The organism is Brevibacillus reuszeri, assembly GCF_001187725.1.
Taxonomy (GTDB): Bacteria; Bacillota; Bacilli; order Brevibacillales; family Brevibacillaceae; genus Brevibacillus; species Brevibacillus reuszeri.
Map to the genome: position 1 here is coordinate 1 of NZ_LGIQ01000001.1, position 57,671 is coordinate 57,671.

Sequence of the window (57,671 nt, forward strand, 5' to 3'; positions counted from 1 at the left end):
ATACTAATCGGTCGAGGACTTATCCACACTCTTAGCAATCATGCAGATCCAGTTTTGAATGAATGAAAAGCCATCCCTTCAAGGAATGGCTTTTTTGCTGCTGAAAAACACAATTTCCGCATTCACTATAGCCCGATAATAAAATATTAGACTGGCTTTCAGCTATTCAACTAACAGGCAGTTTAGCGTAAAAAAGGCCCTTCAATCATTATAAGAAATAAGCTTAGTCCTTATCTTCAATGACAGCAATTCCATCTATTTCAAGAAGGCAAGATGGACGCGAAAATTCCGAAACAAATAAAACGGTGACCAAAGGTGGATTGTCTAATACACCAGCCACCTCTTGGAATGCTTTGTAACCAATTCGCGGGTCGCTCCCACTGACTAAATAGATATTGAGTTTAACCAGATTGTCGAAACTTGCATTTTCAGAAGCTAAAATAGTTGCGATATTATGAAGCGCCTGCTTTGTCTGCAATTCTAAATCACCAGCCCCAATCAGCTCACCTGATGAATTAGTAGCATTTTGTCCGCCTATATAAATTGTTTTTGCCTTTCCACTTACGGTAATCGCTTGACTAAATGCTTTTGATACAAATAAACCCTCCGGATTTTTATGCTCCATTTTGAAAGTAGACATTGGTTTTCCTCCTTAAAGATTCGTGTTCTATACTTTTATTATAAGAAACATCACTGACAGATGCTGTCAGTGATGTTTCTTAACGGGCAGTAGTACGAAGTTCGCCACAGAGAACCTATTTAAAAATACGATCAATCTCGCTGATTTCTTCTTCTGTCAGTTGGACATCTAATGTTTTTAAATTATCCAGCACTTGCTCTGCTCTTTGTGCACCGGGGATGACAACATCCATTGAAGTTATTGTATTTACCGGCAAGCAAGCCTGATGCTAGTGGAAAGTATGGAATAAACGAGATATTATTCTCTGTGGTATATGGAAAGAATTCTTGTTCCGCTTCACGCTGCAGCAAATTGTAGTTTCCCTGTAATACATCGACATAACCATCCCTATTTGCTTCTTTCAATTGTTCAAGTGAGAAGTTAGAAACGCCAATTGCTCTAATTTTACCTTCGTCCTTTAGCTGTTTTAAGACTCCAACCGCCTCATCTTTTGGTGTATCCTGATCTGGGGCATGAATATAAAATAAATCTATGTAATCTGTTTGTAGCCTTTTCAAACTATCTTCAACGGCTTGTTTTAAATAAGCAGGCGAATTATCCATGGTAACATCATTGCCGACAAGTGTAAGGCCACCTTTTGTTGCAAGGATGAGTTCATGCCGATTTCCCACTTCTTCATTTAAATTAGATAAATATTGTGCCCACCTACAGCGCTTGTTCCCAGTCCGATTGGATTGACAACTAAATCTGTTTTACCAATTCGTGTTTGTTTCGTCATTCTCTTCAACTCCCTCTCATTATTAAGCTTAGCGTATGTTTTCCGCGTTTATCTTAACTGGCTTACTCCATGCTATTCATAGTAAACAAAGTAACGAAGCTCGCAATTTCTTCAACTTTCCACTCCCGTTTCATGATCATCCCCTTTTTTTCGTGCGAGGTTTTTACCGGTATCTTCATCATAATTCATTATGTTACGTAAGTTTCAAGTGCAAAATGGATTTTTTTGGATATCCTTAGCTCATGAGCGGTGAGCCTTATCATCAATAGCGGTAAGGCGAAAAGTGGAGGTTGTAGTTAATCGAGGGCAGCCTTTCGCTCACCGGTCATTTTTAGCATATCGTAATAGAGTCGTTCGATGACTCAATCGAAGTTGCCTCAAAAGGATAGACTAGCTCGTAGCCAGCCTAAGATGATCCTCAGGCTGTTGACTTCACAAACCTCTGGTGATATATTGTGCATACACGATATACACAATATAAACGGGAGGTACGGTATGCTGGCGTTGGACATTCGCAATTTAAATAAAAAATATCCAAGCTTTCAGTTGAGTGATGTGTCGTTCCAGCTGGAAAAGGGTTATATCATGGGCTTCATCGGCGCCAACGGCGCAGGCAAGACAACCACCATCAAGTCGATCTTGAACATGCTTCATTTGGACGGCGGCGAAGTACACATTCTTGGCAAGAACATGGCTGAGCATGAACTTGAATTGAAGCAGGAGATCGGAATCGCATTCGCTGGCTTCGATTTCTATAAGCAAAGCAGAATGAAGATGTTGACCGACGTCATCAAGAAGTTCTATAAGAACTGGGACAATGAGACCTACTACAGCTATTTGAAAAGATTCAAATTGGATGAGAATAAGAAAATCGCTGAACTGTCGACGGGAATGAAAGTAAAGTATAGCCTAGCCCTTGCTTTGTCCCATGACGCGAAGCTGCTCATTCTCGACGAGCCGACAAGCGGACTCGACCCGATTGCAAGGGACGATCTGCTCGATATTTTCCAAGAGCTCGTCGTAGACGGAGAGATCAGTATTCTTTTCTCCACTCATATCACCTCTGACTTGGAGAAGTGCGCGGACTTCATTACCTTCATCGAGAACGGGCGAATCATTCACAGCTTGGAGAAGGAAGAATTTAAAGAGTCCTATCGACTGCTGAACGGTAGCGAAAGCCAGCTGAGCCAAGTGAAGGACCGGATGATTTCCTACAAAACCAATTCGTTTGGCTTTACAGGATTGATCCGAGCCCAAGACTTCGATTCCTCTTCCGGCATCAAAGCAACCACGCCGAGCCTTGAGGAGATTATGATTTACGTCGCAAAGAAGGAGGATGCGTATGTATAACTTATTGATGAAGGATCTGAAGGTAGGCATAAATCGTATAAATTTTGTACTACCTTTTCTGCTTGGCGCTTTAATGCTCATTCCGGGTTGGATCTATTTTATTGTTGTTATGTACTTCTTTTGGGTAACGGCACCGAATATGTTCGTCCAATTTAGAGTTCAGAACGATTTGTTGTTTACGACGCTGATGCCTGTAGCCAAGAAAGACATGGTGAAGGCAAGGATGTCCGTCTTTCTCATCTTGGAAGTACTGTATATTGTAATTGCTATGATCTATAGTTTGTTCACGATTCGGCTATTCCCCAATGTTGACTACTTATTCTTCGCGCCGCACTTGGGTTTCTGGGGACTATGCTTTGCCATGTTTGCGATCTATAACCTCCTCTTGTTCCCTATGTTTTACAAGACAGCGTATAAATACGGCCCGGCGCAGTTCGCCGCCATTACAGCTGCTATGATTTTTGCAGGTGTAGCCCAATGGCTCGGGATTCAAAGTCCCTATGTGTTTGATCTCTTCAACGGCTCCGGTGCTAACAATGCAGCGCTTCAAACATCTATCCTGGGCTTGGGAATCGTAATCTTTATTGCATTCACATGGATTGCTTATCGAATTTCGGTCAAACGATTCCTGCAAGTGGAGATCCAATGAACATCGCGATATCGAACAATTCGGAAAAACCAATTTATCAGCAGCTGTTCGAACAGATCAGCGCTCAAATTCTGAAAGGCGAATTAGAGGGCGGCTACATTCTCCCGCCTATTCGCCAAGCGGCCCAGGAGCTGCGCATTAGCGTTATCACCGTCAAAAAAGCTTGGGAAGAACTGGAGCGATGTGGTTTGATCAATACGGTAACGGGCAAAGGGTGTTTCGTGGCTAACTTCTCCCACGAAGAGATGCTGCGCTTGCGCGACGAGATGGTCTTGAAGCAAATGGCAACCGACACAGAGTACTACAAATCCTTTGGTCTCACCATAGATGAAGCAATTGAACTGTTGAAGAAGGTTTATCCATCTTAAGTCGGTTGTTATCGCTGTGGGAGGTCTTTTCCTTGGACGTGCTTGGTATGACCGACAGCTGACATCGACGAGGGGGAGAGATACTCGAAATTAAGTTGCGCTTCCTCTCGCAATATCAAATGCAAAACTGAAAACAGAGCAAGATACGAGAGTCACAAGAAGCAACATATCACTTTATGACAGTTATGGACGGGAACTTATGAATGAAAGCATGTGGAGGCGCAAATAATTGGAATAAAGGAACTACGAAGTAGCCGCTATGACGGAGTATGCTCCCTGAAAGCGGAGGTGAAGTCATTAATTGGAGGAGAACATGGTCATGAACATCCTGAAAGTCAACGGCGTTGATTTGGCCTATGACAGTTTCGGTAACGAAAATGACGAGGCTATTATCCTGATCGCCGGGCTTGGAACCCAGATGATCAGATGGACGGTTCCGTTTTGCCGGATATTAGCAGAGCGGGGATTTCGCGTGATCCGCTTTGACAATCGCGACGTAGGCTGCTCGACACACTTTAGCCAGTATCGGGCGCTGGATTTTGACGCACTGGCGACTGCGCTCATGTCAGGACAGCGACCGGACATCCCTTATACTCTCGATGACATGGGAGGCGACGCTATCGGACTACTCGACGCCCTTTCAATTGACCAGGCACATTTCGTTGGCAGGTCGATGGGCGGAATGATCGCCCAGATTGCAGCCAGTGAGTACCCTGAACGGGTTTTATCACTCACCTCCATTATGTCTAGTTCCGGTAATCCCACCCTTCCGCAAGCTTCACCGGATGTCATGGCGATGATGACGAAACCTGCGCCGAACCCCTTTGAGGATGAAGCAGGGTTTTTGGCGCACAGCCTCTCTTTTGCCAAACGCATCGCCGGCACCGGCTATCCATTTGAAGAAGACGCTTATCGGGCGCTCATTTTGGAGGAAGTCCAGCGAGCCTACGACCCAGGCAGTGTCGGACGACAAATTGCTGCGATCGCTGTCTCCGGTGACCGTCGTCCGCGGCTGGCGACCATAAAAGTACCAGCACTTGTCATTCATGGGATGGACGATCCCCTTTTCGTCCCGGCGTGTGGCGAGGACACAGCATCTGCCATCCCGGGCGCCGAGCTCATGTTGATTGACGGCATGGGACACGATCTGCCGCACCAATTGTACAAAGTAATCGCTGATGGCATAGAGCGAACAGCACGTCGCAATTGACACGGCTTCCTGAATAGCATCCAGCCGGAGTCTCGCGGTGCCCCAATGGGGTTGAGTAGGCCCAGGGGCAAGCAGCGTCAGTCTAGGACCTTATTTTGATTGAACAAGAAACTGTCTTGTAATAAAAAACTGTGGAATTTCTAGAACAGTCCCGATGATGCTTTGTTAGGTCATCGGGACATTTTTATTTTGAAGAGATTGGAGCCAATGTTAGGGGAGCGAAAGAAAAACCAGATCAACGTAAATGCCGCATGGCTTTCGTTCGAAAGAGGTGGCAAGCAAGTACGGTCTTGAGGAGATGGTAGATGTAACCAAATTTTGTTATTTGATACGACGGAAAGACTGGCGGAGTTACAGGAAGACAGATAGTCGGGGACGCTAGAAAATGCTATGCTGGAAAAAAGGATGGGCGATAGGAGTCACTCGTCACCCAATGAACATAGATGTCCGTTCGGGAGGGAAATGATGAAGAGGCTTCCGCCTTATTATAAACGGAGGGAGAGCTTGCATGATGCTTACGTGGGATAGCGAAATATGGGGAAAGCTGACAGGACCGTACAGTTCCGCAGACAATGTGCCTGTGCTATTGCAGCAATTAATGCAGCAATATAGCCAGGAAGTTTTTGACGACCTCTTTCAGGAGCATTTGTTCCATCAAAATACGATATATACGGCTACATATGCCGCAATGCCTTTTTTGGCACAAATCGCGTGTTCTACATCTGATGCTGAAGTGCGCAAAGAGCTGTTTATAAATGGCGGTATAATCGAGGCAAGTCGTAACGAGTGCGATGAGGACCCATTTCCAGAATCTTGGGCTGAGCTGGCTGAAGAGGCAGGCAGCTCTGTCTGTACTGAATTGTATCGTGAATATTTAGAGGCGATTGGGAAGCTCAAGACGCTTACAAAGGAAGTATTCTCCTATGCAGCTGATCCTTCCATCGATGACACGGAGAAACGTTATATTCTTGTGGCGGATGCTGCTTATCGAGGTTCGCATAGTGTTGCCAATATGTTGATGACATTTATGGCAGGCGATGAGTATGTGGTCGTGTGTCCGGCCTGCGCAGAAGATGTATTCATCTGGCCTGATGAAGATAATCCTGCAGAAATCCTTCAAGCCTATGAACACGATCCCGTCTTTCACACTGGCCAGGAAGCCCATGTTATCGCTCCAGTCACGTCATTTGCAGATGAAGAAATACGAGCATTAGCGGAGCGGGCGGAAGCGATCGGGGAGCAAAGATTGGTCAGGCATCTGTATTATTTAGCGGGGGAAACAGAATGTCCATCCTGCCGCGAGAAAATTTCCGTTTGGCCGTCTTTGCTTGGCACCTTTACAATGTAGAGCGCAAGTTAAGGAATCGTTTTGATGATTCTCAGGACGATGGCTCTACGTTTAAGGGAATTTGAGCAGGATGCCGGGCGTTTAGTGGGGAGTCTTGTGTTTCACGTGTTGACCTCCTTCGGCACTTCGCCCGCCACCCTGAACTAGCTGATTCTGCTCATTGGACGGGGGGATTGATTCCCCCATTTTGCATGAAAAGCTGTTTGTTCGAGTAAGTCCGTGCCCCAACGAGTGAAGTAAGATAATCAAGCGAGCTTGGCACGATAGTCATCTATGATCCGATGCTCCATTTTTTCCTGCACGTGGTCGGTCATTTCCTGGCATACCTTGTTGTATTCCCCATCTGATATCTGATAAGCAGGAGGGGCATCTTTTAGCAGCAGCATGGCAATTCGCATATGAGTCGCAGGGTGTGTCGTGTCCATGCTTTGTTGACTTCTTTCCAGAATGCGCAGTATGCGCATTTTTTCTTTTTCAGGCAGCTTTGAAAAAGTCTCATGCAAGTGCTGACCCAGTGTCATATTTTGCTTCTGCAGGGAATGTCTCGCGATCAGTGGCTCCACCACATCATTCATGTGAGTGATCTGTAGCAGGGAAATAAGATTCCGACTGCCCGCAAGCTGAGCCGCCATACGATCCGCCTCATATTCAGCACGCTGACTTTGATTCCAATAAAGATGAATGAGAACAGCCAGCAAACGATAGGGAAACCAAAACAGGAGTCGCATGATCCATCTGCTGAACGTGGCGATGAACGAAAAATGGTACTCATCATCCTCGTCACGGATTGGGTCAAGAAAATGGCACCAATTCAGAAGAATACGCTGTGCATGCGATACCAGAGCGCTCCGCCTAATGTCATTATTTCGACAGTGAGCCAGCTCGTGAGCAAGCAGTGCGGTCAACTCTCCCGGTGTGCACGCAAACAGTAAGGGATATCCAATGACAACAATCCTCCCTCTACGCCATCCATATTCAGAGGTGTACGCCTCATAGTAAGGAGAGAGTGCGAACTGTATTCCTTTTTCGACCCCCATCTTTTCCGCCACGGTTTCAAATATCTTCATAGTGGTTGGGTGCTCATCAGCATTCAAAAGAATGGCCTTTTTCGGAAACAGATGAGGTCGAGGCCGCGACAACCATGCAAGCAGGAGGATTAGCAGACAGCTTATGAGGATAAAGGGGCTGTGATACCAGGTGACAAGTCCGAACAAGGAAAAAAGAAAGCCTGCCACCGAACATCCGATAACGACGAGTGAGTACGCAGATGCCACTCTCTCGCTCATCCCCTGTTTGGTTGCGAGCACGGGGCTATCCTGTAGCTGTTTGAACAAGGCTTGGCCGTAGGTATCACGCATTTTCCTCTCAAGACGCTCCCAAGCTGTTCCTTGGCGTTCTTTCGATGGGACGGCTAAATTCCAGTTACAGTGTTCACACCAAAACGGATAACCTTCGTTTACCTCGATTTGTACTCCACAAGAAGGACAAGGCTTCACTGAATTATTCCCCCTCTGCGCCTGTTTTGTACACAAGGCGCTGTTAGACAGCATTCTACCACGAATAACTGTTCCCTGATAAGATCATTTGGAAAAAATTTGGATTTTTATTCCCTCAAAAACCGCGTCAACAAATCCCAGATTTGTGGGATGGTGCAGATGCTGGTTTTATATAATTGATAATGATTCTCATCTAAATGATAAAGCAGGGAGTTGGGAATAGGATGGGGGGTTCAATAGCCCGAGAAGCGCGTTCCATGCTAGAGGAGGCAGGGCTAGGTGATGCGCTTCATTGCTATCCGGAGCAGCTAAGCGGAGGCATGAGGCAGCGGGTTGCCCTGGTTCGTGCGTTTGCATTCCGCCCGGCGCTACTGCTGATGGATGAACCATTTCAGAGTCTGGATGCTGCCACAAGACGGAGTATGCACGATTTGCTGTTGAAGCTGTGGGGCAAGGACAGACCAACCGTTTTGCTAGCCACCCATGACCAAGAGGAAGCCACGATGCTAGGTTCGAGAATCGTTCTGCTTGCCGGGACGCCTGCCCGAATCGAGTCCGATCTAAAGGCGAAAGCCCAATGCTTGCGGAACGAAACATACGGTATCCGGGCTGGCGCAATTACAACAATAGTTAGGTGGGCAAACCGTTCACCAGATGGAGGGCGACGATAACATGAACCATACACCCGAACAAGAATACATGAATTGGGAGCATCCAGCTGTGTATCAATATGAAAAAACGATTCCGTTAAAAATCCCGGGCTATGAGAACCTGTACAAGATAACGAGCCGACTGTTGAGCATGCAAAGAGAGAGCAAGGGCGCAGCAGACATTTTAATCGTTGGTGCAGGTGGTGGTCAGGAGTGCGTAACGCTTGGTGAGGTTCATGAAGCTTGGACGTTCACGGGAGTCGATCCTTCTTCACGTATGCTGGAGATTGCTGAGCATCGGGTGAAAAAAGCCGGCTTGGAACAACGAGTGACACTTATTCAGGGCTCAGTCGAAAGCATACTGCCTGATCGACTTTACGATGCGGCGACTTGCATGCTTGTGCTGCACTTCATACAGGGCCTGGCTGCCAAGCAGGATTTGCTTCGAAAGACAGCAGAGAGGTTGAAACCGGGAGCTCCTCTATTCCTTTCCTCAATCAATGGAGAACCAGGCACACCCTCTTTTGACCTGCAGATACGGACTTGGGTCAAGCATATGCAGGACAATGGTGTATCCCTGGAGGATACAGCGAGGTTTTCAGATTCTTTCGGCACTGTGTATGATCCAGTACCGGCAGCACAGGTTCCGGAATTGTTGAAAGAGGCGGGATTTGGGCAGATTTCTTCTTACTTTGGTTCGTATCTTACAGATGCGTCGGTGGCAATCCGGGCCGAGGATGAACAGCTATGACGGCATGAACTGCGTTTTTGAAAATCGTAGTGGAAAATCAAAAAAGAACCTGGGTATTTTCACCAGGTTCTTTACTATTGCGCATAAACAGACACGATGATAGAATCAGAATACGACTGTTTTTTTTGTTCTTTGTTTCCTAGGTATAAATATACCATCTTACATTTTAATTGTACCATGTCGGAAAAACTCATGTCAAATGTTTTTTCTCAATTTCATGGTTAGGAGAGATGTTGAATGAGTTCTTTGGTTCTCAGTTTTCAGGAAATGGATAAAACGCAGCTCTTGCTCGTTGGCGGAAAAGGGTTACATTTAGGGGAATTATCAAAAATTCAAGGCATACAAGTACCAGAGGGATTTTGTGTTACAACAGTGGGCTACCAAAAAGCCATCGAACAAAATGAAACGTATCATGCTTTGGTGGGGCAACTAGCCATGCTAAACGTAGAAGATCGAGGTCAGATTGCTGAAATTAGCAGGAAGATTCGACAAATCCTTATGGAAATAGAAATTCCTTTCGATGTTGCGTACGCAGTTACTCACTATCTCTCCCAGCTCGGAGAGGAACATGCTTATGCAGTGCGTTCCAGTGCGACTGCTGAAGATTTACCACATGCCTCTTTTGCTGGTCAACAAGACACCTATTTAAATATCATCGGTAAAGAAGCGATCTTGCAGTATATCAGCAAATGTTGGGCTTCTCTATTTACAGATCGAGCGGTAATTTACCGTATGCAAAATGGATTTGACCACAGCCAGGTTTATTTGTCTGTTATCGTTCAAAGGATGGTTTTTCCACAGGCTTCAGGGATTTTATTTACCGCTGATCCCGTTTCATCTAACCGGAAGCTGCTATCAATCGATGCCAGTTTTGGACTTGGAGAAGCATTGGTCTCTGGCTTGGTATCTCCTGATTGTTATAAGGTGCAGGAAGGGGAAATCGTCGAGAAGAGGATAGCAACAAAAAAATTAGCGATCTATGGCCGAAAAGAAGGCGGAACGAACACACAGCAGATCGATCCCGTTCAGCAAAAGACACAAGCCCTTACGGAACAGCAAATTTTACGGCTGGAACGCATTGGAAGACAGATCGAAGCTTATTTTGGTTGCCCCCAAGATATCGAATGGTGCTTGGCCAATGATACCTTTTATATTGTCCAGAGTCGGCCGATCACGACTTTATACCCGATCCCAGAGGCGAATGATCAAGAAAATCATGTTTACGTATCTGTTGGCCATCAACAAATGATGACCGACCCCATGAAACCATTGGGATTGTCCTTTTTCCTGTTAACGACTTCTGCACCCATGCGCAGGGCTGGGGGAAGGCTGTTTGTTGATATTACACCTATTCTGGCTTCATCTGACAGTAGAGAAACGATAATTAATACGCTGGGACATTCCGATCCGCTCATAAAAGACGCACTTACGACCATTATAGAGCGAGGAAATTTTATACAGTTGCTACCAAACGATAAAAAAGCACCGAGTCCCGGTAAAGGAAATAAAAGTATCCTGTTTATGGGATTTCAAACAGAAATCGAGAACGATCCGACCATCGTTTCTGATTTGATTAAGCAAAGTCAAGCCTCGATCGAAGAGTTAAAACATAACATCCTGACGAAGTCTGGATCGGATTTGCTTGATTTTATTCTGGAAGATATTCAGCAATTAAAAAAGACCTTATTTGACCCACAAGGCACGCGTGCGATTATGGCTGCGATGAATGCTTCATCATGGATCAATGAAAACATGATGAAGTGGTTGGGTGAAAAAAACGTTGCAGATACGCTTTCGCAATCTGTACCAAACAATATTACTTCGGAAATGGGTCTGGCGTTGATGGATGTCGCAGATGTGATTCGTCCTTATCCAGAAGTCATTGATTATTTACAACACGTCAAAGCGGACAGCTTTCTGGATGAACTGCTTCGGTTTGATGGTGGGCGGGAAACCAGGGACGCTATCTATGATTATCTGAGCAAATACGGAATGAGATGTACGGGAGAAATTGATATTACGAGAACGCGTTGGAGCGAAAAGCCAATTACACTGGTCCCCATGATTCTTGGTAATATCAAAAACTTCGAGCCACACGCTAGCAATCGGAAATTTGAGCAAGGGCGACAGGAGGCTTTGAAAAAAGAACAAGAGCTATTAGAGCAATTGAAGCAATTACCGGATGGCGAACAAAAAGCGAAAGAAACCAAACGAATGATCGACCTCATCCGGAATTTCAGCGGCTATAGGGAATATCCAAAGTACGGCATGGTGAATCGCTACTTCGTCTACAAGCAGGCTTTACTGAAAGAAGCCGAGCGACTCGTTCAAGCGGGCGTCCTTCATGAAAAAGAAGATGTACACTATCTCACTTTTGAAGAGCTTCACGAAGTCGTACGTACAAGCAAGCTTGATTATCAGATCATCAGTAAAAGAAAAGACGACTACAAGTTTTTTGAAAAACTAACTCCTCCACGCGTAATCACGTCTGATGGTGAAATCATCACAGGTGAGTACAAACGAGAGAATCTGCCTGCCAATGCAATTGTAGGTCTAGCTGTTTCTTCCGGGGTTATAGAGGGACGAGCGCGTGTCATCCTAAACATGGAGGATGCTGATCTTGAAGCTGGAGATATTTTAGTCACCTCCTTTACTGACCCTAGCTGGACGCCATTGTTTGTATCCATAAAAGGTCTGGTTACCGAGGTTGGTGGACTGATGACCCATGGGGCAGTTATCGCCCGTGAATATGGTTTGCCAGCAGTCGTCGGAGTGGAGAATGCTACCAAACGGATAAAAGATGGACAACGAATTCGCGTGCATGGAACAGAAGGGTACATCGAAATCTTGTAATGGCTGTATATGTCTACTACGATAATAGAGAAAAGCCTACTCTCGTTTCGAATGAGAAAGTAGGCTTTTTTCGTTTACATGCCTTCAATTGGCGACTATCCGCCGCTTAGCTTGTAGTCGAGGTAGGGTTCTCTTTATGCAGCAAAATATCTTCAATCGTATAGCTCGCTAACGTGGATTGGAATTTCTGTTCTGCTTTGGAAATGATCAAAGAGATAAATAGCTCTGAGCCCGTAGACTGAACAGTCCAATGAGGAGTCGTTTCTGCCGATCCGAGAGCTTGATAGACTTGCAAAACCGTAATCGAACGCGGGTCTTCTTCTAAAATGTATCCGCCGTAGCGTCCTCCAAAAGCTTTAACAAGGTCTTCTTTCGCAAGCTTGGCAAGTATTTTACGGACGAAGGTAGGATCTTCCCCGATCACTTCAGCAATATGATTGCTTTTCACCATGGTTTTTTGCTCTGCCATCCATACCAGAGTTCGCAAGGCAACGTGAAACCATTTCGGACCCAGATCGCCAGATTGAATCAACAGCTGCATGAAATCGTCCTCCTGATTTCAAGTTGGCAAAATAGTTAGTATATTTTATTGACTATTATAACATGCCCTAGTATATTTTAATTGTGACGATTTTATCACAATTAAAATGAATGCGTTTACACACGTAGAGGAGGAATGGGTTATGGAAGAGAGAGTGCATCCAGAGTTGCGTACGATGTTGTCTGTAATGCCAGAAATGAATTTCGACAGAGAGAATCTCGTAGCAATGAGAAATTCGATGGATGATATGTTCGTGGGTGCACCGCAAAATCCAAACCTCTCCATAGCAGATCAGTTTGTACTCGCGGCAGATGGAGAATACCAGATACCTGTCAGAGTTTACAAGCCTCGCGTTAGCAATGAGACGCTTCCCGGTATTCTCTATATTCACGGTGGCGGATACATTGTTGGAAGTGTAAAAACATTCGATGCCACATGCCAGGAAATAGCTGCTGATCTGGCTAGTGTGGTTGTTTCGGTTGATTATCGTCTGGCTCCTGAGCATCCGTATCCGATTCCCGTTGAGGACTGCTATTCGGCACTTCTGTGGTTTGCAGCAAATGCTGAAGAGATGGGGGTAGATCCTGCTCGCATTGCGGTAGTTGGGGCCAGTGCTGGCGGTGGTTTGACTGCCGCTGTTTCATTGCTGGCAAGAGATCGGAATGGCCCAGTCATTGCTTTTCAGATGCCGTTGTACCCCATGATTGATGATCGACATATCACCATTTCCAGTAATGAAATTACAGATAATCGTGTGTGGAATACAAAGTTTAACCGACAGGGCTGGGAAATGTATTTGGGTGAGCAGGCAGGTACAGAGATTTCTCCTTACGCGGCTCCAGCACGTGCGACCGATTTTTCACGGCTACCTTCGACCTATACATGTATTGGAGATCTGGATCCTTTCCGCGACGAAACGATTGAATTCGTGCGAAAGCTTACAGAGGCGCACGTGCCTGTAGAGTTTCATTTATACCCGGGATGCTTCCACGGCTTTGAGCTAATCGTGCCAAATGCGTCTATTAGCAGGCAGGCGAGACAGGCGTACTATGAAGCATTGAAGCGCGCCCTGCATAACCGTTGATTGCACAAATGATTCCGTTCTAAAAAGCGCTGAGAAATTCATTAAAAGCATTAGCCTAAACAGCTAATGCTTTTTTGGTGAATGGAACTTGAACGCAACGGGGACTGAACCTGAGGAGCTTTTCGTGACCGATTCAATCAGGTTTAATCCTTCTCAGATTGATTGAAGACAGGACATCATCATTCAATGCCGAAGCCAAATCCAAATCATAGCTAGAGCCTAACCAATAGTCACCAAAACGCTCCATGACCAGTACGTCCCCGCATCGGTAGAAGGCATGAGAAGGCCCATCTTCTTTGGGGCTAACATAGAATCCATTTAGCCATACGGTTTCAATCGGTTTATCAAATAACATCTGTATATTTTCCAATGTTCCTTCTATGAAAAAAAGATGCTTGCAGCCAAAAACAACCTCCTGTAAACAAAAGCTTTTCAGAAAATGATAGAGAGAGTCATTTACGCTGATATGTCCCTCTGGATGGTCATCCCAAAGTAAATGCTCGTCGCAGTAAACAGGAGAATCGTCATTGCCCGCCTCCACTTGGCAAGTCCAGTTTGCCTGATTTTCCTCAAGAAATGTAATCTTGTCCTGATCCTTCTTCAATCGCTCTACTGAATAAAGACAATCCTGCTGTTGAAATATCTCTGGAGAGTTCCCGAGGTGATCGTCCGAACCATCTTTCCAGCGCCCTGCAAACGCGTATAATTCCTGCAACGCCTTTGGCAGATAAGCGGGAATCTCGTCTACAGGCACACCGTAGGAGCTATCATAATTTCCGTACCAACTGATTAAAAAATCCTTCAGATCGTCCAGTTGATTTGTATCTTTCAGCAGCATTGCAATACCTCCTGGTTGTCCCTGTTATTAGAAAGCCCAGTTTTACGCCCTAATTTTCTTTCTGAAATACTACTACGGGAAATTATCTGATTTCCAGTACTAGTTTTGCTTTCGTCGGTTTTTCTTGCCTAGACCTATGTCTGTGCCTGCGGCAATAAGCTTTCTCAGGTGACCAAGTGGTTAGGATTGGTATTTGTTGTAACTCCCTTATGCTAGGATATGGAAAGGAAGGTTCGCACTTCATCCTCACGACATAACTAGAAGAGAGGCAAGGTGGATCGTCGATTAGCGAAGCTTTCTAAACTTTTTGATTAGATAGGAGGAATGGAGAATGAGGAAGAGATTTTGGATTGCAGCGTTGGTGTTTGTTTTTATTTTTACATTTCATTTTGGAAGCGCTTACGCAGCGGAAGAGCAGGCCGACTTTTCAGTTGAGGACGATCCGATTGCTCAATTCTTAAAGGAGAATCCTGACAGAACTTCCCTGTATGTCATTCGCAATGGGGATAAGGTGATCGATTATAACTCGAATCGAGCTATGACCCTCGCGAGTACCTCAAAATTGATCGTTGCACTAGAGTTCGCCAAGCAGGCGGCCAAAGGAAAGATCAATCCTTCGAAAAAGGTGTCGTTGGATGATCTGGCGCTGTTCTACGTGCCGGGTAGTGATGGCAATGCCCACGAAACTTGGTTACAGGATATCGAGGCACGTCAAGTGGTTCAGAATGGCAAAGTCACCTTGCAGGAAGTTGCAAAAGGAATGATTAAGTATAGCTCCAACGCCAACACAGAGTATTTGTTGATGCTTCTTGGTATTGATAACGTCAACGATAATCTGGACGATTTGAACTTTAATAAGCATGAGAAGTTTTTCCCTTCCTATGCATCCATCATCTTTGTACCCTACTCCATAATGTCTACTCTGGATCCTGAATTACCATTCGCTGATAGGGTCAATCTTGTCAAAGCTGAGCTCAGTAATATGTCGAAGAAGAATTTCATCGCAGAGGCAAACAAAGTATTCAAAATATTGCAAAGAGATAAATCTGGTTCTTATAAAGAAAAGGTAATGGAAGATCTATTTCCGTGGTATGATTCGGAAATTAACGACTTGATTGTGGCACGTCTACCTAAGGGAACAACGAAAGAGTATGCGACCTTAATGAACAAAATCAACAGCAGAAGCTACCTCTCGAATAAGGTTCAAAAGGAATTAGATGCGGTCATTGAGAACCCGTTGAAACCTGATAGTCCATTTACTCACATTGGCTCAAAAGGTGGAAGTACAGCAAAAGTACTTACTTTTTCCTTTTACTCCACTGACAAAAATGGGAACAAGATAGAGCTGGCTCTTTTTAATAAGGATCTAACGAAAGCGGAGTTTCAGCAAATTGCCCAAAATTTAAATGTATTTTTGTTAGAACGGGTGCAGGATGAGGAGTTTTTAGATGATCTAAAGCAATATTTGGAATAGAACAAATAGTGAACTAGTAGCACTACAATAGATAAAGGGGGAGAACGGTTGAGTGAGTGGGTACAGATTTTAAAGGAGCTGTCAGAGGCGTCAGGAGTTCCTGGACAAGAGCAGGAAGTACGGGAACTGATGCGCACCTATTTGGAGCCTTACACAGAAGAGTTATCCACCGATAATCTGGGAAGCATCGTTGGTAGAAAAACGGGGATAGCGGGCGGACCGAAAGTCATGCTGATGGGACATATGGATGAGGTAGGTTTTATGGTGTCTCGTGTCACCAAGACTGGGTTTATCCTCTTCCAAACGCTTGGAGGCTGGTCGCCTCAGGTGCTTTTGGCACAGCGTGTGATGATTAAAACACGCAAAGGTGACATTGTCGGAGTCATTGGTTCAAAGCCGCCGCATGTTTCAACTGCCAGCGATAAGGCAAAAGTGGTCGAAATTATGGAAATGTATATCGATATTGGAGCAGCTAGTGCAGACCATGTCAAAGAATTGGGCATTCGTCCCGGCGATCCGATCGTCCCCATTTGTCCCTTTACGGTGATGGCCAACGACCAGATGTATATGGGCAAAGCCTTTGATAATCGAGGAGGTTGTCTGGCAGCGATTGAACTGGTAAAAAGCCTGCAAGCTGTCGAGCATCCAAACGTTGTTTTCGCAGGCGCCACCGTGCAGGAGGAAGTGGGACTTCGCGGTTCGGGAACGAGTACAACCATGATTGGACCGGATCTGTTTATTGCTTTAGAGACAGGCATGGCGTTAGATACTCCTGGTCTTGCTGATTCACCGTATTTACCGGAGATTAAATGCGGAGGGGGACCAGTAATTGCGCTGTATGACAAAACACTTGTACCGAATACGAAATTGCGAGACTTGCTGTTTGATACCGCGGAAGAAGAAGGAATCCCCTATCAGTACGGAGCGGCTCCGGGTGCTGGAACTGATGCTGGCGCGGCCCATCTGACTGGTATAGGAGTTCCTTCGATTGTGATCGCGATCCCGGCGCGTTATATACACAGCCATGCTTCGATTCTTCATCATGATGATGTCGAGTACACAGTGAAATTACTGGTGGCGCTTATCAAAAAGCTGGATCAAAAAACGGTCGATTGGATCAAATCGTAATCAGCCGGAAGATGGAAACGTCAGATAGATTGTGATACAATTTTGGGCGAGCAAAGACTAATGATTCGGGGCAGGCCACTACGGATGCCCTTTTTTGAGTATAGCTTGGGGCAGAATTATTCAAGGTATGAGGATGAACAGCCAATTTTTATGAAGGAGAAGCATTCGATGATACGAACCTTTGAACCTATACATGCTCTACAAAAGATAGTGGACTATATTTGGGTCGTAGACTTCGACTTGCTCTCTGCGGACAACAGAGAAGATGTCATTATGCCGCTTGGGCATATCAATATCATTTTTAATTATGCTTCTGATTATTGGCTGGCCGGAGATGATCAGGAAATGGTGATCCCCAATAAGGTCGTAATTGGTCAAATGAAAAGGGCGAAGCATGTTCGATATGGACAGCAGCTGTATCAAATCGGGATTTCGTTAACTCCGTTAGGGTATATTCAATTGTTTCATGTGCCCAGCCTTGAAATAACAGAGCGATTCGTACAGGCAAGTGATGTAGATCCTGATTTAGATGAGCTGTACCGAGTGATGATGGGGTCTAAAGATGTGGAACAACATATTTCAGAAATGAATCATTATTTGTTGCATAAATTGATGATGAACCAGAAGGATACGGATCGCATAGAGCAAATGCTGGCATATGTAGAACAAGAGGATGAAAACTTGAACATTACAAGCATGGCAAAATATTTTGGTGTATCCATAAGTACGTTGGAGCGATTCTTCAAAAAACAAATCGGATTGACCCCAAAGGTGTATGGGGATATTGTGAAGTTCAGAAAGCATGTTGAGAATGAATGCTTGAGGAAGGATATACAGTATCATTATTATGATCAGTCTCATTTGATCAAAACATGCAAAAGATTTGCGGGAAAAACGGTCAAAGAGTTAGAAAAGCTTCCACTTGAATTAACTCTTTGTTATCTATGGCATGGCAAAAAATGATGAGCATCTACCACGATGCTGATTTTTTACAATACGAATCCTTTCTTTCCAGCTAAGCTTGAGACACACGAATGGATGAGAGGAAGGATAACGATGCAGGATATCATGATCATGGCAAGTTTGCTTGTGTTTTTAAATGTAACCTTATTGACGATATTGGTTCCAGGGGGACCGATAGAAAATAGAGATTTCTCAAATTTAAAAGGCGGGGTTTTTTGGGGATTTAATCTGTTCCTTATCTCCCTAGGAATCATTTCTTTTATAACGTGTTATCTCTTGTTGATTTCACATCCTAATGCCATTTTCATCACACAAGTGATCGCAGTATTATACTTTATCGTCTACGCTGTCGACTTGGCTGGTATTTTTCCAAAATCACCGACGAAAATGTCTACGGCTCTCATGCTTCTCGAAATTATCAACACGACAATGGCTATATTTCTCTTTCTCTTTGTGACGGCGATTGGTCATGTCAGTTCATGAAGATGAGAGGCAATACTACAAAGGAACCACCGAAGGATGAAAAATCCAGCACGGTGGTTCTTTTTTTCTCCCTTCTTCCATGCCATCATTATAGAGGGGGCGATGAAGGATGTTCCAGGATTTCAAGCTCGTCAGTGACCGGCCGGTCGTGATACAAGTGAAAGAATACGTCAAACGTTTAATCATAAAAGGTGCGCTTCAGGCGGATCAGAAGCTGCCCTCCACGCGTGAAATGAGCGGTCTTTTGAAGGTGAGCCGCAATACAGTCATTGCAGCTTATGAAGGACTGGAGGATGACGGGTATACGTATGCGGTTCCCGGCAAAGGCAGTTATGTAGCTGCTATGGTGGGCCATTTGGCAGCAGATAACGGAGAAGGTGTCGGCTCCACCGCATGGCAGATCGATTGGAAAGCGAGAATGAACGATTATGCTGTATCCGCTGTAGATCTGGATGTGATGAAGCAGGGCATTCGCGCCAAAAAAGGAACTATCTCGTTTACAAGCATCGCTCCGGATGAACAGCTGTTTGATTTGGGCGATGTAAGGCGAGCCTTTTTGGACCGGATGGCGATCGAAGGGCAGACGCTGCTCAACTACGGCTATGCAAAGGGCTACAAGCCTTTGATCGATTATTTGATGTGTTATATGGAGAACAAGGGCGTCGATATAACCGGCAAGGATATGCTGATTACAAGCGGGTTTACAGAAGGCTTTGACATGGTGCTGTCAGCACTGCGACCTTCTGCGCGCCGTGGGGCAGCCATTTGTGAAAATCCGACCCATCATACCGCGATCAAAAATTTGAAGCTGCAAGGGTTTGAAATTACCGGCATTCCAATGGAGCGTGACGGTATAGATGTGGAGCAACTCGAGGCCGTATTGCAAACGCAGACAAACAGCTTCGATCTGGCTTATTTGACACCTTCCTATCACAACCCGACTGGCATTGTCTTGTCGCCAGAGAAACGCAGTGCCGTGATGAAATTAATGAGGCGCTATCAAATTCCGGTGATCGAGGATGGATTTAATGAGGAGCTGCGCTACTCGGGAGCCCATGTTGCCCCTTTAATAGCAACAGTAGGGCAAGGGAATGGAGTCATCTATATTGGCAGCTTCTCAAAAGTTCTATTTCCGGGCTTGCGAGTAGGCTGGGTGCTTGGAGATCGAGCATTGATCGATGCGCTTGAAAGCATCAAGCGTGCACGAACGATTCATACCTCAACCATTGATCAGTCGATTTTATACCAATATTTTCTGAATGGAAATTTCGATAAGTATGTAAAAAAAGCACGTGCAGAGTACAAGCGCAAATATGAGCTCACGAGGGCGTGCTGCGAGGCCCATCTCCCAGAGGCGCAGCTGTCTGGCGATGGGGGACTGCATTTGTTCCTCACCTTTCCGGCGGGAGTAAATACACGCCAGCTGCTTGAAGCTTGCACAAAACAGGGCGTTATTTTTACACCGGGAGACAAGTTTTTTATTCAAGAAGGCGAAGGGACGAATACATTGCGGCTTGGTTTTTCCCGCGTAACGGATGAAAATATCGAGCGGGGTATTCAAATCATTGGCAATCAGGCGAGTAGCCTTCTACAGACAGAAAAGAAAAATGAGGTGTCATCGTGAAAATTGGCGTAGTAATGGGCGGTATTTCCTCGGAGCGTGAGGTTTCTCTGTGGACAGGTCAAGAGATGATCAAATATTTGGATCGCGGTCGCTATGAGGTGGTTCCGATCGTGATCGAGGAGCGAACGGATTTAATCACGCAGGTTCAGCAGGCAGGCATCGACTTTGCACTACTTGCGCTGCATGGCCAATTTGGAGAGGACGGCACGGTGCAGGGTGTGCTGGAGACACTGGGCATTCCCTATTCAGGAAGTGGGGTCCTAGCGAGCAGTCTTTGCATGAATAAGCAGCTGTCCAAGGTTCTGCTCAAAGCAGCGGGCGTGCATACACCTGCAGGTTTATGCTGGCAGGGGATGGACGACTATGATCCGCAGGCGGTAGAGCAGCTGGGCTACCCGGTTATTGTGAAGCCGAATACAGGGGGATCAAGTATCGGTGTTCAGCCCGTTCAAAATGAGAAGGAGCTGCTCCCGGCTGTTCAGGAAGCATTTGACTTGGGTGAGGAGATATTGATTGAACCCTATATAAAAGGAACAGAGCTGACTTGCCCGATTATGGATGGAGAGGCACTGCCGATTATCGGTATTCGCTCCGCGCATTCAGAGTGGTTCGATTTCAAAGCGAAGTACGAGGTGGGCGGTGCTGAGGAGAAGGTCATTCAGCTTCCTCCCTTGATAGAGAAGCGCGTAAACGAGGCAGCACTTACCAGCTACCGACAGCTGCAATGCAAGGTCTATGCAAGGGTCGATGTGATCTTGTATCAGGATATCCCTTATGTACTGGAAGTGAACACCTTACCGGGAATGACCGCGGGCAGCCTGTTTCCAAAGAGCGCAGCTGCAGCAGGGATGACTTATTCGCAGCTGCTGGACCGTGTTATTGCCAGCTCGCTTCATGAGCGGATGCAAGAATGGGAAGCAGGAAAATAGGCAGGGAGTTATTTTGGTAATACCCATCAGCTCGATGGGCTAGAATCTCGATTTGGCTGGAGAGCATATATTTCATACGGAGTTTGGCCGCTAAAGTGCAAAGCCGACATCGCCTTTTTATTCGAGGCAGGATGTCGGCTTTTTTGAACGTATAAGAATTGATAAGCGCGATGCTTATCTCCTCCTTGTGCATGCCTCGATCTATGGATGGAGCAAACCTGTCAACCTGTGGATGGTCTTAATTACTTCCGCATTCGGCTACACTGATGAGGAACGCTGGAAAAAGGAAGAGGAGAGGTAGCAACATGACCAGTTATCTCATCATTGTGGTTATTGTCGTCTTATTGTCTTTACGAGAGAAAGAAATTCGTCCATCGAGATTATGGATTACACCGCTATTGTTCATCTATTTAGCCTTTTCAAGCATGAAACAAATGGATCTATCTGTAGGGAGCCTCCTGCTTTATTTGATCTGCCTAGCTGTCGGTCTTGGAGTTGGAGCATGGAGAGGCAAGCTGGAAAAAGTACGACTCAACTCTGCTACGGGGAAAGTGACCTCGCAAGGCTCCGTTGCTGGTGTCGTCCTTTTCCTTGCAGTTATGCTGCTGCGCTTGCTTGTGGGCAACTGGGGAGCACACCACGCTTTGGTTTTTCTAAGCACCTCGCTATTGTTTATTCCGCTCGGAAGCGTCATCAGCCGTCGTTATATTATTTACCTAAAGTACAGGCAACTGGTTGAGGGCAGAGCAGTAAAATAGGCTGAGCCTATCCTTCCAGTACAATGAAGACATGAGGATCATTTATGCAGATCAAACAGCAGCTCGCAAAATTACGGCAATTTGTGCTTAATCGTGGTCGAACAGTTATTTTTAGCTTATTGTTACTGTACAACTTTATCGGAACATCAAACACAGCGTCATGGCAGGAATGGACGGTAGGGCTTTTGGTTGGCTGCGCCTATTTGGCTCTGTTGTGGCTACCTGATTATTTACGGGGGACACGCGCTCGCAGTGCTGCTGTGATTGGAACCTGGATGCTGACGGTTTTTTATTGGGTGATGTTTCATGCGTGGTGGACGGTCGCTGCGCTTATTTTTTACCTTGTAGGCTATTCGGCACTACGGCTGCCGATACAATTGTCTATTCTGTTGACAGGCGCTATGATCACAGCAGATGCTGCTATCTTCTTGCTGCTAAAAGGACAGCCGGACATTCTTCTGGTCTATTCGATCGCACATGCAGCCACATATGTATTGTTCTGGGGAGTGAGACTGAAGCGGGAAGCAGCTGAGGCAAGGAAAAGACACTACGAAGAATTACGGGAAGTACATGCTGAATTAGAGCAAGCCCATAAAGAACTCCAACAGACGCACCAAGAATTGGAGGAAGCGACCGTTCGCTTGCTCCGCTTCGCTGTTCTGGAGGAGCGAAGCCGGATTTCCCGAGATCTTCACGATAGCATCGGACATGGCTTAACTTCCGTTATCGTTCAGCTTCAGGCGCTGCCTTATATTATGAAAACGGATGCTGCGGAAGCGGATCTCTCGTTAAAAACCGTCCTTGACGTTGCCAGACGTTGCTTGCAAGATGTACGTCAGGTTGTTCACCAGATGGCGGCTGACGAAGCAGGGCTTGGCTTGGTAGCCTTGCAAAGCTTGGTAAAGCAAGTTCAAGAGCATGGCGACTTAGACCTTACATTCATTGTGGATAGACCGGTAAGCAAGTGGCATCCGGACGTTTCCGAGTCGTTATACCGGATTCTTCAGGAAGCGCTCACCAATGTCATCCGTCATGCCCATGCTTCTCGCGTCGATGTAGTGGTTTCTGAAAGCGATGGGGAATTGACGATGATCGTGGTTGATGACGGGGTATGGTCCGACAGGAGACAGATTTTGCCTGGTTTTGGCCTTTCGAGCATGAAGGCGAGAAGCCAGAGAGTAGGGGGAGTATTACAGATTCACCCGGTAACTCCCCATGGCTTACGGCTTGTGGTGAAGATACCGCTACATGATGGAGATGGACAAACGGAAGGGAAGTGACGGTGCATTTGATTCGGGTCATTATTGTGGACGATCAGCATTTGGTCCGGCATGGTTTGCGGTTTATGATAAACGCTCAGGAGGACATGGAGGTCGTTGGGGAAGCAGCGGGCGGACATGAGGCTGTCCAGTTGGCCAAGCGTGTCCTTCCTGATGTTGTGTTGATGGACGTTCAGATGCCAGAGGGTGGCGGGATCGAGGCAACCCGGAGCATCATAGCGTCTAATCCGGAATGTAAAGTCATCATTTTGACCACATTTGATCAGGAAGAATATGTGTACGACGGTATTCGTTCGGGAGCTGTAGGCTATTTACTGAAAGGAGCTGCACCCGAGGAGCTTGTGGATACCGTCCGAGCTGCCTGGAAGGGAGAAGCGATTTTCCGAACCACGGTTGCGGCCAAAGTGATCGGGCAGATTTTTCACTCGTCCCAAGCGTTGCAGCAGGAAACCGACTTGACTACTGCCGCGCAGCGAATCGAGTCGTTAACAGAACGAGAGCTGGAAGTGCTGCAGCAGATGGCGTATGGTTTGCGCAACGAAGAAATAGCCAAGAAGCTTTACATCGGCGAAAGCACAGTCAAGACACACGTTCACCGCATTATTCAGAAGTTCGACGTCGAGGATCGAACGCAGGCAGTCGTGATTGCAATCCGTAATCGAATCGTACATTAGCGGGTACCGATTAAATATTTGTGTAGGGAATACAGCTCTCCCCCAATTCCGGGGAGAGCTTATTTAGCATGAAAGCAAAGGAACTTTATGAAATTCAGAGCTATCTTTCATCAACGAGTCGGAAGGTTAGCAATCCCCGATGCCAGAGCTACTTTTTTGATAGAACATACAATACACAGGTACATCGCCGACTCGTGTTTCAACGTTTAGTGCAAATCCGAATCTCCGGTACAAATTCACATTATCCTCATTTTCTGTGTCCAGTGCAATTCCATGTGAAGTCTTGTCCAACTGAACCGTATGCATCAGGTGATGCAGCAGGGTCTTGCCGATTCCCTTTCTCTGGGCCTCTTGTTTTACTCCAATCATGACCAGGTAGTAATGGGTGATTGGGGGAGCAAAGGATCTGGTCACTCGCATGTAGGAATTAAGCAGGTTCAAAGCTTTGCGTGGCAGTTGAAAAAACAACGGAATGAGCCTTCCGATTAGCAGGAGTCCTCCTACCATCATCTGAAGCTTACCAGCGTGTGGCTGCTCAACGATGTATGCACCTAACAGATTTTCCTTTTCATAATAGCCCCACACCTCTTCATTCAACATAAAGCTTTTATCAAACAAAAAGGATACAAAAGCTGTCACGCTGCTACGCGCTTTTTTATCCTGCTCAAAATCACCAAAAACGTGCAGGAACAATGGGTCTCCGGCAAATGACTTGCTCATGAGCGATACGAATAAGTGCTTATCCGACTTTGTTAGTTTGGCGATTCGATATGGAGCTCTCATACGTTTGCCCCCGTGTCGTTGTTTGCTTTCGCATAATGATCAACGGCAAAGCTAAACAACACTTTCAGCATGAATAATAAGCAAGTGATCAGCATGTAGGGCTGTATATTTGGGAGTAGCGGTACCCAACCAAGCCCAATAGATAGGAGCAATCCAGCAATAAATCGTTGCGATTGCTTCCCGATTAGAGCATTCACTATAAATGCTCCAGCGATTGTATAGGCCCATACCCAGATTGAGTAGCAGATATTTGTATCTAAGAGAAGCGCAACCAAAATGATGTGAAAGTGAATCGAGATGAATACGATTCGATTCGTATTTCGTGCAGCATAGAAGTTGCTGGTTGAGGAAGTAAAATTGGCTACGCATCCGGAAAAAATATCGAACATGAAAAATAATGCGAGGGAGCTGCGCCAAAGAGGCAAACTGCCTGTGAGCTCAGGGTACAGAAAGCATAAAGCAGCGGTCAGAAAACCTCCAAAAAGCAGTATGGAAAAAATGGATGCCACACTTTGTTTCTCACCGAACACATCATGCAAAAATGACGGAATTCTAATTTTTTTCATACAAGGACACCCCATCGTCAAAGAATGTTTGAGAACATCACTTGAAAATAAAATATGTAGCAAATGTACTAATTTACTATAAAATTATTATAATTTCTTGTTTGTGAGATATCAACAATATTTTGTACTTTATATATTGAATTACTCTAAAACTTTCTCTACACTACAAATGAGGTGAACAATATGAACGGGTTCGAACGGCGAAAGCAAAGTAAAATCGAGCAAATTTACAGCTCTTCTTTTGAATTGTTCTCGAAATACGGTTTTCAAAAGGTAAGCGTGAATGAAATCGCTCAACATGCGAAAGTATCTCCCGCTACAATCTATAATTACTTCGGAACAAAAGAGCAGCTATATGGCGACATGCTCATGAATTGGATGGACAATCAGTTGGAGCAGTATGAGGAGATTCTCGATTCAGCGTGCTCCTTTCCCGAAAAGACGAAGGAAATCATCTTGCTGGAAACCAAAAATTTAGTCATTTTGTCAGACAGGTTTCAGGCAGCCCCATTCTCTGAAGTGAGTGGCCTACAGCAAATGCTGGAGAATTATACTGAACAGAAAATCAAACCATTTTTCATGAGGTTTGTAGCTGCTGGCAAGCAAGATGGGTATATTCGTAAAGATCAAACAGACGAGATATTCATGCTGTACTTCACGATGTACAAAAATGAGCTTGGGCGTGATTGGGAAGCATCAAATCAAGAGGGAATAACGAAGAATATCGATCATATGATGGAACTGTTTTTCTATGGGGTAGTTGGAGAGAGGTAGTGCTGTTTTTTCAATTTGCTTTTGAAGTATATGACATAAGCTGACATATATGAAGCCGTACAATAAGGGGGAGATAAACGAAGGGAGTGGCAAATCATGAAGCCTCTAAAGGGAAAAATAGCTTTGGTAGCAGGTGCAACGCGTGGAGCGGGTAGGGGGATCGCGATTGAATTAGGTGCGGCAGGGGCCACAGTATATGTGACTGGACGCACGACACGAGAACAACGCTCGGAGTACAATCGTCCTGAGACGATTGAAGAAACTGCTGAGCTTGTCAATCGTGCGGGTGGACGTGGGATCGCCGTACAAGTAGATCATCTGGACGCTAATCAGGTTCAGAATCTCATCGCTCGCATCGAGAAGGAGCAGGAGAGACTGGACATCCTGGTTAACGATGTGTGGGGCGGTGAATATTTGACACAGTGGAACGTACCTGTATGGGAGCATTCTTTGGACAGGGGGTTTCGTCTGCTCCGGCTTGCGATTGATACGCACATTATTACAAGCCACTATGCCCTACCTTTGTTAACACGAAACAAGAATGGACTGGTTGTAGAGATAACAGATGGAACGGCAGAATACAATGATAAAAACTACCGTCTCTCTCTGTTCTATGATCTTGCCAAGAATTCCGTGATTCGTATGGCCAAGTCTTTAGCCCATGAGCTTTCACCTTACGAATGCACCGCTGTTGCGTTGACTCCGGGCTGGATGCGTTCGGAAATCATGCTTGAGCATTTTGGGGTGCAGGAAGAAAATTGGCGAGACGCTACGGTGAAGGAGCCTCATTTTATCATCTCGGAATCTCCCCGCTATGTAGGAAGAGCCGTTGCCGCGTTAGCAGGTGATCGAGAAGTCGCTAGGTGGAATGGTCACTCCGTTTCCAGTGGTCAGCTCGCCCAAGCATATGGCTTTTATGACCTTGACGGCTCACAGCCTGACTCCTGGCGGTATATGGTAGAAGTACAGGATGCAGGCAAGCCTGCGAATGCTTCCGGATATCGTTAGCACGCGACAGCATAGTAACACTTTTGAGGATGTAAATCTCATAAAGAAGTAGTTTACAAAGTAGCCGGCCTGAGGGGTCGGCCTTTTTCGTATGCCTGGATGGGTACAAACAAAATCACCCACAAACCCTGCTGGATATAATGTGTAAGAATCGTCAGAAATTGTGTAAAATGACGTGAACGCTTGCTGCAAAGGGCTTTTCACGTTTTTTTAGGTTGGCATAGTATTTGCAAAAAAGGTAAGGGTAGAGGAGGTGCAACAAAATAGTGAGTTTGTCAGAATATATTGGTAAGGACCATATCCGCATATTTGAAGAATCAGTGGACCAAGCGGAAGTGTTGCATCAATTGGGAGACATGTTGATTCAGACGGGTGCAGTAAGCATTGAGTATATGGAAGCAGTATACAAACGGGAGCAAGCTTTTCCTACCGGATTGTATACGGGAGAAGTGAATGTCGCGATCCCGCATGCGGACCCGGAGAACTACGTCAAGCAACCCACAATTGCACTCGGTGTGGTACGAAAAGGAGTAGCGTTTCGTAACATGGCTGACCCAACAGCCGATATTTCGGTTCAATTGGTGTTTTTACTTGCACCGGAACGGGGAGAAACACAGCTGGTCATTCTGGAACAGATCATGAATCTGATACAAGATCAGGCAAATATGCGACAAATTATGGATGCACAGGGAACAGAAGACGTCTGGAACGTACTGGGCCAACTGGTGCAAGTGGAGGAGAAATTATGAACAAGAAAAAAGTACTTGTGATTTGTGGGACAGGAGTAGCTACATCGACGATTGTGATGCAAAAATTGAAAGCGTTTTTACGGGATAAAGACATAGAGGCCACGTTGGAACAATCCAAAGTCAGTGACGTTTTGAACAAAGCGGGCCAATATGATCTGATTATTTCCACAACAGCAGTACCGCCTTCTATGGTCGAAAAAGTTATCAATGCTGTGCCTTTATTAACGGGAATCGGGAAAGAGCAAGTGTATGATGAAATAGAGGCAAGACTGAAAATGTAATGTGACTATCTGCCTTATCTTAAGGAGGCTCACTATGGACGTTATCAAATACCTCGTTGACCTTGGCCCTTCAGTTGTTTTGCCGGTTCTCATCTTTTTGTTTGGGATTATCCTGAAAACGAAGCCAGGTGAGGCCTTCCGTGCAGGCCTTACAGTAGGAATTGGCTTCATTGGGATCAACCTTGTGATCGGCTTGCTAATGGGTAGCCTGGGACCTGCCGCACAGGACATGGTTAAAAATTTGGGGATCCAGCTTACGATTATTGATGTGGGCTGGCCCGCTACATCGGCGATTGCATTCGGCTCAGCAGTAGGTGCGCTTGCGATTCCGATCGGTCTTGCTGTCAACCTGGGGATGCTTGTATTAGGCTTGACCCGAACACTCAATATCGATTTGTGGAATCTGTGGCATATCGCTTTTACCGGTTCTTTGGTTGCTGTCATGTCCAACAACATTACGCTCGGTATTCTGACATCAATCGCACACGCAATTATCCTGCTCGTCCTGGCCGACCTGACGTCCAAGCATGTCTCCAGCTACTATGGATATGCGAACATTTCATTTACACACGGAACTGCGACACCATACTACTTGATCGCATTGCCACTGGAAAAATTGTTTGACCGTATCCCGGGCTTCCGTAACCTGAAAGCTGACCCTGAGACCATTCAAAAGCGTCTAGGACTTTTAGGAGAATCGACAGTTCTTGGACTCATTTTAGGTTTTATTATCGCCCTTTTGGCAGGGTGGGACTTGCCCAAAGTTCTTGACTTAGGTGTAAAAACAGCAGCGGTTATGCTCATTCTCCCGCGGATGGTGAGCATTTTGATGGAAGGTCTGATGCCGATTTCGGAGGCTGCTGGCGATTTTGTTCGTAAGCGCTTTCCAGGTCGTGAAGTCCACATCGGAATGGATGCTGCGTTGGCAGTTGGCCATCCAGCTACCATTGCCGCTTCGCTCGTCATGATCCCGATCGTGTTGGGATTGGCTGTTTTGATGCCAGGTAATAAAGTTCTTCCTTTTGGTGATCTGGCTACCATTCCATTCATTGTCTGCCTCATGGTGCCGATTTTCAAAGGGAACGTAATCCGCACAGTAATTGGTGCGACTATATCACTCGCATTCGGTTTGCTTTTAGCGACTTACATTTCACCGCTGTTCACAAAAGCAGCACAGAACGCAGGCTTCGCATTCCCTGATGGCGCCAGTGCGATTTCATCACTCGTGGACGGTGCTGTTCCGACTACGGCGATCTTCCTTTTTGGCGCAAAATTAGGCTATGTAGGCATTATTGGAATAGCCATTATTGGTTTGGTCGTTGCTTACCTGGTACAGCGCAAGCATCGGTTGGCCGCCGCTAATACGGCTAATAAAGCATTATAAAGCGCGATTATCAAAAACACCCTGCACATCGCCCGAGAGGCCTGTGCAGGGTGTTTCGTTGTGTCATAGAAAGGAGGGTGGAAAAACAGCCGTAGCTATGGACTTTCTTCCAAGCACACGGCTACTGCTGTCTTTCGCATTAATTACTAGGAACATTCATCTTTTTAATCTCTTGCTTCATTTTAGGAATAGACGAAGAGGTCATGCTTAATTCGTCAACACCGAGTGCAACCAGCTCTTTTGCATATTTAGGATCACCGGCCATTTCACCGCAGACTCCGACCCATTTGCCTTGTGCGTGGGCGTCCTGTACCACTTTGCCGATCAAACGAAGGATAGCTGGATGACCAGGATTGTACAGATAGCCTACCTTTTGATTCATGCGGTCTGCCGCAAAGGTATACTGGATCAAGTCATTGGAGCCGATGCTGAAAAAGTCTACATGTGGCGCAAGTTGATCGACAATCAGCGCAGCAGATGGGACTTCAATCATAATCCCTATCTCGATTTGTTCAGCGAAAGAGGCTTGTCTTGTTGTTAGCTGCTCTTTGGCCAGCTCCCATAACGCTTTTGCCTCCAAAAGCTCTTCAACAGTCGCGATCATCGGGAACATGACTTTTACATTCCCGAAAAGGGAGGCGCGAAGAATCGCTCGTAGCTGCGTCAAAAACATCTCTTTTTCTGCAAGACACAAGCGGATGGCCCGAAACCCGAGAAACGGATTCTCTTCAGGCTCCATCTGCAGGTACGGTAATTGTTTGTCTCCTCCGATGTCCATGGTGCGAATAATGACTGGACGTCCTGCCATTTCACGGGCAACCGCGGAGTATGCCTCAAATTGTTCGTCTTCACTCGGCATCTGCTCCCGTTCCAGGAATAAAAACTCCGAACGAAATAGGCCAATCCCATCTCCGCCGTTTGCGAGTACGGCTTTGCAATCCTCAGGAGTACCGATATTGCCTGCCACTTCAATCAACTTGCCGTCTGAGGTGTGAGCAGGTGCGTGTGCCGCATCTCGCAGGCTTGCTAGTTCCTCCACATATTCCTGTTGCAAGCGCTGGTACCGATTGATTCGCTCGGCATCGGGATTAACATGTAGCTCTCCCGAATTCCCATCCAGGGCAAGCGTTGTATCATTGGTGATCTCATCCAAAATACTCCCACACCCCACAACGGCAGGGATTTGCAGCGTGCGCGCCAAAATGGCGGAGTGACTGGTGGTGCCGCCAATCTCTGTAACAATCCCTTTAATCCATTCTGGTTTCAATCTCGCCGTTTGAGAAGGAGTCAAATCGTGTGTAACAAGGATAACGGGTCGCTCGATTTGATCTAGCGAAGAATCTACGATTCCTAACATTTTCATCGCAATTTTATCTCGCAGGTCTTTGAAGTCAGCTGCCCGTTCCCGCAAATATTCGTCATCCAGTTGTTCAAAAAATGCAATATGTCCTGAAAAGACTTGATGAGCTGCCCAGGCTGCATTCTTGTTTTCGTCTTTGATTTCCTTGTCCATCTCCTGGACGAGGGTTGGGTCGTCCAGAATCATGAGGTGGGAGTCGAAGATTGCGCACTCATGCTCACCTATTCGCTGTCTTACAGTCTCACGCGTGACAGCGATTTCAATTTTCACCTGCTCAATAACTTCACGAAGCTTTTGTTGTTCTGGATCTACCTGTGCGGCAGCAATCGTCTCGCGAGGAATGACTAGCTCCGCTTCTTTTAGTACAAATACACGTTCTGCTGCATAACCGGGTGAGGCTGCAATTCCTTTTATCATCGTATCCCTCCAGTGCAGTATGGCGAAAAGCATGCAAAAAAGGCCAGGGAAATACCTCCCTGACCCATGATCCAAAGGATTTGAATACCTGTATCATATATTTTCTGATAATGGTCGTCAATCAAAAGGAATAAATTGTGGGAAAAATTGCACAAAAACTGCCACAGAATATTCTGATTTACAATCGAATTTGTGGTACGGTAGAAAATGTAGACTGAATTCAAAGGCAATGAACCGATTAAGTGGAGTGGTATGATACTTGCTTGTAATAGATTGTGGGGGGATGTTATGGAGGAACGCATCAAGCAGATTATTGATCAAGAGGATAAAAAAGTTCCGTATACCGATGAGCAGATCGCACGTCAGATGGGAATTCGTCGAGATGAGGTAACGCTGCTTCGGCACAAACTCCAGGTTCCCGACTCACGCAAAAGACGGCAGCCTCTCTTGCTCAAGGAGATGGAAAAACTTTTACGTTCTTCACCGAGCATGACGAGCCGAGAGCTAACGAGCCGTTTGAACGAACAAGGCTTTGATGTCTCTCGTTTCATGGTTCATCAATTACGAAGCAAAATGGAAGCGTTCTCAGGTGAAACTCCAAACATAGATGACCATGCTCGCCAAAAAATGCGGAAGGCAGGACAGGCGGCCACCTTCGCCAGTCTGATTGGAGCAAAGAGTACACTGAAGGCGGCTATTCAACAAGCGCAAGCAGCAGTACTCTATCCACCACACGGACTTCATACTCTCTTTTTTGGAGCTACCGGTGTGGGCAAGAGCAGAATGGCGGAAGCGATGTACCAGTTTGCAATCGAGCAGCAGGTGATGAAAAAAAACGCGCCGTTTGTTATTTTTAACTGCGCTGATTATGCCAAGAATCCGCAGCTGTTACTCTCCCAGCTATTCGGGTATGTAAAGGGAGCTTTTACTGGCGCCCAGCAAGATAAGCCCGGCTTAGTGGACCAGGCCGACGGTGGAATCTTGTTTTTGGACGAAATTCATCGGTTGCCACCGGAAGGGCAGGAAAATCTCTTTTACCTGATCGACAAAGGCGTCTATCGACGATTGGGAGAGGTTCAGTTTCAACAAAAGGCGACCATACTGATCGTCGGTGCGACGACAGAAAGCCCCGAATCAAGTCTGCTGTTAACGTTGCGTAGACGGATTCCGATGACGATAGAGCTGCCCTCGCTCTCTGAATGGACACAACAGGAGCGTCTATCTCTGATTTTCCATTATTTGAATGAAGAGACAGACCGAATCGGCAGAGAGGTGGTCGTCCAGAAGGATGTGATTGCCTCCCTTTTGACCTATGATTGTCCGGCAAACATGGGGCAGCTGCACAGTGATATTCGCGTCCTGTTGGCGAAAGCCTTTTTGAAAACGATTCATCAGGTAGAAAAGACCGCCGTTCAGGTGGATCGATATGATTTGCCTATGCACGTCGCCAGCCACCAGCAATCAGCCGATCTGGCACCAGAGCTGCCAATGCTAAAGAAAGACCAGTTCCTATTCGTTCCCGGCCAACGCTCTGATCTGGTGGGAACAGAACTGGTCGAGGACTCTCCCCAGCATCTCTACGATTGGGTGGTAGAGCGCTATCAAAACCTCAAAAATCAAGGTCAAAGCGAGGAATTGATCGAGCTCATCGTAAACAAAGAACTGGACACGCGGATGGAGCCGTTCACAGGCGAAGACGAAAAACGCTCGCTGCGCTTGCAGCAGCTGGTCAAACTGGTCGGGGATCAGGTTGTTCAAGCTGTGGAGCAAATGCTCTGGATCGCGGAGCGCCACATTACCCTGGATTACCAACGAATCTCTTATGCTCTCGCCATTCATTTGCATGGGCTGTTGGAGAGATGGCCGGATACGAAAGAAATGGATAGCTTGATTGAAACCGATCAGGAGTCGATGGAGTTCAAAGTGGCGCTGGAAATGGCAAAGGTGATCCAAACCAGCTATGGAATATCACTGCCTGAAAAAGAAATATCGATTCTCGCTATGTACGTCAAACAATGCTCGATCTATACGGAGCCGAAGCCAATGATTGGTGTGGTTGTCACCTCGTACGGCTTGGTAGCGAAAAGCATGGTCGACGTCGCTTCCCGCCTGTTTGAACGAAAGCATGCGCAGGCAGTCGAGCTGTATTGGAACGATGATCTGGCTGTCTCAGTCGAGCGAATCAGCACAATGATCCAGCAAGCAGATCAAGGAGAAGGGGTCATTTTGCTGGCAGATATGGGGAGCAATCTGCTGAGTGAAGAGGAATGGGAAAGGCGAAGCGGTGCACGTGTACAGGTTCTCCCCAACGTAACGACCACTCTCGTCATTGAGGTCATCAGAAAATGTCTCTACTCCAGTGAATCGCTTGATCAAATTGTGGATCAGATGCGACATTTTCCTGTCAAATCACTTCATTCCGTCCAGGCGCTCGCTCCCAAGCCAGTAGCGATTGTGACCATTTGTATCACAGGCAAAGGTGCAGCCAAACGATTGGATCAGCTTTTACAAGAGAAGCTGGAGGCTGCTGCTACGCAGGTTACCATTTTACAAGCAAGCTCGCTTTCGATTCGGAAGCAGTATAAGGAATGGCTTGGGAAGTATCACATCTTTGCCGTTGTCGGTACTGTGAATCCCATGCTGGATGGCATACCGTTTATTTCGATAAAAGAGATTGTGGACGAGTCCGGCATCAGCTTTATAAAAAGACTGTTGCTCGTGGCCAATCGAACACTCCAGCCAGCATTGGCTCCTCGTTCACATGGATTGCACGATCTTCTCTACCCGGAATTGGTCTGTGACGATTTAGAGCTGTCTACGAAGGAGCAGGTTATTGAAATCCTTTCGCAAAGGCTGAGAGAACACGGTTTCGTTGAGTCGGATTTCGAGGGTAAAGTGTGGGAACGCGAAAAAATGGGGAACACATGCCTGTTTGGAACAGCGATCCCACATGCCGATACGACACAAACGATCAGACCGGGTATCGCGATTGCCAATCTCGCGCAGCCAATTGAATGGGAGGCAGGATATTTTGTACGCCAAGTGTTCATGCTTGCCATCACGGAGACATGCCAACTGGCCGTAGAGGAGCTGTACCAATTTTTACAAGAACACGAAGAAGCGAATATACTACCTGATTTACAGGCATTCATGAAACTTGAACAGTAACCGAGGAGGATTTCCCATGGAAAAACAAGTGACGATTCTAAATAAATCTGGACTTCATGCTCGTCCCGCATCTGAGTTTGTCAAATTGGCTGCCCGTTTCGAATCAGAGATCACGATCTTGCTGGGGACAAAAGTCGCGAATGCAAAGAGCATCATCAACGTTTTATCGCTGGCCGCCACGATGGGTACCGTTTTTACACTAAGGGCGGTAGGTCCAGATGAAGCGGAAGCAATCGATGCCCTGTCCTCTTTGATTGAGAGAAAGTTTGGGGAAGAATAAACTTTTGACCCTTGACTACGTAATCAGAATATTTATAATGAATTACAAATGTAACACCAAGGAACAAATGTAAAAATATCCGGAGGTGACCTGCATGAAGCCGATTGAAAAGATAACTCCCGGAGCAAAGGTATACAAACTGTTTGAGCACGAAAAGCTGGTTTGCGAAGGTAAAGACGAGGTTTTCATTATCTCGATCACCAAGATGTCGCGAGAAGAATACGAGCGTGATCTAAAGCAGTCAGCTGTTAACCAATAAACTCTATACGTACTGCGACACTTGGACCACGGGTCAGGTGGGGGAATCAATCCTCCATCTGGTCCGTTTTTTTCTTCATACAAGCCTGTTGATACTGGCATATCCGAGGAGGAGAGGACTTTGATTACTAACATAAACGTTCCACCTATGATTACCGAGAAAAAGCTGGTGGAGCTGTATCATCAAATGTGGCTGATTCGCTTTTTCGATGAGAAGGTAGATGAATTTTTTGCCAAGGGACTGATCCATGGAACGACCCACCTGTGTGTGGGCCAGGAAGCTTCCGCAGCAGGTGCTATTGCTGTTCTGGAAGATCGGGACAAAATCACCAGCACTCACCGTGGACATGGTCATTGCATCGCCAAAGGTGCAGAGGCGAACCGGATGATGGCTGAGCTGTTCGGTCGTGAAACGGGATATTGCCGCGGTAAAGGCGGATCGATGCACATTGCGGATGTGGATAAAGGGAATCTGGGAGCAAATGGCATTGTTGGCGGTGGGATTCCAATCGCTGTCGGATCAGCTCTCACTTCACAGATGAAAAAGCTAGGCTATGTGACCATGTGCTTTTTCGGAGATGGCGCCTCCAATGAAGGCAGCTTTCACGAAGCGGTCAATATGGCGGCAATCTGGAACCTCCCAGTCGTCTTCATTTGCGAAAATAATCAATATGGGATGTCAGGTCCAGTCAAGGACATGGTGAAAGTCGCGAACATCGCGGATCGTGCAGCAGCGTATGGCATTCCTGGCAAAGTGGTAGATGGCAATGACATTTTTGCCATGATGAACGTGACTCATGAAGCAGTGGAACGAGCACGCCGTGGAGAAGGCCCAATGCTCATCGAAGCCAAGACCTATCGCTGGAAAGGCCACTCCAAGAGCGATGCGAAAAAATATCGTACGCGCGATGAAGAAATGGATTGGCGCAATAATCGTGATCCGATTGAGCGGATGAAACGCATCCTGATCAGTGAAGGGATCGTAAGCGAACAGGAAGCAGCACAGCTGGAAGCAGATGCAAGACAAGAAATTGAAAACGCGGTCAAGTTTGCTGAGGAAAGCCCGATGCCGCCGCTCGAAATTCTAGAAGAAGACGTCTACGCATAGGCGAGGGAGGGATACAAAGTGTCAACGATGAGAGAGCTTACTTATTTGGAAGCGGTACGCGAATGTATGAGTCAGGAAATGCGCGTAAATGAAGACGTATTTATCATGGGTGAAGATATTGGTTTGTATGGAGGGGCGTTTGGGGTAACCCGGGGAATGCTTGAAGAGTTTGGAAAAGAACGTGTGAGAAATACGCCAATCTCGGAAGCAGCAATCGCTGGTGCTGCGGTTGGAGCAGCCATGACAGGTATGCGGCCCATCGTGGAGCTGCAATTCTCCGACTTCATCACGATTGCGACCGATCAGATCGTAAACCAGGCTGCGAAGAATCGCTATATGTTTGGCGGTAAAGGAAAAGTGCCACTCGTATTGCGGACACCATCCGGTTCAGGTACAGGAGCAGCTGCTCAGCACTCGCAGAGCCTGGAAGCCTGGATGGCACATATTCCGGGATTAAAAGTTATCCAGCCGTCTACCGCCTACGATGCAAAAGGGTTGCTGAAAGCCGCGATCGATGACGACAATCCAGTAATCTTTTACGAGCACAAGCTCCTTTACCGGACAAAAGGTCATGTGCCTGAGGAGTCGTACAGCTTGCCAATCGGAAAAGCAGATATCAAGCGTTCTGGTACAGATGTGACCATCGTGGCTACCGCGATTATGGTTCATAAGGCATTGCAGGCTGCAGTCGAATTGGAAAAGGACGGGATCAGCGTCGAAATCATCGATCCTCGTACGCTCGTTCCTCTGGACATTGAGACAATCGTGGAATCGGTGAAAAAGACTGGGCGACTTGTTGTCGTTCATGAGGCGGTAAAGCGTGGCGGGTTCGGTGGGGAAATCGCAAGTTTGATCGCAGAGAGCGAAGCCTTTGATTATTTGGATGCACCTATCAAGCGTTTAGGTGGAAAATCGGTGCCAATTCCGTACAATCCTATCCTCGAAAAAGCAGCCATACCACAAGAACTTGATATCATCCAAGCGGTAAAAGAAACGGTTTTCCGCCGCTGACATAGGAGGGGTCGAACATCATGGCAACTGCCGTATTTATGCCAAAACTGAGTATGACAATGGAAACAGGAACAGTCATCCAATGGTTCAAGCAAGAAGGGGACCAGGTTCGTGAAGGTGACGTCCTGCTGGAAGTCCTGACGGATAAGATCAACATCGAAGTAGAATCGTACACGACCGGAACACTCCTGAAAATTTATTATGGCGCGGATCAAGTCGTTCCCGTGAATCAAGTGATCGGATATGTAGGAGAAGCAAACGAAAATGTACCGGATACACCTCCTCCGTTAGAATCTAGTGCGAGTCAGGAAGAGGAAGAAGCACCGGACGCTCAACCATCCAAGGAAGAAACACAAGGTAGTGAAGCCCTTGACCAGAAAATCAGGGCAACTCCTGTCGCTCGTCGAATGGCACGGGAAAACGGAATCGATCTGGGACAAGTGAGTGGTTCCGGTCCCAACGGCCGCGTCCAAAAGGCAGATATCGAACACGCTCTTTCTACGAATTCTGCCAAAGCAGCTTCCACCCGCACGGAATCAGTGACAAGCTTGCCAGGTCGACAAGTGAAAGTGGAAGGAATGCGCAAGGTTATTGCAGAGCGTATGGTAGCGAGTGCGTACACAGCTCCTCACGTAACCCTCTCAACGGAAGCAGATATGAGTAAGGTAATAGAAGTACGATCTACGCTGCTGCCTACTATCGAGAAGCTAACCGGACATCGCTTGTCCTACACGGAAATTATTATTAAAGCAGTGGCAACGGCATTATCTCGTCATCCGAAAGTAAATGCGTCACTCAAAGATGATGTAATCGAGCTTCACGAGACCATCAACATCGGCGTGGCTGTTGCTGTGACAGACGGATTGCTCGTACCCGTAATCAAACAGGCAGATCAAAAAGGGCTCGCACATTTGACTACCGAGACAAAAAGGCTGGCTGGATTGGCTCGTGATGGACGTCTGCTTCCGGACGATATGCGCGGCGGGACGTTTACGATCAGCAATCTAGGGATGTATGCGATTGATGTGTTTACACCTATCATCAATCAGCCAGAGAGTGCCATTCTTGGAGTGGGACGAATCCATGAGAAGCCAGTAGGTGTAAATGGACAGATCGTACTACGACCGATGATGTCTCTTTCCTTGTCATTTGACCACCGTGTTATGGACGGGGCACCTGCGGCTGCATTCCTGCAGGAGATCAAAGAATTGCTGGAATCACCCTATCATCTGCTGGCGTAAAAGGAGGAGCAAACAACCATGCAAACATACGATATTGCAGTTATAGGTGGAGGTCCAGCTGGGTATGTGGCTGCCATCCGGGCTTCCAAGGAAGGGAAGCGGGTCGCACTGATTGAAGCAGATTTCGTAGGAGGGACTTGCCTGAACCGGGGCTGCATTCCGTCGAAGACACTTTTGCATAGTGCAGGTGTCATCGATCAAATTCGGCAGGCTTCCAGCTGGGGGATCGAGACAGGTGAAGTTACTGTTTCCCTGGAGAAAATGATGGCCCGCAAAAATCAGGTCATCACACAGCTACGGACAGGGATTAAAGCCTTGTTGAAGGCAGGGAAAATCGATTTACTCCAAGGCTTTGGGGAAGTGAATGCAGATAAAAGCATTCGCGTTCGGATCGGAGAAGATGTCCAAACGATCCAGGCTGGCTCGATCATTCTAGCTACAGGCTCTACACCTGCGGTTCCGCCCATTCCGGGATTAGCGGATGTGCCTTTCTATACAAGCGATACGATATTTGATATCGAGCAGGTACCAGAGTCCATCACCATTCTCGGCGGCGGTTTCATAGGGGTGGAATTCGCCTGCATTTTCGCCAGCTTGGGTGCGAAAGTGATGATTGTCGAAATGGCGGAGCGTCTTATTCCTCTGGAGGATGCAGATGCATCGAGGGTATTGTCCAAATCACTACGCAGTAAAGGTGTCACCTTGGGGACTGGATTGAAAGTCACCTCGGTAGCTCAAACAAGCGAGGGCATTCAAGTACATGCCGAGAATACGAAGGGTGACACACAAACGATTTCGTGTGAAGCTCTGCTCGTAGCAGTGGGACGTAAACCGAATCTATCTGCTTTTAGCCAGTTGAATGTGGAGCTTAGTGGTCCATTTGTCAAAGTAAACGAATTTCTGGAAACAAGCGTACCAGGTATTTTCGCTGCAGGCGATTTGATCGGTGGATGGCAGCTCGCTCATGCTGCAAGTGCAGAAGGACAGACGGCAGCCATCAATGCAGCCGGTGGTAGAGAAAAAGTGAATGATAGAGCGGTTCCTCGCTGCATTTATACCCATCCGGAGATTTCGAGCGTAGGCTTGAGTGAGGAAGAAGCAAAAGCGCGTGGCTATGCTGTGAAAACCAGCGTTTATCAGCACAGCGGAAACGGCAAGGCATTAGCTTCTGATGAAAACGGCGGCTTTACCAAGCTGATTGCGGAAGAGACTTACGGCGAAGTACTGGGAATCGTGATGGTAGGGCCTCATGTCACTGAAATGATTGCCGCTGGCACGGCGTTCTTGAGCTTGGAAGCAACTGTTGACGATGTAGCGGAAATGATATATCCACATCCAACCGTCTCTGAGAGTCTGATGGAGGTTGCAGCAAAATGGTTGGGAAAAGGCATTCACTCCTAGAAAAAGATTACATTTGACATGAAAACGGTTTCAATTTACAATTGTAACTAGTAAGAACATTTGTAAAGCGAGGTGATCACTTGGCTTCTTGGGGATACGTTGTTCTGCTGTTTGCGGGGCTTTGGGTATTACAGGTCGTCTTCACTCAACTGCAATCTCGCCATTACTACCGGGAGTTACGAGAGATGCAACGGCAACCAAGCGGATACCTGGGAGTCGGGGTGAACAAACGCCGTTTTGGAGTAGGTGCCGTCATCATTCTGGTAACGGATGTGCAGGGATGCGTAACGAATTGCAAGCGAATGTCTGGCATTAGCGTATTTTCCCGCTTTCGTCCGTACAATGACCCGATTGGAAAACCGATCGACAGCTTGTATGAGAGTGCGTCACAGCAACAGAAGCATCCCGTGCAGACGGCGCTTCGAATGGCGATTGACCAAATTCGGGCCGCGCAGGCCAAACAGCAGCAAGACAATCAACAACAAATTGGATAAAAAATGTTGGGCCGCGGGCCAGATGGATGATCATCTGGTTTTTTTTGCATCATTTTCTAGGGGAGGTATGGGTAAATGGACTTTTTTGTTCATCTTGCAGAGGGTTTCATTGGAATGTTTCAAGAGGGGGGCAAGACCTTCATGGGGTTGGTGACAGGCATCATCCCTACGTTGGTTTGCTTGATCACAGCTGTAAACGCCTTCATTAAATTTGTGGGAGAAGAACGCATCGAACGGTTTGCTTCTAAATGCACCGGCAACATCATTTTGCGCTATACCCTCTTCCCGGTCTTATCCATGTTTTTCCTGACCAACCCAATGGCTTATACATTCGGCAAGTTCTTGCCTGAACACCAGAAGCCAGCTTTCTACGATTCGGCGGTTTCGTTCTGCCATCCGATTACAGGATTGTTCCCACATGCGAATGCGTCTGAGCTGTTTGTGTATATGGGCATCGCTACTGGAATCACTCAACTCGGTCTCTCTCTTGGACCACTCGCTATTCGCTACTTCTTGGTCGCGATCGTCATCATCTTGATTCGCGGTATCGTAACCGAATATATCACCAAAATGATGATGAAACGCCGCGAAATGCAGGCAGCGGCATAGAAGCGGAAAGGGGAGACACAGGATGAGCAATTATCGTGCGGTGCAAGTAACAAAATCGTCCAGCGGCTGGGGAGGACCACTTACGATCCTGCCCACGGATGAGAAACCATATATTGCTTCGATTACAGGCGGAGGCATTCACCCTGTAGCGGCGCAAATTGCTGAGCTGACAGGTGGTATCGCGGTAGATGGCTTTACTAACAAAGTAGAGCCTAGTGAAATGGCATGCGTCATCATTGACTGCGGCGGAACGGCTCGAATTGGTGTTTATCCTAAGCTGGGAGTCTTGACGGTCGACGTCATGTCATCGTCACCCTCCGGACCGTTAATCAACTTTATTAAGGAAACCAACTTTGTTTCTGGCGTTAAAGTGAACAACGTCGAGCTGACGAATGAAGTAGCTTCGGCTGCCGTAAGCACAGCTGGCGATCAACAAAAGAAATCGGCACAGGAGCTGAAAGCTGAAGCGCGTGCCAAAGTAGCGAACATGCAAAGCAACAAGCCACCGAGAAAAACCGGCTTCATCGAAAAAGTCGGTCGTTTGATGGGTGGGGTAGTCAGCACCTTTTATCAGGCTGGACGCGACACAGTCGATCAAGTACTGCGCAATATCCTGCCGTTCATGGCTTTTGTCAGTACGCTGATCGGGATCATCCTGTTCACCGGAATTGGCGATGTCATGGCAAATATTATTAAACCACTGGCTGGGAATTTGATCGGTCTTTTGATCATCTCCATCGTTTGCGCACTTCCTTTCTTGTCTCCGTTGCTTGGGCCAGGTGCGGTTATTGCCCAAGTCGTAGGCGTGCTGGTAGGGGTGGAAATCGGGCGTGGTACAATCCCGCCGCAACTGGCTCTGCCGGCTCTATTCGCCATCAACCCTCAGGTTGGATGTGACTTTGTTCCGGTGGGACTGACACTGGGAGAAGCAAAACCTGAGACGATCGAAGTGGGTGTGCCTGCTGTTCTCATGTCTCGCCAAATCACAGGACCAATCGCAGTAGTCATCGCTTACGTGGCAAGCATTGGGCTCTATTCCGAGTAATCCATAATCAGGAGGGTACACATGAACACCTTGTTTAACAGCACGATCGTTTCCATTGGAGATTTGGTTCCAGACTTTCTCAAAGAAAACACAGTGATTCTTTTCAATGAAGATGCTCCAGATGAGCTGCGTGATATTGCCGTGCTGCACACCAAATCCGAGCATTTCGTAAGCATCGAGCCAGGAGATATTTTCCAGATTGGTGACCTGCAGCTGCGGGTTACATCAGTCGGAGAAAAAGCAAACGAAACGCTACAAACCATTGGTCATTGCACTGTGAAAGCGGATGGAAGTGCTGCCCCGCAGCTACCTGGCATGATTCATGTCGAAGACGCTACCCTTCCTTCTTTAGAGATTGGGATCAAAGTTGCCTTTTTCCGTCCGTAAATCACAACACCTACTATACAAAAGAGAGGGAGAGACACCATGTTGGGATTCAATAGACGATTGGCAGCATTAGAGAAAGAGGGAGGCTGCATTCGCGTCGGTCTGGTCGGCGCCGGCCAAATGGGTCGGGGACTGATCTCACAAATCGAAGGAATGAAAGGGATGTCCGTGGTGATCACGGCTGATTTGTTCCCTGAAAATGTAAAAGCCGCCTATCGCAAGGCAGGAGTACCTGAAAGCCGAATCACAGAGACGCAAGACCTCGACAAGGCGGATAAGGCAATCGCTTCCGGTCATTCAGTCGTAACGACAGATGCAGAGCTGATTCCTCAACTAGCGAATGTCGATGTGATCGTCGATGCGACTGGGATGCCAGAGATTGGAGCCAAGGTCGCGTGGGAAGCGATTCGACATAAGAAGCATATCGTTATGCTGAACGTCGAAGCGGATATAACCATCGGACCACTCCTGAAGCAGCAGGCCGATGAAGCAGGTATCATCTATACAGGCTCGGCAGGGGATGAGCCTGGAGCGATTATGGAGCTTCATGACTTTGCAGACGCATTGGGCTTCGAGATTGTCGCGCTGGGAAAAGGAAAAAACAACGCCTTGAACGTCTACGCCAATCCAGACACAGCTCGTGAGGAAGCCGCTCTAAAAGGATCGAGCCCGAAAATGCTCGCATCGTTTCAGGATGGTACAAAAACAATGGTGGAAATGACAGCAGTAGCCAATGCTACCGGATTTCTTCCTGACATTCCCGGTATGCATGGGCGAAAAGCTCGATTGGAAGAGCTGCCAGGCCTTTTCTCACTAAAGGAAAATGGCGGTATGCTCAGCCGCACACAGATTGTCGATTATGTGGACGGTGTTGCCCCAGGCGTGTTTGCCATCATTTCATCCTCGATGCAAGAAGTGCACGACACCATGAAATATTTGAAGATGGGCGCAGGTCCAAATTACGTTCTGTATCGCCCGTATCACTTGACTAGCCTGGAGACTCCTTTGTCTATTGCACGCGCTTATCTCCAGAAGGAGGCGACGATCGCGCCTTACTACGGCATGGTAGCAGAGACCGTAGCAGTAGCAAAGAAACAGCTGAAAGCCGGAGAAGCGATGGACGGCATCGGCGAATTCTCCGCTTATGGTAAGATTGTGTCAGCAGCAGACAAGCGTGAGCAGAACGCATTGCCGATCGGCTTGATTGGGCCGCACATTCGTTTGAAAAAAGATGTGGAACAAGGAACCATTATCACCCTTGATGACATTGAATTTACTGAACAAACCACTATTCTGCGTCTGCGTGAGCAAATGGATAATGGGAAATAAATAGGTAGAGAGAAAGGAAGGCATAAACATGTCTTCCTCTTTCCTTTCTATAAAGAGGAATAAATCTGATATAATAATGTAACGTAGAAGAGCATAGTAACGTTTTTAATGAGGGATACGTATGGATAACTGGACAGAAAAACGCGAAATGGTTCGAGTCGCAAAATTATACTATTTGACTGGACTCACACAGGCAGAAATCGCTAAGAAGCTAGGGGTCTCCCGTCCGGTGATTTCCAAGATGCTACAGCGAGCCAAAGATACAGGCATCGTGGAGATTTACATCCGTGATGAAACAGTGAGCATGGTGGAGTTGGAGCAGCAACTGGAAGCAGTACTACGTCTGGATGAAGTCATTGTAGTCCCGTCATATGGGAACAAAAATGAAGAAGTGATCAAACAACAAGTAGCCAAAGCAGCTGCCCAGTACCTACCCAAGTGGATTCGTAATAAACGGAGAATCGGAATCTCTTGGGGGACAACACTGTACCACCTCGTTAATGAATACCCGTTTGAGAGACATCATAAGATGAAAGTATACCCTCTGGTAGGCGGGATCGGCCGTCATCGAATCGAGATTCACTCCAATCAGCTCGCCTATGAATTTTCGAAAAAATTGGGTGCAAGTTGTGAGTTTCTTTATGCTCCCGCTATCGCGGATTCCATGGAACTAAAAAGACAGCTGATAGACTCTCCGGATATTCGTTCGATTTTGGAGGAAGCTCGACAAGTAGAGCTTGCCATCGTCGGAATTGGCAATCCGTATGAATCGACTATGACAGAAATGGGATATCTTAAGGAAGAGGACCTTTGTCAATTGCAGGAAGGCAAAGCGGTTGGGGATATCAGTTCACGTTTTATCGATAAAACAGGTAAACCCATCCATAACGATCTGAATAATCGCGTTATCGGAATTGAGCTGGACGAACTGGAGCATATTCCAACCGTGGTGGGAGTCGTTTCCGGAAGCAATAAGCTGGAGGCGGTTTGGGCTAGTTTGCAAGGCAATTATTTCGATAAGTTGATCATAGACGAATATTTGGCAGAAGTGTTATTGGAAAAGGCGAAGGAGGTGAGCATAAGTGAAAGAGGATAAAATGAGAACGACTCTGTTCTGTGACACATGTATGGATGATACTGTCCATGAAGTAACCTATGTAGATAAAATCCTGTATCAGATTCGTTGTGTAGAATGTGAAAAATCACATTCGCGCGGAACAGAGATACAAAGAGAGCTTTACCTGAATTATATGGAACGAGTCTTTAGCAAACCAAAACGCTTCAAAAACGAGGCAGGGAAAAACTTACCTCATTTCCTGTTTTCACTACCTTATCGTGTGATGAGCAAGCCTTTTCGTACCTACAAGGAAATAAAAAACATGTTTAATTATAAACGGAAAATTTAAAGGCAAGAACGCTAAAAGGGGCTGTCTAGAGAGTTGGATTGACTGACTTTCAGGAGTCCCTTTTTTATGCTGTGCTGGACAAGGAAAGTTGAGAGAACAATTGAATCTTATAAATACTTATAAAACGAGGAGGGAAATCATGGTGAAGGGGACAGAGCCACAACCTTTTGAGGAGAATTGGATCGCACAATGGGAATCAACAAAGCCGTTAACTGACAAGTGGATGACTGTGGGCGAGATCCATTACTTTTCAAGCCATGGATTCATTCTCATAACAGATGGACATGCTGTTTGGAAGATTAATGGGCAAAGCGTTTATGTGGCATTTGGTCATTTGCTTGCCATTGAGGAAAACACCGTCATCGAAGTCATAGAGGGCGGAAACCTCGATTTAGCAGGCTGGCTCATTCATTTTCAAACCTACTCCTTGTTTTCTAAGGAACGAGCAGTGGTGAAATTTGATTGGCATGTACCAGTGGGAGGTACCTATCAAATCATGCAGGTAACGGGCGGTTTTTTAACCAGTATTAGCGATCGTTTGAGCGAGGATATGCCGCAGGATAGTGGGAAAAGAATGGTTGGTAATCAGCATCTGGTAAATGAATTGCTGAAGCAGGGATATCAAGCAGAGGCAAAGGAGCAGCAGACGATCGAAAAAGGAATCCTGCGTTCGATTGCCTATATACAGGAGCATTATGATGAGGTCATCACACGTGAACAATTAGCACAAGTGGCAGGAGTCAGTCAGTGGCATTACTCACGGAAATTCAGTGAGCTATGTGGCAAACCCCCTTTAGACTATCTAGCCAATTATCGCATCTATCGTGCGCAAGAAGAGTTATTGCTAACGTCAGCGAGCTCCCAAGAAATTGCGAAAAAAGTAGGCTTTGAAGATGCCCATTATTTTAGTCGACGTTTCAAGCATTTTGCAGGAGTATCACCGAAAAATTATGCCCCAACCTTACAACAACGAAGGATTTTGGCAATCTCGCCGCTTTGTGCAGAAGTGTTAATCGTACTCGGCATCATACCACATGCTCTAATGGCTACCCCTTTCCTATTACCCGAGCATCAACGACAGCTTTTTCAAAAGCATGGGGTTACGCTTCTGGAAGTCCCGCAATATATGATCCCTGTTGAAGTCATTAGGCAGGAGCAGCCTGAATTAATAATTGGACGTTTTCTGACAGAAGAAACAAAGAGAAGACTGCGCACAATTGCACCAATTTTAACAGGTTTCCCTAATGATCTGGATATCCTCCTCAACCAATTTGCTGCGTTGTTTGATAAAAAGGAAGCAGCAACAAAACGGCAATTACAAATGAAACAGGAAATATACACGGCAAAGGATCAGTTACAAGCAATAATTCATTCAGCAGCGACAGTCATGGTGCTGCGCGTAGAGCCTTTCGGGTATCGGTATTTAGGCGGATACTCAAGCGGGGTGTCTCAATTGCTTTATAAAAAGCTGGAGCTATCACTCCCTGAGTCTTTAAAGGCAGGTGAGGCATGGTTTAACCCTTGCTCTATTGAGCAATTGTCTATGGCGAATCCAGACTATTTGTTTGTAGAGAAACGCATGATGGAGAACTTTAGCGCAGAGGAAAATATGCAGAAATTAATGGCGAACAGTCAGTGGAAAAAATTGAAGGCGGTAAAAAATAAGCGCGTATTCTATATTGATACAAGTCTTTGGGTAGATGGATGCGGAGTAGTGGGACAAAGCATAATCCTCAACCAAATTGTTCGTAGTTTAGTGAGTAGCTAACGTATGTGAGCACAATAATCCAATAAGATACGCACCAACAGCTATGGAAGGGTGGCTTCTTTTTTGATAACCTTCGATAGTGATAATCGTTATCGTTAAAGGGGCGAATACATAATGTCAAAACGATTGATTATGCTGCTTGGGTGTACTTTATTAGCAATTGCTTTAGTGGCATGCTCGAATTCAGCAACAAGTGAAAAGGAAGAATCTTCCGCAGGGGAAATACAGACAGCAGCAACGAGAGTAGTCAAGGATACTTTCGGGGATGTGACTATTCCCGCGAGTCCGAAGAACATCATCGTTACAAACTCCAGCTATGCAGAATATTTAATTGAAATAGGGGTTACCCCTCAAATTGTTTTATTTGTTCCTTTACTCGAACCGGAATATCGTACTCCCTATTTTGAAAAACATGGTGTCAAAATCATCTTCTCTGAACAATACCAATTCAATTACGAACAAATGCTTAGCCTTTCACCGGATCTCATTGTTGCGCAAGGGGAAGGTTTGGAAGCAAAAACGTATGAAGATCTGTCAAAGATTGCACCAACAATTGCCGTATCAGCAGGTCCAGGCATGGAAGAAGCGATACCAAAATTAGCAGAGATATTTAATAAAACAGAAGAAGCGAATCAAGTACTCTCTGCATTTGGGGAGAAAGCAGCGAAGGCCAAGGAAAAAATTCACCAGGCCATTGGTGACAAAACCGTACTCGTGCTTCGCGTAGAACCCACCCGATACCGTTATTTAGGATCACAAGCGGGTAATGTTAGTACTCTTTTTTATCAAACACTTGGGTTAAAAATCCCTGAAATATTTAAGGATACAAAAGAGTGGTTCACGCCATTTTCTTTAGAAATTTTACCTGATATCAAACCGGATTATATCTTTGTCGAAAAAAGAATGATGGAAAACTACGATAGCTCAGAATCACTGAAGGAATTAGAAGAAAATTCACTATGGAAAAATATGGATGCCGTTAAAAATAATCGCGTTTTTCCATTGAAGACCAATGATTATATCCAAGGGCAAGGCCCAATAGGATCAAGCATGCTCATCGACTATCTCGTAGAAAAGCTGGTGCCATAAATGAATAGGAAAGAGACGGACATTTACGATATTACGATAGTTGGCGGCGGTCCTGCTGGTATGTACGCAGCTTTTTATAGCGGGATGAGAGCCATGCGTACCAAAATCATCGAGGCAAAACAGGAGCTAGGGGGATTCATGCGCACATACCCTGAAAAGCTCGTCTGGGATGTAGGCGGAGTAGATCCGATTCGTTGTGAAAGATTGATTGATGCTTTAGAGAGACAAGCGAAGACATTTGACCCGACGATTGTATTCGGCCAGGAAATTGCAGATATGCAGCGAAGTGAAGATGATATCTTTGTTTTGACATCGAAAACGGGTGAGCATCACTATACACGAACCATATTATTATGTGCGGGTCGCGGCATGACGCAGGTTCAAAAGCTGGATATAGAAGGTGCAAATCGTTATGAATTGACGAATCTCCACTATACAGTTACAGATTTGTCGAGGTTCAAAGACAAGTGTGTGCTGATTTCCGGTGGAGGAGATTCTGCGGTAGATTGGGCTAATGAAATGGAAAAATGGGCGAAGCAAGTCATCGTTGTCCATCGACGAAATGAATTTACTGCACACGAACTGCCTGTAGCACAAATGAAAGCTTTCGCGAAAGTAATGGCACCTTATCGGATCGCTCGCTTGTACGGAGAAGGTGATCAAATTGAGACTGTCGCCATCGAACATACAGAGAACGGTGCGATAGAGAAAATAGCGATAGATGAAGTCATCGTGAGCCATGGATATGATCGCGACTTCGGTCATTTATTGAGATGGGGACTGGCTAAAGAAGACTACGGGGTGTCTGTTGATCTGCGAATGCGAACGAACATCCCGGGCATATTCGGAGCTGGCGATTTTATCACATATGGCAGCAAGGTTCGCTTAATTGCAGGTGCTTTTCAGGATGCAGTGTTGGCAGTGAATAGTGCAAAGCTTTATCTCGATCCGGCAGCTCCAGATATGGCGGGTGTCTCTTCTCATAATGCTCGTTTTTTTGAGAAGAACAAAGCGATCATCCAAGGATAACAAAACGAAAGCACAGGATTTGACGAGTTTGCCCCTCGTTTGGATGCTGTGCTTTTGCTTGTTTGCCGTGTGAATTATTCCGAATTACTCAAGTGATGCGAGCATCATTTTGACGGCGTTATCAATAAAGGATCGGTTTGGACGAGATTTCAAAAGTACAGTCAGTCCAATTAACGATACAATCAACGACTGCGATACAGACTTTGCATCCATATTTGCCTGTAGCTCGCCTGATTTTATCCCACGTTCTATCGCCTCTTGAAAGATGACAGAGAGATACATTTGGTGTTCTCTTGTCAGGATTTCAAATTTCTCGTCATGAGGAGCAAGCTCGACCATGGTATTAATACAGAAGCATCCACGGCTGAGACTTCCGGCATACTCTTCATCTACCACCTCTTCAAAAAAAATGCGAAAGGCTTCTTTTACAGACGGATGGTCTTGTAGTCTGGTTCGCACCTCGGAGGCACGAGACATCGTATATTTGCGTAGTGCGGCCTCGAACAATTCCTTTTTGTCGCCAAATGTTGAATATATGCTGGGGCGCTGTATTCCCATTCGGGAAGTCAGATCACTTAATGAGGTCGCTTCATACCCCTTCTCCCAAAAAAGCTGCATTGCAGCGTCTAATACTTTTTCTGCGTCAAACTCGCGCGTTCTTGCCATAATGAATACCTCTCTCGATTTTCTCAGATAACGGAATTTAATTCATTACTTATCAGTATGTTATATTCTATGATGATCCGTATGGATTGTCAATTGCACGTTGTTATTGCTATTCGTATAGTGGGGCGTTTTTTTAGCTAGTGATCGTTTTTGCTAAATGATGATGTTGACAGCGACAGAAAGTGTGGGATATATTTACTGGGCAAAATAACATACTGATCGATACGTTATTTTGGTATTGAATCAACATATGGAGGTAAGGGGAGAACCAAATGGAGGAGGTCATAGAAAAAGTAGCTGTCAAAAAGAAGGTGCAGGCAGATTCGTCACAGGCGACGTTTGTCACGAGTGGTCCCGTTCCCAGTTCTTCTATGTCACGCTCAGTGACCCTATTGTTTTCGGTTGCCTGCGGAATGTCAGTTGCGAATATTTACTTTGCCCAGCCACTGCTTGATAATCTCGCACGTGAGTTTGGAATCGACTATTCCATCATCGGCAGCCTGATTACGATCACTCAACTCTTTTATGCCGTAGGACTGCTTATGCTTGTGCCGCTTGGAGATTTCCTGAACCAACGCAGGCTGATTACAGGTCAGATGCTATTATCAGTGATCGCTTTGGTGATGGTCGGGACTGCGTCCACCAGCACGGTACTGTTTGCAGGCATAGCTCTGGTGGGATTGCTTGCTGTTGTGACACAAACCCTTGTGGCATTTGCGGCGACATTGGCAGCCCCTGAGAACCGAGGACAGGTAGTAGGAGTAGTAACTAGCGGAATCGTGATAGGCATTCTGCTTGCGCGAACGTTTTCGGGAGTACTGACAGATTTCTCGGGGTGGCGGTCCGTTTATCTGGTCTCTGCTGCACTCATGCTTCTGATGGCTTGCGTACTATTTCGGGTGTTGCCAAACAACAGGCGGGAGAAGCAGCCACAACAACTGTCCTATTCCCGGTTGCTCCGGTCCGTATTTATGCTGCTCGCACAGGAACACATGTTACGCATTCGCTCTGTTCTCGCTATGCTGATTTTTGCTGCTTTCAGCATCATGTGGACGCCATTGGTACTGCTGCTAAGTGCGCCGCCATTATCTCTTTCACACACGGCAATCGGTGCGTTTGGTTTGGCAGGAGTTGCCGGAGCCCTAGGAGCAGCACGGGCGGGAAAGCTAGCGGATGGAGGCTACGGGCAGAAGACCACAGGCATCGCTTTGACTCTGCTGCTGTTGTCATGGCTACTGATCAGCTACATAGAGCAGTCGCTGTTTGTATTCATTCTTGGAATTGTTCTTCTTGATTTGGCAGTGCAGGCTGTACACGTTACGAATCAAAGCATGATTTTCACTTTGCGTATAGAGGCACGTAGTCGTCTCACGGCTGGCTATATGGTGTTTTATTCGATCGGTGTGGCTAGCGGTTCCATTACCTCGACCTATGCATATGCCCACTATGGCTGGGACGGAGTATGTTTGCTTGGTGCCTCGGTAAGTGCTCTTGCGCTTCTGTTTTGGGCCATGACCAGCCGAGTAAAAGCTATGACTGGAAATAAAGCCGGTGCCAAATAAGTTACTGAAATAGAATCAGCCAGCTTCCTCGTAGCCAGCTTGAAACTAATAGCTCTAAATTAAGATATTTCATATTGAGTTTTTTGCTGACCAAGTGGTTGGTACAAATAAATATTCAGCTAGGAGAGTGAACTCGTGGAGATAGGAATTACTTCGTTTGTGGAAACAACGCCGGATGTTCATACTGGTAAACTGATCAGTCACGCACAGCGATTGCGTGAGGTGGTCGAGGAGATTGTTCTTGCCGATCAGGTGGGACTTGATGTATTTGGCATCGGTGAGCATCATCGCAAGGATTATGCAGCTTCTTCACCGGCCGTTGTGCTGTCTGCAGCTGCACCGTTGACGAAAAGGATTCGGTTGACCAGCGCGGTGACAGTGCTTTCTTCAGCAGATCCTGTACGTGTCTTTCAGGATTTTGCTACGCTCGATGGTCTGTCTAATGGACGCGCGGAGATCATGGCGGGTCGAGGCTCTTTTATCGAATCGTTTCCACTGTTTGGCTATAACCTAAATGACTATGAAGAGCTGTTTGAGGAACATTTGGAACTGCTTCTTACCATACAAAAGTCTGAAAGAGTAACCTGGCGAGGCGGACATCGACCAGCGATTAACGATTTAGGCGTGTATCCGCGGCCCGTCCAAAATCCTTTGCCGATCTGGATCGGAAGCGGAGGCAATCAGGACTCAGTGGTTCGTGCTGGCTTGCTCGGGCTTCCACTGACGTTGGCGATCATAGGCGGTAGCCCGCGGCAGTTTGCGCCACTCGTAGAGCTTTACAAAAAGGCAGCCGTACATGCTGGTCATGATGTTTCGCGGCTTAAGGTTGGCTCGCATTCACTAGGATTTGTTGCAGAAGATACGGAGCTTGCGGCAAACACATTTTTTCCTTCGACCCAAGCAGGTATGAATAAAATCGGCAGGGAGCGGGGCTGGTCACATTACAGTCGGGCTAGCTTCGATTCAGCGCGCGGTCTGGAAGGCGCAATGTATGTTGGCGATCCAAGCTATGTTGCCGAAAAGATCATTCACCTTCGCAAGCATGTCGGCATTACGCGATTCATGATGTATGTTCCGATTTCTACGATGCCGCATGACCAGGTGATGCGTGCCATCGAGCTACTGGGAACAGAAGTAGCGCCACGGGTACGAGAGGAAATAGCCAAATGGGAAGCTGAGACACAGCAAGAAGCATAATCATATTTTGGAGGGATCTATATGGATTTTCAGAGTCGGGTATTGCCAGAATTAAGACAAGCATTGGAACAATTTCCGGGTTTTCCATTGAAGGAAAATTTGGAGGCAAGCAGGGCGATGCTGCGAAATCCTCCTATCGAAAAGTCAGAGCACGTAAACACGACAAGCCGAATGATTCAGGGGGCGGCGGGAGAAATGCTGGTCAAAATTTACGAGCCTAGCCAGAGAACTGGCAGTAAGCTTCCGGCTATGCTGTGGATTCACGGGGGAGGCTATGTGCTCGGGCATCCTGATATGGATGACGCTTTATGCGAGCGTTTTGTTCAGGCGGCTAATTGTGTCGTGGTATCAGTTGATTATCGACTAGCACCTGAACACCCTTATCCAGCGGCTATCGAAGACTGTTATGCCGCATTGCTCTGGATGACAGATGAAGCAGAGTCGCTCGGCATCGATTTGGCACGAGTCGCCATCGCAGGGGCAAGCGGTGGAGGCGGTTTGACGGCAGCACTTGCTTTACTGGTACGCGATAAAGGCGGACCAGAACTGATTTTCCAGATGCCACTGTATCCGATGCTCGACAATCACAATCGCACGGCGTCGAGCTATGAAATCACGGCAGACAACGCAACCTGGAACCGGACGAACAATTTGACGGCTTGGAGCATGTACCTGGGCGAGGATGCTAGTAAAAATGAGCTGTCTCCATATGCTGTGCCGGCAAGAGCAGAAAGTTTGGCGGGACTGCCGCCGACTTATACATGCATCGGGCAGCTCGATCTGTTTCGGGACGAGACGATCGAATATGTGACGCGTCTTGCGGAAGCGGGCGTAGATGTGGAATTTCAACTGTATCCTGGTAGCTACCACTGCTTTGAGGTGTTCGTCCCGCAGGCGGAAGTGAGCATACGTGCAAGCCAAAACTATGTGGACGCGATGGCGAGAGCGCTTAATCCTTAAGGGATATTGCCATATAGAGCAAAAAAGTGATATGCTTTCATCAGGAAAAAGATAATGAACTGCTCACCGTAATCTTGGGAGCCTGATAATTGATGCTGGGAAACCGCGTCATGATCAGGCTCCTTTATGCTTTTATTAGGGCCATTTGCCCGACAAAAGCATAAGGAGTGACGAGAGTGGGAGAGGTTTTTCGGAATCAAAATTTTCGCAGGCTGTTCTTTTCGAATTTATTCTCGGGGTTTGGTCAGGGGATGACCATGATTGGGATCTCATGGTATCTGGTGGAGGCGACGGGCTCGGCTAGTCTGCTTGGCTCTACGATGCTTCTTTCTTCCATCCTGACGCTTCTTGTGGGACCTTATTCGGGTACCTTGATTGACCGTTTTTCCCGCAAGGCGATTCTGCAGATCGAACAGCTGGGTGGATTCGTCGTACTGGCGCTCTTGGCAGTGTGGGGATTTTGGGGGAGTTATCACGAGTGGATGCTGGTTTTGCTTTATATGGCGACGTTGTTCATGTTTCAGATTCATGAGCCAGCACAGGCTGCTTTTGTACAGGAAACGTTCACTCCCAAGCACTACAAGGCGATCAACTCTTTGCTGGAGATTGAGAATCAAACAGCATTGGTTTTAGCAGGAGGATTCGCGGGAATGATTTTGGGCAAATTCGGACTGCATGTGGTACTACTGTTCAATGCTTTAACGTACTTGATAGCTTTTTTGATGCTATCAGGAATCGACTACGTTTTTACGCTGGGTAATCAAGCGGAGAAATCCCCGCGAAGGTCTTGGGTAGAGCAATTTTATCAAAGCTGGGTTTATATCAGGGAGCGAAGAGGGTTTATGATCTTCGGGGTGTCTGCTCTGGTGCCATTCATAGCCGTTATGCTGGCGAATCTGTTGAACCCGATTTTTGTGAGCCAGGTTTTGCGAGAAGATGTGAAGATTTATTCGCTTGGTGAAGTGACATATTCGATTGGAGCCGTGGGAGCTGGCATCATGCTTGCCTGGTTTAGTCGAAAGCTCGGGGCCTTTTCGTACATGGTGCTAAATTATGTGTTCATGGCCATCGTATTTGTTTTGACTATCGCTATACCAAACGGGTGGGTATTTGTACTGCTTTCTGCTTTTATCGGCTGGTGCAACGTCTCCACCAGGCTGATCCGCCAGACACTGTACATGGAGCTGCTGCCGAATCGCTATATGGGAAGAGTCATGAGCTTCTTTAAATCGATTGGTACGCTGATGAGGCTTACGCTACTCGCACTGTTTACAGTCATGCTCGACTCGACAGGGACCCAAGTAGGGTATGTGGTGCTTGCCAGCTTTTTAATCCTGGCGGCTCTTGGGATTCTATTTTCCATGCGACTGTTGATGAGACAGGTAGACAAAGCCGAGACAGTGACAGGACAAGGGTCTGCGGAGTAAGCGTTTAGATGAAAGATCATCCATGATAGAATTGCTCCTTTTCAGCAAGGTTTCTTTTACGCAAAAAGCGCCTCGATGGGCGCCTTTTACCTGTTGCCTTATTTTCGTTTGGCATGAGCCAGAAACTCATCCAGATAAGCTCTGACCGCATCAGGATTGCCAGAAACGCTGGCTTCTCTAGCCTGATCCTTTGCTAACTTGTCCAAGGCTTGGGAGAGAATCTGCTGTTCCCTTGATTGCGGGATGACCACGACGCCGTCCGCATCTCCCACGATCATATCACCTGGCGAAATACTGGTACCTCCACACGAAATCGGTACATTCATTTGGCCCCATCCTGCTTTAGCACTGGCGGCAACAGCCGTTCCTTTGCAAAACACGGGGAAGTCCAGCTGCTTGATTCCAATAATATCGCGGATGACTCCGTCGACCACGATTCCCTGAATGCCGAGCGTTTGGGCGAGACCGACAATAAAATCTCCAGCAATCGCCTGATAGGTGTCGCCCTTTGCATCGATCACAAGCACATCGCCAGGCTGAGCTTCCCGGATAGCCTGCAAGACCGTTAGATTGTCACCAATCGGCATTTGCACAGTGAATGCTCGTCCAGCAATTCGGTACTCTTCTTTTAATGGCTTGATGCTGCTATCCATGTTGGTCAGCCCCTGAAGCGCATCAGAAATGCATGTAGTAGGGACGTTTTGGTACTGGGAAGCAATAGTGGACATAAAGAATCCTCCTATATTTGTAAAATTTGGATTTCTAGTTATATCCATTATACGATATGCTGCATTTTATAGAGGCAACAAAAAAAGCCAGGGAACGAATCCCTGGCTTTCCTTCATTCAGCGTTACTGTTTCGGACTCACCAAAATTTTCACCTGATTTTTCTCTTTCAGCAAAGCTTCGAATCCATGCTCCACGATATCGTCCAGCTTGATTCGTTGAGTGACCAGCTTGTCCGCAGGGAAGAAGCCTTTTTCCATCAGGCTGATAACAGCTGGGAAAACATCACGATAACCGATGATACCTGTCATGTTACGTTCTTTCATGACGATGTGGTTTGGTTTGATCGGCGCTTCTCTTTCGAAGATGCTGACGATCATGATTTGTCCTGCAATTTTGGTGGATTCGATGGCTTGCGTCAGGACTGGTGGTACACCAGTTACCTCAAACGCAATGTCGGCACCGCCGTTTGTACGGTTGTGGATTTCTTGAACGACATCGTATTCTTTTGGATCGATGACGATAGCGCCCAGCTCTGTTGCTTTTTGTTTACGCTCTGGAGAGAGCTCAACAGCATAAATTTCTGCGGCACCAGAAGCTTTCAATGCTTCGATGACGAGCAAGCCGATAGGACCTGCACCAAATACAACTGCTTTATCGCCGACTTTCAGCTGACTGGAGCGAACGGCATAAAGAGCGACAGCAGATGGCTCGACGAGGGCACCTTGCTCATAGGAGAGGGTGTCCGGAATTTTGTGGACCATATGTTCATCAGCAGCCACATATTCGGAGAAGCCACCGCCGCCTCCCGCCAGACCGAGGAAGCCCATTTTTTCGCAAAGATTGTATTTGCCTTGTTTGCACGCTGGGCATGTGCCGCATGCGAAAACCGGTTCTACAACTACACGATCGCCTACTTTGATCGAGGTGACACCTTCCCCGATTTCTACGACTTGTCCGGAGAATTCATGTCCCATTACGATTGGAGCTTTTTCACCTGTTAGTGGATGAGCAGTGCCTTCAGGAATGAAGATTGGACCAGCCACGTACTCATGCAGGTCACTACCGCAAATACCGCACCATTCCACTCTGATTTTTACTTTTCCTTTAAGGGCCTGAGGCTCCGTAATCGTTTCCAATCGCAGGTCTTTCAAACCATGCCAGCGCAACGCTTTCATAACTGTCATCTCCTTGTCGGACTTGAGGATTATATATGGAATTCAGCAAGAGAAATAGGAAACGTTTCCGAAATAAATATGTCATAACTTTGACATATTGTCAAATCGATATATGTGTGAAAAAGGTCAGAAAGTGTGGTCGTTGAGTGGGAGCTTAGTAGTGGTGAGAGTCGTGCCATTATAGGCTGTAGAAACGCTCGCAAGCTTTGTGGCTTGCCGCCAGCTTTGCTATCACGTCATGGAGATATGGTATAATACGAGGAAGGAAGCTACATTTGATTCGGAAAACAGAAAACGGTTCCGATATGGAAAGGATCTCTACATTCTCATGAAAAATAAAGTGACGATTGAAGATGTAGCGAAGCGGGCGGGCGTAGGGATTGCTACCGTATCGCGGGCTATTAATGATAGTGGGGGAATCAGCCCCAAGACCAAAGCAATGATATTGCAGGTCATCGAGGAGCTGGGCTTTACTCCGAATACTTCTGCGCAGAGTCTGAAAATACGTCAAACGTATCAAATTGCACTTGCTGTACCAGATATTCGCAACGCGATTATTCCGGAAATCTCTTGGTCTGTAGAACAAGCAGCCAAGCAGCATGGCTATCGGGTCGTGCAAATCAACACGTCTGGGAATGCCCGAACTGAGCTTGAGACCGTGCGCGAGGTCAAAAAGCTGCATGTGGATGGGCTTATTATCATGCCGCTTGCTTATCCAAAGACGTTGGTAGATTTGATTAATAAAGCCAGTGTTCCGGTTTCCATTATCAATTATGGAAAAAAGCTCGACGATCATGTGAAAGCAGATGTAGTCAGCCTCGCTCGACAGGAAGGTCGCCTCGTCATGGAGCATTTGATCAAGATCGGGCGTACGCGGATTGCCTATGCAGGTGCACCCAAGGACAAGATTGAGGAACGATACTTTGCCTACGAAGGGTCTTTGGGGCATGTCGATCCTTCCTTGGTTTATTTCGGTGAGGACTTTTCCTTTGAGACGGGCTTGCGTGCTGCGGATTACTTTTTCAGCTTGAAAAATATGCCGGACGCTATTTATGCGGTTAATGACATGGTGGCGATCGGGATTGTGAATCGGTTCAAGGAGCTGGGTGTCCGTGTCCCTGATGATGTAGCCGTGGTGGGC

The 57,671-nt window shown here is 46.7% G+C and carries 55 protein-coding genes and 1 pseudogene (1 of these 56 running past the window's edge); 45 read left to right on the forward strand and 11 right to left on the reverse strand.

All coding sequences use genetic code 11. From position 1 onward, the window contains the following. Window positions 1-223 precede the first annotated feature (223 nt). A complete protein-coding gene (locus ADS79_RS00005) occupies window positions 224-640 on the reverse strand; it encodes a RidA family protein (RefSeq protein ID WP_084765511.1) in 417 nt (138 codons plus the stop codon). 115 nt (window positions 641-755) lie between these two features. Further along, window positions 756-1,418 (reverse strand): annotated as a pseudogene (locus ADS79_RS00010) (aldo/keto reductase). Window positions 1,419-1,913: 495 nt separating this feature from the next. Here ADS79_RS00010 and ADS79_RS00015 point away from each other — a divergent pair. From ADS79_RS00015 to ADS79_RS00035, 5 genes are all read left to right on the forward strand, one after another. Further along, on the forward strand, window positions 1,914-2,768 hold the full coding sequence (locus ADS79_RS00015) for an ABC transporter ATP-binding protein (RefSeq protein WP_049736374.1): 855 nt from the start codon (window positions 1,914-1,916) through the stop codon (window positions 2,766-2,768). Further along, the gene (locus tag ADS79_RS00020; RefSeq protein WP_049736375.1) at window positions 2,761-3,417 is read left to right on the forward strand and encodes an ABC-2 transporter permease; all 657 of its coding nucleotides are present in this window, start codon (window positions 2,761-2,763) and stop codon (window positions 3,415-3,417) included. Before ADS79_RS00015 ends, ADS79_RS00020 begins: the two co-directional genes overlap by 8 nt. Next, window positions 3,414-3,785: a GntR family transcriptional regulator gene (locus tag ADS79_RS00025; protein ID WP_049736376.1), complete on the forward strand. Its 372-nt coding sequence runs from the start codon at window positions 3,414-3,416 to the stop codon at window positions 3,783-3,785. The genes ADS79_RS00020 and ADS79_RS00025 overlap by 4 nt, the downstream gene beginning before the upstream one ends. 319 nt (window positions 3,786-4,104) lie before the next feature. Beyond that, window positions 4,105-4,995 carry an alpha/beta fold hydrolase gene (locus ADS79_RS00030; protein WP_049736377.1) on the forward strand — a complete coding sequence of 297 codons (891 nt, stop codon included), beginning with the start codon at window positions 4,105-4,107 and terminating at the stop codon, window positions 4,993-4,995. Between the two features lie 508 nt (window positions 4,996-5,503). After that, window positions 5,504-6,343 (forward strand): hypothetical protein, encoded by an 840-nt coding sequence (locus ADS79_RS00035; RefSeq protein WP_236699830.1) that lies wholly within the window; start codon window positions 5,504-5,506, stop codon window positions 6,341-6,343. 245 nt (window positions 6,344-6,588) lie between these two features. On the opposite strand, the gene ADS79_RS00040 is transcribed toward ADS79_RS00035, so the two are convergent. Then, on the reverse strand, window positions 6,589-7,839 hold the full coding sequence (locus tag ADS79_RS00040) for a M48 family metallopeptidase (protein WP_049736378.1): 1,251 nt from the start codon (window positions 7,837-7,839) through the stop codon (window positions 6,589-6,591). Window positions 7,840-8,063: 224 nt separating this feature from the next. Here ADS79_RS00040 and ADS79_RS00045 point away from each other — a divergent pair, with 224 nt between their 5' ends. The 3 genes from ADS79_RS00045 (at window position 8,064) to ppsA (ending at window position 12,093) form a co-directional block, all read left to right on the forward strand. Further along, entirely contained in the window at window positions 8,064-8,510 is a 447-nt protein-coding gene (locus tag ADS79_RS00045) for an ATP-binding cassette domain-containing protein (RefSeq protein ID WP_049736379.1), read from the forward strand. Window position 8,511: 1 nt separating this feature from the next. Next, on the forward strand, window positions 8,512-9,240 hold the full coding sequence (locus tag ADS79_RS00050; protein ID WP_049736380.1) for a class I SAM-dependent methyltransferase: 729 nt from the start codon (window positions 8,512-8,514) through the stop codon (window positions 9,238-9,240). Between the two features lie 237 nt (window positions 9,241-9,477). Further along, entirely contained in the window at window positions 9,478-12,093 is a 2,616-nt protein-coding gene (ppsA, locus tag ADS79_RS00055; RefSeq protein WP_049736381.1) for a phosphoenolpyruvate synthase, read from the forward strand. Between the two features lie 106 nt (window positions 12,094-12,199). Here the strand turns inward: ppsA and ADS79_RS00060 are convergent, their stop codons facing one another. Beyond that, the gene (locus ADS79_RS00060; protein ID WP_049736382.1) at window positions 12,200-12,634 is read right to left on the reverse strand and encodes an Rrf2 family transcriptional regulator; all 435 of its coding nucleotides are present in this window, start codon (window positions 12,632-12,634) and stop codon (window positions 12,200-12,202) included. 142 nt (window positions 12,635-12,776) lie between these two features. Here ADS79_RS00060 and ADS79_RS00065 point away from each other — a divergent pair, with 142 nt between their 5' ends. Further along, window positions 12,777-13,718 carry an alpha/beta hydrolase gene (locus ADS79_RS00065; RefSeq protein WP_049736383.1) on the forward strand — a complete coding sequence of 314 codons (942 nt, stop codon included), beginning with the start codon at window positions 12,777-12,779 and terminating at the stop codon, window positions 13,716-13,718. Between the two features lie 133 nt (window positions 13,719-13,851). Here ADS79_RS00065 and ADS79_RS00070 read toward each other — a convergent pair whose 3' ends face one another. After that, a complete protein-coding gene (locus tag ADS79_RS00070; protein ID WP_049736384.1) occupies window positions 13,852-14,556 on the reverse strand; it encodes a hypothetical protein in 705 nt (234 codons plus the stop codon). A gap of 331 nt (window positions 14,557-14,887) precedes the next feature. On the opposite strand from ADS79_RS00070, the gene ADS79_RS00075 reads away from it, so the two are divergent. The 9 genes from ADS79_RS00075 to ADS79_RS00115 all read left to right on the forward strand — a co-directional run bounded on the left by ADS79_RS00075 (window position 14,888) and on the right by ADS79_RS00115 (window position 23,869). After that, window positions 14,888-16,030, forward strand: coding sequence for a serine hydrolase (locus ADS79_RS00075; protein WP_049736385.1), 1,143 nt, complete (start codon window positions 14,888-14,890; stop codon window positions 16,028-16,030). Window positions 16,031-16,078: 48 nt separating this feature from the next. Beyond that, on the forward strand, window positions 16,079-17,158 hold the full coding sequence (locus ADS79_RS00080; RefSeq protein ID WP_049736386.1) for a M42 family metallopeptidase: 1,080 nt from the start codon (window positions 16,079-16,081) through the stop codon (window positions 17,156-17,158). Window positions 17,159-17,326: 168 nt separating this feature from the next. Then, complete coding sequence (locus ADS79_RS00085) at window positions 17,327-18,121, forward strand: helix-turn-helix domain-containing protein (RefSeq protein ID WP_049736387.1); 795 nt, start codon at window positions 17,327-17,329, stop codon at window positions 18,119-18,121. A 93-nt stretch (window positions 18,122-18,214) separates the two neighbouring features. After that, window positions 18,215-18,604 carry a DUF8051 family protein gene (locus ADS79_RS00090; protein WP_084765517.1) on the forward strand — a complete coding sequence of 130 codons (390 nt, stop codon included), beginning with the start codon at window positions 18,215-18,217 and terminating at the stop codon, window positions 18,602-18,604. Between the two features lie 109 nt (window positions 18,605-18,713). Next, the gene (locus ADS79_RS00095) at window positions 18,714-20,228 is read left to right on the forward strand and encodes an aminotransferase-like domain-containing protein (RefSeq protein ID WP_049736388.1); all 1,515 of its coding nucleotides are present in this window, start codon (window positions 18,714-18,716) and stop codon (window positions 20,226-20,228) included. Further along, entirely contained in the window at window positions 20,225-21,157 is a 933-nt protein-coding gene (locus tag ADS79_RS00100; protein ID WP_049736389.1) for a D-alanine--D-alanine ligase, read from the forward strand. Before ADS79_RS00095 ends, ADS79_RS00100 begins: the two co-directional genes overlap by 4 nt. Before the next feature lie 305 nt (window positions 21,158-21,462). Further along, window positions 21,463-21,915, forward strand: coding sequence for a DUF1453 family protein (locus ADS79_RS00105; RefSeq protein ID WP_049736390.1), 453 nt, complete (start codon window positions 21,463-21,465; stop codon window positions 21,913-21,915). A 44-nt stretch (window positions 21,916-21,959) separates the two neighbouring features. Next, on the forward strand, window positions 21,960-23,195 hold the full coding sequence (locus ADS79_RS00110; RefSeq protein WP_084765520.1) for a sensor histidine kinase: 1,236 nt from the start codon (window positions 21,960-21,962) through the stop codon (window positions 23,193-23,195). 65 nt (window positions 23,196-23,260) lie between these two features. Next, window positions 23,261-23,869 carry a response regulator gene (locus ADS79_RS00115; protein WP_409362434.1) on the forward strand — a complete coding sequence of 203 codons (609 nt, stop codon included), beginning with the start codon at window positions 23,261-23,263 and terminating at the stop codon, window positions 23,867-23,869. Window positions 23,870-23,995: 126 nt separating this feature from the next. On the opposite strand, the gene ADS79_RS00120 is transcribed toward ADS79_RS00115, so the two are convergent. After that, complete coding sequence (locus ADS79_RS00120; protein WP_049736392.1) at window positions 23,996-24,652, reverse strand: GNAT family N-acetyltransferase; 657 nt, start codon at window positions 24,650-24,652, stop codon at window positions 23,996-23,998. After that, a complete protein-coding gene (locus tag ADS79_RS00125; protein ID WP_049736393.1) occupies window positions 24,649-25,218 on the reverse strand; it encodes a hypothetical protein in 570 nt (189 codons plus the stop codon). The genes ADS79_RS00120 and ADS79_RS00125 overlap by 4 nt, the downstream gene beginning before the upstream one ends. Window positions 25,219-25,401: 183 nt before the next feature. Here ADS79_RS00125 and ADS79_RS00130 point away from each other — a divergent pair, with 183 nt between their 5' ends. The 5 genes from ADS79_RS00130 (at window position 25,402) to ADS79_RS00150 (ending at window position 29,414) form a co-directional block, all read left to right on the forward strand. Then, window positions 25,402-25,992: a TetR/AcrR family transcriptional regulator gene (locus ADS79_RS00130; protein ID WP_049736394.1), complete on the forward strand. Its 591-nt coding sequence runs from the start codon at window positions 25,402-25,404 to the stop codon at window positions 25,990-25,992. A gap of 96 nt (window positions 25,993-26,088) precedes the next feature. Then, window positions 26,089-27,000 carry an SDR family oxidoreductase gene (locus ADS79_RS00135; RefSeq protein WP_049736395.1) on the forward strand — a complete coding sequence of 304 codons (912 nt, stop codon included), beginning with the start codon at window positions 26,089-26,091 and terminating at the stop codon, window positions 26,998-27,000. A 266-nt stretch (window positions 27,001-27,266) separates the two neighbouring features. Further along, window positions 27,267-27,749, forward strand: coding sequence for a PTS sugar transporter subunit IIA (locus ADS79_RS00140; protein WP_049736396.1), 483 nt, complete (start codon window positions 27,267-27,269; stop codon window positions 27,747-27,749). Continuing rightward, window positions 27,746-28,030, forward strand: a complete 285-nt coding sequence (locus tag ADS79_RS00145; RefSeq protein ID WP_049736397.1) for a PTS sugar transporter subunit IIB — start codon at window positions 27,746-27,748, stop codon at window positions 28,028-28,030. Before ADS79_RS00140 ends, ADS79_RS00145 begins: the two co-directional genes overlap by 4 nt. A 34-nt stretch (window positions 28,031-28,064) precedes the next feature. Beyond that, window positions 28,065-29,414, forward strand: a complete 1,350-nt coding sequence (locus tag ADS79_RS00150) for a PTS galactitol transporter subunit IIC (RefSeq protein WP_049736398.1) — start codon at window positions 28,065-28,067, stop codon at window positions 29,412-29,414. Between the two features lie 139 nt (window positions 29,415-29,553). On the opposite strand, the gene ptsP is transcribed toward ADS79_RS00150, so the two are convergent. Then, on the reverse strand, window positions 29,554-31,191 hold the full coding sequence (gene ptsP / locus ADS79_RS00155) for a phosphoenolpyruvate--protein phosphotransferase (protein WP_049736399.1): 1,638 nt from the start codon (window positions 31,189-31,191) through the stop codon (window positions 29,554-29,556). Between the two features lie 288 nt (window positions 31,192-31,479). On the opposite strand from ptsP, the gene ADS79_RS00160 reads away from it, so the two are divergent. The 17 genes from ADS79_RS00160 (at window position 31,480) to ADS79_RS00235 (ending at window position 48,814) form a co-directional block, all read left to right on the forward strand. Beyond that, window positions 31,480-34,359: a sigma 54-interacting transcriptional regulator gene (locus ADS79_RS00160; protein WP_049736400.1), complete on the forward strand. Its 2,880-nt coding sequence runs from the start codon at window positions 31,480-31,482 to the stop codon at window positions 34,357-34,359. A gap of 16 nt (window positions 34,360-34,375) precedes the next feature. Continuing rightward, complete coding sequence (locus ADS79_RS00165; protein ID WP_049736401.1) at window positions 34,376-34,639, forward strand: HPr family phosphocarrier protein; 264 nt, start codon at window positions 34,376-34,378, stop codon at window positions 34,637-34,639. A gap of 94 nt (window positions 34,640-34,733) precedes the next feature. Further along, window positions 34,734-34,898 carry a hypothetical protein gene (locus tag ADS79_RS35490; protein WP_162839495.1) on the forward strand — a complete coding sequence of 55 codons (165 nt, stop codon included), beginning with the start codon at window positions 34,734-34,736 and terminating at the stop codon, window positions 34,896-34,898. A 120-nt stretch (window positions 34,899-35,018) separates the two neighbouring features. Continuing rightward, complete coding sequence (locus tag ADS79_RS00170) at window positions 35,019-36,005, forward strand: thiamine pyrophosphate-dependent dehydrogenase E1 component subunit alpha (protein ID WP_409362433.1); 987 nt, start codon at window positions 35,019-35,021, stop codon at window positions 36,003-36,005. A gap of 27 nt (window positions 36,006-36,032) precedes the next feature. Then, on the forward strand, window positions 36,033-37,016 hold the full coding sequence (locus tag ADS79_RS00175) for an alpha-ketoacid dehydrogenase subunit beta (RefSeq protein ID WP_049736481.1): 984 nt from the start codon (window positions 36,033-36,035) through the stop codon (window positions 37,014-37,016). Between the two features lie 20 nt (window positions 37,017-37,036). Continuing rightward, the gene (locus ADS79_RS00180) at window positions 37,037-38,257 is read left to right on the forward strand and encodes a dihydrolipoamide acetyltransferase family protein (RefSeq protein ID WP_049736402.1); all 1,221 of its coding nucleotides are present in this window, start codon (window positions 37,037-37,039) and stop codon (window positions 38,255-38,257) included. Window positions 38,258-38,275: 18 nt separating this feature from the next. Further along, on the forward strand, window positions 38,276-39,658 hold the full coding sequence (lpdA, locus tag ADS79_RS00185; protein WP_049736403.1) for a dihydrolipoyl dehydrogenase: 1,383 nt from the start codon (window positions 38,276-38,278) through the stop codon (window positions 39,656-39,658). A gap of 80 nt (window positions 39,659-39,738) precedes the next feature. Then, window positions 39,739-40,152 carry a transcriptional regulator GutM gene (locus tag ADS79_RS00190; RefSeq protein WP_049736404.1) on the forward strand — a complete coding sequence of 138 codons (414 nt, stop codon included), beginning with the start codon at window positions 39,739-39,741 and terminating at the stop codon, window positions 40,150-40,152. A 75-nt stretch (window positions 40,153-40,227) separates the two neighbouring features. Next, a complete protein-coding gene (gene srlA, locus ADS79_RS00195; protein WP_049736405.1) occupies window positions 40,228-40,761 on the forward strand; it encodes a PTS glucitol/sorbitol transporter subunit IIC in 534 nt (177 codons plus the stop codon). 22 nt (window positions 40,762-40,783) lie between these two features. Beyond that, window positions 40,784-41,806: a PTS glucitol/sorbitol transporter subunit IIB gene (gene srlE / locus ADS79_RS00200; RefSeq protein WP_049736406.1), complete on the forward strand. Its 1,023-nt coding sequence runs from the start codon at window positions 40,784-40,786 to the stop codon at window positions 41,804-41,806. A gap of 21 nt (window positions 41,807-41,827) precedes the next feature. After that, complete coding sequence (locus tag ADS79_RS00205) at window positions 41,828-42,193, forward strand: PTS glucitol/sorbitol transporter subunit IIA (RefSeq protein ID WP_049736407.1); 366 nt, start codon at window positions 41,828-41,830, stop codon at window positions 42,191-42,193. Window positions 42,194-42,232: 39 nt separating this feature from the next. Then, window positions 42,233-43,522, forward strand: coding sequence for an NAD(P)H-dependent oxidoreductase (locus tag ADS79_RS00210; RefSeq protein ID WP_049736408.1), 1,290 nt, complete (start codon window positions 42,233-42,235; stop codon window positions 43,520-43,522). Window positions 43,523-43,643: 121 nt separating this feature from the next. Continuing rightward, window positions 43,644-44,618, forward strand: a complete 975-nt coding sequence (locus tag ADS79_RS00215) for a sugar-binding transcriptional regulator (protein ID WP_049736409.1) — start codon at window positions 43,644-43,646, stop codon at window positions 44,616-44,618. Further along, complete coding sequence (locus tag ADS79_RS00220; RefSeq protein ID WP_049736410.1) at window positions 44,605-44,928, forward strand: hypothetical protein; 324 nt, start codon at window positions 44,605-44,607, stop codon at window positions 44,926-44,928. The genes ADS79_RS00215 and ADS79_RS00220 overlap by 14 nt, the downstream gene beginning before the upstream one ends. A 139-nt stretch (window positions 44,929-45,067) precedes the next feature. Next, window positions 45,068-46,696, forward strand: a complete 1,629-nt coding sequence (locus ADS79_RS00225; RefSeq protein WP_236699831.1) for an AraC family transcriptional regulator — start codon at window positions 45,068-45,070, stop codon at window positions 46,694-46,696. A 114-nt stretch (window positions 46,697-46,810) separates the two neighbouring features. Further along, complete coding sequence (locus ADS79_RS00230; RefSeq protein ID WP_049736411.1) at window positions 46,811-47,785, forward strand: ABC transporter substrate-binding protein; 975 nt, start codon at window positions 46,811-46,813, stop codon at window positions 47,783-47,785. After that, window positions 47,786-48,814 carry an NAD(P)/FAD-dependent oxidoreductase gene (locus ADS79_RS00235; protein WP_049736412.1) on the forward strand — a complete coding sequence of 343 codons (1,029 nt, stop codon included), beginning with the start codon at window positions 47,786-47,788 and terminating at the stop codon, window positions 48,812-48,814. 84 nt (window positions 48,815-48,898) lie between these two features. Here ADS79_RS00235 and ADS79_RS00240 read toward each other — a convergent pair whose 3' ends face one another. After that, window positions 48,899-49,480 (reverse strand): TetR/AcrR family transcriptional regulator, encoded by a 582-nt coding sequence (locus ADS79_RS00240; RefSeq protein ID WP_049736413.1) that lies wholly within the window; start codon window positions 49,478-49,480, stop codon window positions 48,899-48,901. Window positions 49,481-49,752: 272 nt separating this feature from the next. Here ADS79_RS00240 and ADS79_RS00245 point away from each other — a divergent pair, with 272 nt between their 5' ends. The 4 genes from ADS79_RS00245 to ADS79_RS00260 all read left to right on the forward strand — a co-directional run bounded on the left by ADS79_RS00245 (window position 49,753) and on the right by ADS79_RS00260 (window position 54,626). Continuing rightward, the gene (locus tag ADS79_RS00245; protein WP_084765524.1) at window positions 49,753-51,042 is read left to right on the forward strand and encodes an MFS transporter; all 1,290 of its coding nucleotides are present in this window, start codon (window positions 49,753-49,755) and stop codon (window positions 51,040-51,042) included. 135 nt (window positions 51,043-51,177) lie between these two features. Next, window positions 51,178-52,239 carry an LLM class flavin-dependent oxidoreductase gene (locus ADS79_RS00250; RefSeq protein WP_049736414.1) on the forward strand — a complete coding sequence of 354 codons (1,062 nt, stop codon included), beginning with the start codon at window positions 51,178-51,180 and terminating at the stop codon, window positions 52,237-52,239. 21 nt (window positions 52,240-52,260) lie between these two features. Continuing rightward, window positions 52,261-53,199: an alpha/beta hydrolase gene (locus ADS79_RS00255; RefSeq protein WP_049736415.1), complete on the forward strand. Its 939-nt coding sequence runs from the start codon at window positions 52,261-52,263 to the stop codon at window positions 53,197-53,199. Window positions 53,200-53,375: 176 nt separating this feature from the next. Further along, window positions 53,376-54,626, forward strand: a complete 1,251-nt coding sequence (locus ADS79_RS00260; protein WP_049736416.1) for an MFS transporter — start codon at window positions 53,376-53,378, stop codon at window positions 54,624-54,626. A 98-nt stretch (window positions 54,627-54,724) separates the two neighbouring features. On the opposite strand, the gene ADS79_RS00265 is transcribed toward ADS79_RS00260, so the two are convergent. Together ADS79_RS00265 and ADS79_RS00270 are read right to left on the reverse strand one after the other, a co-directional pair. Beyond that, a complete protein-coding gene (locus ADS79_RS00265; protein WP_049736417.1) occupies window positions 54,725-55,354 on the reverse strand; it encodes an RraA family protein in 630 nt (209 codons plus the stop codon). 123 nt (window positions 55,355-55,477) lie between these two features. Continuing rightward, complete coding sequence (locus ADS79_RS00270) at window positions 55,478-56,530, reverse strand: 2,3-butanediol dehydrogenase (protein WP_049736418.1); 1,053 nt, start codon at window positions 56,528-56,530, stop codon at window positions 55,478-55,480. 328 nt (window positions 56,531-56,858) lie between these two features. Here ADS79_RS00270 and ADS79_RS00275 point away from each other — a divergent pair, with 328 nt between their 5' ends. Then, window positions 56,859-57,671, forward strand: the 5' portion of a protein-coding gene (locus tag ADS79_RS00275) for a LacI family DNA-binding transcriptional regulator (protein ID WP_049736419.1). It continues 213 nt past the right edge of the window; only the first 813 of its 1,026 coding nucleotides appear in the window; the start codon lies at window positions 56,859-56,861; its stop codon lies off the right edge, out of view.

Coding starts and splice junctions, on each gene's coding strand:
- ADS79_RS00005 (WP_084765511.1), bottom strand. CDS start 640: ATGTCTACTTTCAAAATGGAGCATAAAAATCCGGAGGGTTTATTTGTA.
- ADS79_RS00015 (WP_049736374.1), top strand. CDS start 1,914: ATGCTGGCGTTGGACATTCGCAATTTAAATAAAAAATATCCAAGCTTT.
- ADS79_RS00020 (WP_049736375.1), top strand. CDS start 2,761: ATGTATAACTTATTGATGAAGGATCTGAAGGTAGGCATAAATCGTATA.
- ADS79_RS00025 (WP_049736376.1), top strand. CDS start 3,414: ATGAACATCGCGATATCGAACAATTCGGAAAAACCAATTTATCAGCAG.
- ADS79_RS00030 (WP_049736377.1), top strand. CDS start 4,105: ATGAACATCCTGAAAGTCAACGGCGTTGATTTGGCCTATGACAGTTTC.
- ADS79_RS00035 (WP_236699830.1), top strand. CDS start 5,504: ATGATGCTTACGTGGGATAGCGAAATATGGGGAAAGCTGACAGGACCG.
- ADS79_RS00045 (WP_049736379.1), top strand. CDS start 8,064: ATGGGGGGTTCAATAGCCCGAGAAGCGCGTTCCATGCTAGAGGAGGCA.
- ADS79_RS00050 (WP_049736380.1), top strand. CDS start 8,512: ATGAACCATACACCCGAACAAGAATACATGAATTGGGAGCATCCAGCT.
- ppsA (WP_049736381.1), top strand. CDS start 9,478: ATGAGTTCTTTGGTTCTCAGTTTTCAGGAAATGGATAAAACGCAGCTC.
- ADS79_RS00060 (WP_049736382.1), bottom strand. CDS start 12,634: ATGCAGCTGTTGATTCAATCTGGCGATCTGGGTCCGAAATGGTTTCAC.
- ADS79_RS00065 (WP_049736383.1), top strand. CDS start 12,777: ATGGAAGAGAGAGTGCATCCAGAGTTGCGTACGATGTTGTCTGTAATG.
- ADS79_RS00070 (WP_049736384.1), bottom strand. CDS start 14,556: ATGCTGCTGAAAGATACAAATCAACTGGACGATCTGAAGGATTTTTTA.
- ADS79_RS00075 (WP_049736385.1), top strand. CDS start 14,888: ATGAGGAAGAGATTTTGGATTGCAGCGTTGGTGTTTGTTTTTATTTTT.
- ADS79_RS00085 (WP_049736387.1), top strand. CDS start 17,327: ATGATACGAACCTTTGAACCTATACATGCTCTACAAAAGATAGTGGAC.
- ADS79_RS00090 (WP_084765517.1), top strand. CDS start 18,215: ATGCAGGATATCATGATCATGGCAAGTTTGCTTGTGTTTTTAAATGTA.
- ADS79_RS00095 (WP_049736388.1), top strand. CDS start 18,714: ATGTTCCAGGATTTCAAGCTCGTCAGTGACCGGCCGGTCGTGATACAA.
- ADS79_RS00105 (WP_049736390.1), top strand. CDS start 21,463: ATGACCAGTTATCTCATCATTGTGGTTATTGTCGTCTTATTGTCTTTA.
- ADS79_RS00110 (WP_084765520.1), top strand. CDS start 21,960: ATGCAGATCAAACAGCAGCTCGCAAAATTACGGCAATTTGTGCTTAAT.
- ADS79_RS00115 (WP_409362434.1), top strand. CDS start 23,261: ATGATAAACGCTCAGGAGGACATGGAGGTCGTTGGGGAAGCAGCGGGC.
- ADS79_RS00120 (WP_049736392.1), bottom strand. CDS start 24,652: ATGAGAGCTCCATATCGAATCGCCAAACTAACAAAGTCGGATAAGCAC.
- ADS79_RS00125 (WP_049736393.1), bottom strand. CDS start 25,218: ATGAAAAAAATTAGAATTCCGTCATTTTTGCATGATGTGTTCGGTGAG.
- ADS79_RS00130 (WP_049736394.1), top strand. CDS start 25,402: ATGAACGGGTTCGAACGGCGAAAGCAAAGTAAAATCGAGCAAATTTAC.
- ADS79_RS00135 (WP_049736395.1), top strand. CDS start 26,089: ATGAAGCCTCTAAAGGGAAAAATAGCTTTGGTAGCAGGTGCAACGCGT.
- ADS79_RS00145 (WP_049736397.1), top strand. CDS start 27,746: ATGAACAAGAAAAAAGTACTTGTGATTTGTGGGACAGGAGTAGCTACA.
- ADS79_RS00150 (WP_049736398.1), top strand. CDS start 28,065: ATGGACGTTATCAAATACCTCGTTGACCTTGGCCCTTCAGTTGTTTTG.
- ptsP (WP_049736399.1), bottom strand. CDS start 31,191: ATGATAAAAGGAATTGCAGCCTCACCCGGTTATGCAGCAGAACGTGTA.
- ADS79_RS00160 (WP_049736400.1), top strand. CDS start 31,480: ATGGAGGAACGCATCAAGCAGATTATTGATCAAGAGGATAAAAAAGTT.
- ADS79_RS00165 (WP_049736401.1), top strand. CDS start 34,376: ATGGAAAAACAAGTGACGATTCTAAATAAATCTGGACTTCATGCTCGT.
- ADS79_RS35490 (WP_162839495.1), top strand. CDS start 34,734: ATGAAGCCGATTGAAAAGATAACTCCCGGAGCAAAGGTATACAAACTG.
- ADS79_RS00175 (WP_049736481.1), top strand. CDS start 36,033: ATGAGAGAGCTTACTTATTTGGAAGCGGTACGCGAATGTATGAGTCAG.
- ADS79_RS00180 (WP_049736402.1), top strand. CDS start 37,037: ATGGCAACTGCCGTATTTATGCCAAAACTGAGTATGACAATGGAAACA.
- lpdA (WP_049736403.1), top strand. CDS start 38,276: ATGCAAACATACGATATTGCAGTTATAGGTGGAGGTCCAGCTGGGTAT.
- srlA (WP_049736405.1), top strand. CDS start 40,228: ATGGACTTTTTTGTTCATCTTGCAGAGGGTTTCATTGGAATGTTTCAA.
- srlE (WP_049736406.1), top strand. CDS start 40,784: ATGAGCAATTATCGTGCGGTGCAAGTAACAAAATCGTCCAGCGGCTGG.
- ADS79_RS00205 (WP_049736407.1), top strand. CDS start 41,828: ATGAACACCTTGTTTAACAGCACGATCGTTTCCATTGGAGATTTGGTT.
- ADS79_RS00210 (WP_049736408.1), top strand. CDS start 42,233: ATGTTGGGATTCAATAGACGATTGGCAGCATTAGAGAAAGAGGGAGGC.
- ADS79_RS00215 (WP_049736409.1), top strand. CDS start 43,644: ATGGATAACTGGACAGAAAAACGCGAAATGGTTCGAGTCGCAAAATTA.
- ADS79_RS00225 (WP_236699831.1), top strand. CDS start 45,068: ATGGTGAAGGGGACAGAGCCACAACCTTTTGAGGAGAATTGGATCGCA.
- ADS79_RS00230 (WP_049736411.1), top strand. CDS start 46,811: ATGTCAAAACGATTGATTATGCTGCTTGGGTGTACTTTATTAGCAATT.
- ADS79_RS00235 (WP_049736412.1), top strand. CDS start 47,786: ATGAATAGGAAAGAGACGGACATTTACGATATTACGATAGTTGGCGGC.
- ADS79_RS00240 (WP_049736413.1), bottom strand. CDS start 49,480: ATGGCAAGAACGCGCGAGTTTGACGCAGAAAAAGTATTAGACGCTGCA.
- ADS79_RS00245 (WP_084765524.1), top strand. CDS start 49,753: ATGGAGGAGGTCATAGAAAAAGTAGCTGTCAAAAAGAAGGTGCAGGCA.
- ADS79_RS00255 (WP_049736415.1), top strand. CDS start 52,261: ATGGATTTTCAGAGTCGGGTATTGCCAGAATTAAGACAAGCATTGGAA.
- ADS79_RS00265 (WP_049736417.1), bottom strand. CDS start 55,354: ATGTCCACTATTGCTTCCCAGTACCAAAACGTCCCTACTACATGCATT.
- ADS79_RS00270 (WP_049736418.1), bottom strand. CDS start 56,530: ATGAAAGCGTTGCGCTGGCATGGTTTGAAAGACCTGCGATTGGAAACG.